The 54,257-nt window shown below is 65.3% G+C and carries 58 protein-coding genes (1 of these 58 running past the window's edge); 23 read left to right on the top strand and 35 right to left on the bottom strand.

Features of this window, described 5'->3' with window-relative positions; genetic code table 11:
• On the bottom strand, window positions 1–511 hold the 5' portion of the coding sequence (locus AC5ZFO_RS40730; protein ID WP_282523189.1) for a LysR family transcriptional regulator. The gene continues 323 nt to the left of window position 1, outside the view; only the first 511 of its 834 coding nucleotides appear in the window; the start codon lies at window positions 509–511; its stop codon lies beyond the left edge, outside the window.
• 127 nt (window positions 512–638) lie between these two features.
• On the opposite strand from AC5ZFO_RS40730, the gene AC5ZFO_RS40725 reads away from it, so the two are divergent.
• From AC5ZFO_RS40725 to AC5ZFO_RS40715, 3 genes are all read left to right on the top strand, one after another.
• On the top strand, window positions 639–1,232 hold the full coding sequence (locus tag AC5ZFO_RS40725; protein WP_282523188.1) for a cysteine hydrolase family protein: 594 nt from the start codon (window positions 639–641) through the stop codon (window positions 1,230–1,232).
• Window positions 1,233–1,244: 12 nt separating this feature from the next.
• Window positions 1,245–1,883, top strand: a complete 639-nt coding sequence (locus AC5ZFO_RS40720; RefSeq protein ID WP_282523187.1) for a glutathione binding-like protein — start codon at window positions 1,245–1,247, stop codon at window positions 1,881–1,883.
• Between the two features lie 110 nt (window positions 1,884–1,993).
• Window positions 1,994–3,346: a caspase family protein gene (locus AC5ZFO_RS40715; RefSeq protein WP_496123620.1), complete on the top strand. Its 1,353-nt coding sequence runs from the start codon at window positions 1,994–1,996 to the stop codon at window positions 3,344–3,346.
• Window positions 3,347–3,385: 39 nt separating this feature from the next.
• Here AC5ZFO_RS40715 and AC5ZFO_RS40710 read toward each other — a convergent pair whose 3' ends face one another.
• The 7 genes from AC5ZFO_RS40710 to AC5ZFO_RS40680 form a co-directional block, all read right to left on the bottom strand.
• Window positions 3,386–4,822 carry an NAD-dependent succinate-semialdehyde dehydrogenase gene (locus AC5ZFO_RS40710; protein WP_282523186.1) on the bottom strand — a complete coding sequence of 479 codons (1,437 nt, stop codon included), beginning with the start codon at window positions 4,820–4,822 and terminating at the stop codon, window positions 3,386–3,388.
• Window positions 4,823–4,834: 12 nt separating this feature from the next.
• On the bottom strand, window positions 4,835–5,482 hold the full coding sequence (locus AC5ZFO_RS40705; protein WP_282523185.1) for an ATP-binding cassette domain-containing protein: 648 nt from the start codon (window positions 5,480–5,482) through the stop codon (window positions 4,835–4,837).
• Window positions 5,483–6,184, bottom strand: coding sequence for an ABC transporter ATP-binding protein (locus AC5ZFO_RS40700; protein WP_282523184.1), 702 nt, complete (start codon window positions 6,182–6,184; stop codon window positions 5,483–5,485). It lies immediately after the preceding gene.
• Window positions 6,181–6,924 carry an ABC transporter ATP-binding protein gene (locus AC5ZFO_RS40695; protein ID WP_282523183.1) on the bottom strand — a complete coding sequence of 248 codons (744 nt, stop codon included), beginning with the start codon at window positions 6,922–6,924 and terminating at the stop codon, window positions 6,181–6,183. Before AC5ZFO_RS40695 ends, AC5ZFO_RS40700 begins: the two co-directional genes overlap by 4 nt.
• The gene (locus AC5ZFO_RS40690) at window positions 6,921–7,964 is read right to left on the bottom strand and encodes a branched-chain amino acid ABC transporter permease (RefSeq protein ID WP_282523182.1); all 1,044 of its coding nucleotides are present in this window, start codon (window positions 7,962–7,964) and stop codon (window positions 6,921–6,923) included. The genes AC5ZFO_RS40695 and AC5ZFO_RS40690 overlap by 4 nt, the downstream gene beginning before the upstream one ends.
• Window positions 7,965–7,967: 3 nt before the next feature.
• The gene (locus AC5ZFO_RS40685) at window positions 7,968–8,888 is read right to left on the bottom strand and encodes a branched-chain amino acid ABC transporter permease (RefSeq protein WP_282523181.1); all 921 of its coding nucleotides are present in this window, start codon (window positions 8,886–8,888) and stop codon (window positions 7,968–7,970) included.
• A 103-nt stretch (window positions 8,889–8,991) separates the two neighbouring features.
• Entirely contained in the window at window positions 8,992–10,236 is a 1,245-nt protein-coding gene (locus AC5ZFO_RS40680; RefSeq protein ID WP_282523180.1) for an ABC transporter substrate-binding protein, read from the bottom strand.
• A gap of 184 nt (window positions 10,237–10,420) precedes the next feature.
• On the opposite strand from AC5ZFO_RS40680, the gene AC5ZFO_RS40675 reads away from it, so the two are divergent.
• Both AC5ZFO_RS40675 and AC5ZFO_RS40670 read left to right on the top strand, forming a co-directional pair.
• Entirely contained in the window at window positions 10,421–11,254 is an 834-nt protein-coding gene (locus tag AC5ZFO_RS40675) for a MurR/RpiR family transcriptional regulator (protein WP_028147416.1), read from the top strand.
• A gap of 22 nt (window positions 11,255–11,276) precedes the next feature.
• Window positions 11,277–12,101, top strand: a complete 825-nt coding sequence (locus AC5ZFO_RS40670; RefSeq protein WP_282523179.1) for an SDR family NAD(P)-dependent oxidoreductase — start codon at window positions 11,277–11,279, stop codon at window positions 12,099–12,101.
• A 61-nt stretch (window positions 12,102–12,162) separates the two neighbouring features.
• Here the strand turns inward: AC5ZFO_RS40670 and AC5ZFO_RS40665 are convergent, their stop codons facing one another.
• Entirely contained in the window at window positions 12,163–13,263 is a 1,101-nt protein-coding gene (locus AC5ZFO_RS40665; RefSeq protein ID WP_282523178.1) for a DUF2778 domain-containing protein, read from the bottom strand.
• 669 nt (window positions 13,264–13,932) lie between these two features.
• Here AC5ZFO_RS40665 and AC5ZFO_RS40660 point away from each other — a divergent pair.
• Window positions 13,933–14,457: a FecR domain-containing protein gene (locus tag AC5ZFO_RS40660; protein WP_282523177.1), complete on the top strand. Its 525-nt coding sequence runs from the start codon at window positions 13,933–13,935 to the stop codon at window positions 14,455–14,457.
• A gap of 75 nt (window positions 14,458–14,532) precedes the next feature.
• Window positions 14,533–16,419, top strand: a complete 1,887-nt coding sequence (locus tag AC5ZFO_RS40655; protein ID WP_282523176.1) for a CHASE2 domain-containing protein — start codon at window positions 14,533–14,535, stop codon at window positions 16,417–16,419.
• A gap of 13 nt (window positions 16,420–16,432) precedes the next feature.
• On the opposite strand, the gene AC5ZFO_RS40650 is transcribed toward AC5ZFO_RS40655, so the two are convergent.
• The 4 genes from AC5ZFO_RS40650 to AC5ZFO_RS40635 all read right to left on the bottom strand — a co-directional run bounded on the left by AC5ZFO_RS40650 (window position 16,433) and on the right by AC5ZFO_RS40635 (window position 20,080).
• Complete coding sequence (locus AC5ZFO_RS40650; RefSeq protein WP_496123619.1) at window positions 16,433–17,935, bottom strand: glycosyltransferase family 39 protein; 1,503 nt, start codon at window positions 17,933–17,935, stop codon at window positions 16,433–16,435.
• 6 nt (window positions 17,936–17,941) lie between these two features.
• Window positions 17,942–19,075, bottom strand: a complete 1,134-nt coding sequence (locus AC5ZFO_RS40645) for a glycosyltransferase family 2 protein (RefSeq protein WP_282523174.1) — start codon at window positions 19,073–19,075, stop codon at window positions 17,942–17,944.
• Window positions 19,076–19,345: 270 nt separating this feature from the next.
• Window positions 19,346–19,546, bottom strand: a complete 201-nt coding sequence (locus tag AC5ZFO_RS40640) for a hypothetical protein (protein ID WP_282523173.1) — start codon at window positions 19,544–19,546, stop codon at window positions 19,346–19,348.
• Window positions 19,547–19,696: 150 nt separating this feature from the next.
• The gene (locus tag AC5ZFO_RS40635) at window positions 19,697–20,080 is read right to left on the bottom strand and encodes a hypothetical protein (protein WP_282523172.1); all 384 of its coding nucleotides are present in this window, start codon (window positions 20,078–20,080) and stop codon (window positions 19,697–19,699) included.
• 100 nt (window positions 20,081–20,180) lie between these two features.
• Between AC5ZFO_RS40635 and AC5ZFO_RS40630 the strand changes: the two genes are divergently transcribed.
• On the top strand, window positions 20,181–21,017 hold the full coding sequence (locus tag AC5ZFO_RS40630) for a DUF72 domain-containing protein (RefSeq protein WP_282523171.1): 837 nt from the start codon (window positions 20,181–20,183) through the stop codon (window positions 21,015–21,017).
• Window positions 21,018–21,026: 9 nt separating this feature from the next.
• A complete protein-coding gene (locus AC5ZFO_RS40625) occupies window positions 21,027–21,488 on the top strand; it encodes a DUF488 domain-containing protein (protein ID WP_282523170.1) in 462 nt (153 codons plus the stop codon).
• Between the two features lie 62 nt (window positions 21,489–21,550).
• Here AC5ZFO_RS40625 and AC5ZFO_RS40620 read toward each other — a convergent pair whose 3' ends face one another.
• The 10 genes from AC5ZFO_RS40620 to AC5ZFO_RS40575 all read right to left on the bottom strand — a co-directional run bounded on the left by AC5ZFO_RS40620 (window position 21,551) and on the right by AC5ZFO_RS40575 (window position 30,863).
• On the bottom strand, window positions 21,551–22,465 hold the full coding sequence (locus tag AC5ZFO_RS40620; RefSeq protein WP_282523169.1) for a PhzF family phenazine biosynthesis protein: 915 nt from the start codon (window positions 22,463–22,465) through the stop codon (window positions 21,551–21,553).
• A 124-nt stretch (window positions 22,466–22,589) separates the two neighbouring features.
• Window positions 22,590–23,489 carry an amidohydrolase family protein gene (locus AC5ZFO_RS40615; RefSeq protein WP_282523168.1) on the bottom strand — a complete coding sequence of 300 codons (900 nt, stop codon included), beginning with the start codon at window positions 23,487–23,489 and terminating at the stop codon, window positions 22,590–22,592.
• 22 nt (window positions 23,490–23,511) lie between these two features.
• Entirely contained in the window at window positions 23,512–24,753 is a 1,242-nt protein-coding gene (locus AC5ZFO_RS40610) for an MFS transporter (protein WP_282523167.1), read from the bottom strand.
• A gap of 49 nt (window positions 24,754–24,802) precedes the next feature.
• Window positions 24,803–25,534 (bottom strand): GntR family transcriptional regulator, encoded by a 732-nt coding sequence (locus tag AC5ZFO_RS40605; RefSeq protein WP_282523166.1) that lies wholly within the window; start codon window positions 25,532–25,534, stop codon window positions 24,803–24,805.
• 119 nt (window positions 25,535–25,653) lie between these two features.
• Window positions 25,654–25,851 (bottom strand): hypothetical protein, encoded by a 198-nt coding sequence (locus AC5ZFO_RS40600; RefSeq protein ID WP_282523165.1) that lies wholly within the window; start codon window positions 25,849–25,851, stop codon window positions 25,654–25,656.
• A 111-nt stretch (window positions 25,852–25,962) separates the two neighbouring features.
• Window positions 25,963–27,270 carry an adenylate/guanylate cyclase domain-containing protein gene (locus AC5ZFO_RS40595; RefSeq protein WP_282523164.1) on the bottom strand — a complete coding sequence of 436 codons (1,308 nt, stop codon included), beginning with the start codon at window positions 27,268–27,270 and terminating at the stop codon, window positions 25,963–25,965.
• 29 nt (window positions 27,271–27,299) lie between these two features.
• On the bottom strand, window positions 27,300–28,463 hold the full coding sequence (locus tag AC5ZFO_RS40590; RefSeq protein WP_208087581.1) for an ABC transporter permease: 1,164 nt from the start codon (window positions 28,461–28,463) through the stop codon (window positions 27,300–27,302).
• Complete coding sequence (locus AC5ZFO_RS40585) at window positions 28,460–29,392, bottom strand: ABC transporter ATP-binding protein (protein WP_282523163.1); 933 nt, start codon at window positions 29,390–29,392, stop codon at window positions 28,460–28,462. The genes AC5ZFO_RS40590 and AC5ZFO_RS40585 overlap by 4 nt, the downstream gene beginning before the upstream one ends.
• A complete protein-coding gene (locus AC5ZFO_RS40580) occupies window positions 29,389–30,177 on the bottom strand; it encodes an HlyD family secretion protein (protein WP_282523162.1) in 789 nt (262 codons plus the stop codon). Before AC5ZFO_RS40580 ends, AC5ZFO_RS40585 begins: the two co-directional genes overlap by 4 nt.
• The gene (locus AC5ZFO_RS40575) at window positions 30,174–30,863 is read right to left on the bottom strand and encodes a TetR/AcrR family transcriptional regulator (RefSeq protein ID WP_282523161.1); all 690 of its coding nucleotides are present in this window, start codon (window positions 30,861–30,863) and stop codon (window positions 30,174–30,176) included. The genes AC5ZFO_RS40580 and AC5ZFO_RS40575 overlap by 4 nt, the downstream gene beginning before the upstream one ends.
• Window positions 30,864–30,972: 109 nt before the next feature.
• On the opposite strand from AC5ZFO_RS40575, the gene AC5ZFO_RS40570 reads away from it, so the two are divergent.
• From AC5ZFO_RS40570 to AC5ZFO_RS40560, 3 genes are read left to right on the top strand one after another with little or no spacing between them, the layout of a single operon-like run.
• Window positions 30,973–31,308 (top strand): ArsR/SmtB family transcription factor, encoded by a 336-nt coding sequence (locus AC5ZFO_RS40570; RefSeq protein ID WP_007611986.1) that lies wholly within the window; start codon window positions 30,973–30,975, stop codon window positions 31,306–31,308.
• Entirely contained in the window at window positions 31,305–31,778 is a 474-nt protein-coding gene (locus AC5ZFO_RS40565) for an SRPBCC family protein (RefSeq protein ID WP_282523160.1), read from the top strand. Before AC5ZFO_RS40570 ends, AC5ZFO_RS40565 begins: the two co-directional genes overlap by 4 nt.
• A gap of 15 nt (window positions 31,779–31,793) precedes the next feature.
• A complete protein-coding gene (locus AC5ZFO_RS40560; protein ID WP_282523159.1) occupies window positions 31,794–32,207 on the top strand; it encodes a GFA family protein in 414 nt (137 codons plus the stop codon).
• A 73-nt stretch (window positions 32,208–32,280) separates the two neighbouring features.
• Here AC5ZFO_RS40560 and AC5ZFO_RS40555 read toward each other — a convergent pair whose 3' ends face one another.
• Window positions 32,281–32,670 (bottom strand): DUF4189 domain-containing protein, encoded by a 390-nt coding sequence (locus AC5ZFO_RS40555; protein WP_282523158.1) that lies wholly within the window; start codon window positions 32,668–32,670, stop codon window positions 32,281–32,283.
• 185 nt (window positions 32,671–32,855) lie between these two features.
• Between AC5ZFO_RS40555 and AC5ZFO_RS40550 the strand changes: the two genes are divergently transcribed.
• Window positions 32,856–33,347 carry an avidin/streptavidin family protein gene (locus tag AC5ZFO_RS40550; protein ID WP_282523157.1) on the top strand — a complete coding sequence of 164 codons (492 nt, stop codon included), beginning with the start codon at window positions 32,856–32,858 and terminating at the stop codon, window positions 33,345–33,347.
• A 174-nt stretch (window positions 33,348–33,521) separates the two neighbouring features.
• Here AC5ZFO_RS40550 and AC5ZFO_RS40545 read toward each other — a convergent pair whose 3' ends face one another.
• The 8 genes from AC5ZFO_RS40545 to AC5ZFO_RS40510 form a co-directional block, all read right to left on the bottom strand.
• Window positions 33,522–35,126: an NTP transferase domain-containing protein gene (locus AC5ZFO_RS40545; protein ID WP_282523156.1), complete on the bottom strand. Its 1,605-nt coding sequence runs from the start codon at window positions 35,124–35,126 to the stop codon at window positions 33,522–33,524.
• Window positions 35,123–35,824 (bottom strand): XdhC family protein, encoded by a 702-nt coding sequence (locus AC5ZFO_RS40540; RefSeq protein ID WP_282523155.1) that lies wholly within the window; start codon window positions 35,822–35,824, stop codon window positions 35,123–35,125. The genes AC5ZFO_RS40545 and AC5ZFO_RS40540 overlap by 4 nt, the downstream gene beginning before the upstream one ends.
• Window positions 35,825–35,826: 2 nt before the next feature.
• On the bottom strand, window positions 35,827–36,150 hold the full coding sequence (locus AC5ZFO_RS40535; protein ID WP_007602422.1) for an XdhC family protein: 324 nt from the start codon (window positions 36,148–36,150) through the stop codon (window positions 35,827–35,829).
• An 11-nt stretch (window positions 36,151–36,161) separates the two neighbouring features.
• Window positions 36,162–37,364 (bottom strand): vWA domain-containing protein, encoded by a 1,203-nt coding sequence (locus AC5ZFO_RS40530; protein ID WP_282523154.1) that lies wholly within the window; start codon window positions 37,362–37,364, stop codon window positions 36,162–36,164.
• Window positions 37,365–37,493: 129 nt separating this feature from the next.
• On the bottom strand, window positions 37,494–38,402 hold the full coding sequence (locus AC5ZFO_RS40525; protein ID WP_028158471.1) for an AAA family ATPase: 909 nt from the start codon (window positions 38,400–38,402) through the stop codon (window positions 37,494–37,496).
• Between the two features lie 62 nt (window positions 38,403–38,464).
• Window positions 38,465–39,271, bottom strand: coding sequence for an FAD binding domain-containing protein (locus tag AC5ZFO_RS40520; RefSeq protein ID WP_014494195.1), 807 nt, complete (start codon window positions 39,269–39,271; stop codon window positions 38,465–38,467).
• A 32-nt stretch (window positions 39,272–39,303) separates the two neighbouring features.
• Window positions 39,304–39,789, bottom strand: coding sequence for a (2Fe-2S)-binding protein (locus AC5ZFO_RS40515; RefSeq protein ID WP_282523153.1), 486 nt, complete (start codon window positions 39,787–39,789; stop codon window positions 39,304–39,306).
• 149 nt (window positions 39,790–39,938) lie between these two features.
• Window positions 39,939–40,385: an SRPBCC family protein gene (locus tag AC5ZFO_RS40510; protein ID WP_282523152.1), complete on the bottom strand. Its 447-nt coding sequence runs from the start codon at window positions 40,383–40,385 to the stop codon at window positions 39,939–39,941.
• A 170-nt stretch (window positions 40,386–40,555) separates the two neighbouring features.
• On the opposite strand from AC5ZFO_RS40510, the gene AC5ZFO_RS40505 reads away from it, so the two are divergent.
• From AC5ZFO_RS40505 to AC5ZFO_RS40495, 3 genes are all read left to right on the top strand, one after another.
• The gene (locus tag AC5ZFO_RS40505) at window positions 40,556–41,911 is read left to right on the top strand and encodes a 3-carboxy-cis,cis-muconate cycloisomerase (protein ID WP_282523151.1); all 1,356 of its coding nucleotides are present in this window, start codon (window positions 40,556–40,558) and stop codon (window positions 41,909–41,911) included.
• Window positions 41,912–41,986: 75 nt separating this feature from the next.
• On the top strand, window positions 41,987–42,769 hold the full coding sequence (gene pcaD / locus AC5ZFO_RS40500; protein WP_282523150.1) for a 3-oxoadipate enol-lactonase: 783 nt from the start codon (window positions 41,987–41,989) through the stop codon (window positions 42,767–42,769).
• Between the two features lie 110 nt (window positions 42,770–42,879).
• On the top strand, window positions 42,880–43,272 hold the full coding sequence (locus tag AC5ZFO_RS40495) for a carboxymuconolactone decarboxylase family protein (RefSeq protein ID WP_282523149.1): 393 nt from the start codon (window positions 42,880–42,882) through the stop codon (window positions 43,270–43,272).
• On the opposite strand, the gene AC5ZFO_RS40490 is transcribed toward AC5ZFO_RS40495, so the two are convergent.
• Both AC5ZFO_RS40490 and AC5ZFO_RS40485 read right to left on the bottom strand, forming a co-directional pair.
• Window positions 43,234–43,770 (bottom strand): hypothetical protein, encoded by a 537-nt coding sequence (locus AC5ZFO_RS40490; RefSeq protein WP_282523148.1) that lies wholly within the window; start codon window positions 43,768–43,770, stop codon window positions 43,234–43,236. The genes AC5ZFO_RS40495 and AC5ZFO_RS40490 overlap by 39 nt on opposite strands.
• A 183-nt stretch (window positions 43,771–43,953) precedes the next feature.
• The gene (locus tag AC5ZFO_RS40485) at window positions 43,954–44,124 is read right to left on the bottom strand and encodes a hypothetical protein (RefSeq protein WP_208087590.1); all 171 of its coding nucleotides are present in this window, start codon (window positions 44,122–44,124) and stop codon (window positions 43,954–43,956) included.
• A gap of 287 nt (window positions 44,125–44,411) precedes the next feature.
• Between AC5ZFO_RS40485 and AC5ZFO_RS40480 the strand changes: the two genes are divergently transcribed.
• The 5 genes from AC5ZFO_RS40480 to AC5ZFO_RS40460 all read left to right on the top strand — a co-directional run bounded on the left by AC5ZFO_RS40480 (window position 44,412) and on the right by AC5ZFO_RS40460 (window position 49,506).
• Window positions 44,412–45,329 carry an ABC transporter permease subunit gene (locus AC5ZFO_RS40480; protein WP_282523147.1) on the top strand — a complete coding sequence of 306 codons (918 nt, stop codon included), beginning with the start codon at window positions 44,412–44,414 and terminating at the stop codon, window positions 45,327–45,329.
• Between the two features lie 10 nt (window positions 45,330–45,339).
• Window positions 45,340–46,659 carry a high-affinity branched-chain amino acid ABC transporter permease LivM gene (gene livM, locus AC5ZFO_RS40475; protein ID WP_282523146.1) on the top strand — a complete coding sequence of 440 codons (1,320 nt, stop codon included), beginning with the start codon at window positions 45,340–45,342 and terminating at the stop codon, window positions 46,657–46,659.
• Entirely contained in the window at window positions 46,656–47,489 is an 834-nt protein-coding gene (locus AC5ZFO_RS40470; protein ID WP_282523145.1) for an ABC transporter ATP-binding protein, read from the top strand. The genes livM and AC5ZFO_RS40470 overlap by 4 nt, the downstream gene beginning before the upstream one ends.
• Window positions 47,486–48,226 (top strand): ABC transporter ATP-binding protein, encoded by a 741-nt coding sequence (locus AC5ZFO_RS40465; RefSeq protein ID WP_014494184.1) that lies wholly within the window; start codon window positions 47,486–47,488, stop codon window positions 48,224–48,226. The genes AC5ZFO_RS40470 and AC5ZFO_RS40465 overlap by 4 nt, the downstream gene beginning before the upstream one ends.
• Before the next feature lie 161 nt (window positions 48,227–48,387).
• A complete protein-coding gene (locus AC5ZFO_RS40460) occupies window positions 48,388–49,506 on the top strand; it encodes a branched-chain amino acid ABC transporter substrate-binding protein (RefSeq protein WP_028147453.1) in 1,119 nt (372 codons plus the stop codon).
• Between the two features lie 74 nt (window positions 49,507–49,580).
• Here AC5ZFO_RS40460 and AC5ZFO_RS40455 read toward each other — a convergent pair whose 3' ends face one another.
• A complete protein-coding gene (locus tag AC5ZFO_RS40455) occupies window positions 49,581–49,967 on the bottom strand; it encodes a response regulator (RefSeq protein WP_282523144.1) in 387 nt (128 codons plus the stop codon).
• 195 nt (window positions 49,968–50,162) lie between these two features.
• Between AC5ZFO_RS40455 and AC5ZFO_RS40450 the strand changes: the two genes are divergently transcribed.
• Both AC5ZFO_RS40450 and AC5ZFO_RS40445 read left to right on the top strand, forming a co-directional pair.
• A complete protein-coding gene (locus AC5ZFO_RS40450; protein ID WP_496123618.1) occupies window positions 50,163–53,015 on the top strand; it encodes a PAS domain S-box protein in 2,853 nt (950 codons plus the stop codon).
• 54 nt (window positions 53,016–53,069) lie between these two features.
• Window positions 53,070–54,068, top strand: a complete 999-nt coding sequence (locus AC5ZFO_RS40445; protein ID WP_282523142.1) for a P1 family peptidase — start codon at window positions 53,070–53,072, stop codon at window positions 54,066–54,068.
• Window positions 54,069–54,257: the final 189 nt, after the last annotated feature.

Raw genomic sequence — 54,257 nt, 5'->3', positions numbered from 1 at the left:
CCTCGGTCGCAACAGGCTCGAAGTAATAAAGCTTGACGTCGCCGAGCCTGGAGATCGCGAAGTCACCCTTGTCGGGTTTGCGCAGCCGGATGGCGAGATCGGCCTCCCAGCGCGAGAACTTGACGTTCTCGCTCGAGGTGAGGAATTGCAGCGTCAGGCCGGGATTGGCGCGCAGGAAGTCGCTCGCGCGCGGCGACAGCACCTCCTCGGCGACCGTGTTGGTGGAGGCGATGCGCAGGCGGCCCACCGGACCTGCCAGACTCGCGCCGACGCGGCCGATCTCGGCGGCATGTGCGGCCATCGCCTCGACATGCGCCAGCACCGCCTCGCAACTCCGCGTCGGCCTGCGGACGCCGTCGGCGGCCTCGAACAGACGCAAACCGAGCGCACGCTCGATACGCGACAGCCTGCGCCCGACCGTGGTCTCGTCGATGCGCAGCCGCGCGCTGGCGCCCGCGTAGGTGCCCTCGTCCCTGACGGCGGCGATGATGCGCAGATCGTCCCAGTTCATTGCGCAAGGCTATACCGGCCGGGAGCAGCCTGCAATATCGCAGCCATCCGCTGCAATATCCCTGCATATCGGCAGGCATTCCCGGGGCTATGTTTGTGCAGCCTTTTGCCCCGGAGATTTCCAGACCATGACGACCGCAAAGACCCTGCTGCAGCTCGCCGGTGCCGATCTCAACCCGCCGCGTCTTGGCGACGCCGCGCTGGTGCTGATCGATATCCAGAACGAATATCTCGCAGGTCCTCTCGCCCTGCCCGACGCCCGGCCTGCGATCACGCGGGCGGCTGCGCTCCTGGCACGGGCACGCGAGAGCGGAGCCGCGATCATCCATATCGCCCATCGCGGCAAGGCCGGCAGCCTGTTCGATCGCGGCGCCGACCGCGGCGCCATCGTCGCCGAGCTGAGCCCACGTGCCGGCGAGCTGGTGATCGAGAAGGAATTGCCGAATGCGTTTGCCGGCACTGATTTGCAGGCGCGCCTTGCCGCAACCGACAGGAAGAACATCGTACTGGCCGGCTTCATGACGCATATGTGCGTCAGCTCCACCGCGCGCGCCGCGCTCGACCTCGGTTTTCGCACGACTGTTGACGCCGATGCCTGCGCCACGCGCGACTTGCCCGACGGCCGCGGCGGCACGCTGGACGCCCGGACCATCCACGAGGTTGCACTCGCCGAGCTGTCCGACCGCTTCGCGATCATCGCGCGCGGCGATGCGCTAAAATAACGGAGCAACGCGATGCTGCAGCTCTATTTCTCGCCGATGGCCTGCTCGCTTGCGAGCCGCATCGCGTTGATGGAAGCCGGCCTCGATGCGCGCTATCATCTGGTGCATCTCCGGACCAAGACGGTCGCGGACGACGACAGCGATTTCCGCGGCGTGTCGCCGAAGGCCGCGGTGCCGGTCCTGGTGCTGGAGAACGGCGACCGGCTGACCGAAAGCGCGGCGGTGCTGCAATACATCGCCGACGTGAAGCCGGAGGCGGGCCTCGCGCCCCGGTCCGGCGATCCCGACCGCTACCGCCTGCAGGAATGGCTGAGCTTCATCGGCACAGAGATCCACAAGGCATTCCTGTTTCCGACCTTCTGGTACCAGGACGACGGCTCGCTCGCCAAGCCGCGCGCAAGGATCACGCAGACATTGGCGGTGCCATCGGCACATCTCGCGGACCGCGAATTCCTCGTCGGTGACCGCTTCACCGTCGCGGATGCCCATCTCGCCTGGGCCTTGCTGCTGCTCCGTCCCGCGGGCGTCGACGTCGCGCAATGGCCAAGCCTGTCGGCCTATCTCGCGCGTATGCAGGCGCGGCCTGCTGTGCGGGATGCGATTGCAACCGAGATGACGCTGCGCAAGGCGATGGCGGCAGACCCGGCGTGACAGGATGTCACGGTCGCCCGATCTGACGGGTCCACAGCGAGGGCATTGATACCAACGCGGCATGCGCTAATCTGGGGGGATATTTTTCGATATTTCCCTGGAAGGCATTCATGCGTGCTCCTTCTGGAATTTTGCTCCAGTTTGTCCTGGCCCCCCTCGCCCTCTGGCTGAGCCTTGCTCCCGCATCGGCGGACACGCGGGTCGCGCTGGTGATCGGCAACGGCGCTTATGTCTCTACGGCGCAGCTACCCAACCCGTCGCACGATGCCGAAGACGTCGCAGCCTCGCTCAAGCGCAGCGGTTTCGAGGTGTTCCAGGGAATCGACCTGCGCCAGGCCGACATGCAGGACCTGACCATCCGCTTCGCGCGCGCAGCCAGCCGCGCCGATGTCGCGATGTTCTATTACAGCGGCCATGCGATGCAGTACAACGGCGTGAACTATCTGATGCCTGTCGACGCCGTGCTGACGGATGAAGCAGACCTCAAACGCTTCGTGCGGGTCGACGACATCGTGAACGATTTGCAGCAGGCCAAGAATTTGCGCATCCTCGTGCTCGATTCCTGCCGCGACAATCCGCTGGCCGAAACCTTGAAGCGCTCTGCCGGCTCGACGCGCGCCGCCTCGATCGGACGTGGTTTGTCGAAGGTCGAGGCGCCGCGCGGCACGATCGTGTCGTTCTCGACGCAATCGGGACAGGTCGCCGCCGACGGCACCGGCCGCAACAGCCCCTATACGACCGCGTTCCTGAAGCACATCGAGGAGCCGCAGGAGATCGGCGACGTCTTTCGCGACATCAGCAGCGACGTCTATGATTCCAGCGGCAAGACCCAGCTGCCGGAGCTGTCGCTGTCGATCATCGGCAAGTTCTATCTGAACGGGCCGGTGTCGGTCACGGTCGCCCCGGCCGCACCCCAAGCCACGCCGAAGGCCGATCCCTGCGCAGCCGCCGAGGCGCACTGGAAGGCTGCTGAGGGCATCGGCACGCTGGGTGCCTTTGAGGATCATCTCGCGAGATTCCCGAACTGCATCTTCGCCACCCTCGCCAAGGCACGCATTGAAGGCCTGAAGCAGAAAGTGGCGCTGGCACCTTCCGGCAACGCCAGAACCACGGGAAGCAAGGATTTCGACGGCAGTTGGGACGTGACGTTAAACTGCTCGGCTTCCGGCAAGGCGCAGGGCTTCACCAGGCCCCTGGTCGCCACCGTGACCAATGGCGTGTTTCACGCCGAGGTGCAGGGTCCGGGCGGTGTCAATCGACTGGAGATCGACGGCCAGATCCCGCAGGACGGCAAGACGACCTTGAGCGCACGCGGCACGACGGGGGCGAGCACCTACACACTCAACAACCTCGCGCCCGGCTCGCCTTACGCCTTTACGGTCGATGCGCAGTTCGATCGCAACCGCGGCAGCGGCAAGCGCAACGAGGCGCGCGCCTGCAATCTGGTTTTCGTTAAGCGATAAGCCGCGCGATGATCGCGCGGCTTCGCGTGCAACGCCCGCTCACACGCCCGTCTGGCTGATGAACTTGGTGTTGAAGTAGCCTTCCATCGCCTCGGTGCCGCCTTCCGAACCATAGCCGGAATCCTTGATCCCGCCGAACGGCACTTCGGGCAGCGCCAGACCAAAGCTGTTGATCGACATCATGCCGGCCTCAACCGCCGAGCCGATCGCGGCCGCCGTCCTGGCCGAGCTGGTGAAGGCGTAGGAGGCGAGACCAAACGGCAGCCGGTTCGCCTCCTCGACCACGTCGTCGAAGGTCGAGAAGCGGGAGATCAGCGCGAGCGGGCCGAACGGCTCCTCGTTCATGGCGCGCGCATCCTTCGGCACATCGCTCACCACGGTCGGCTCGAAGAAATGGCCCTTGTTGCCGACACGCTTGCCGCCGGTCTCGAGCCTGGCGCCCTTGCCGACGGCATCCTGCACCATGCCTTCGATGGCGGTGACGCGGCGCGGATTGGCGAGCGAGCCCATTTTGGACTCGGGATCGAGGCCATTGCCGACCTTGAACGCCTTGGCGCTGTCGACGAATTTTTCGACGAATTCGCTGAACACGTCGTCCTGCACCAGCATCCGCGTCGGCGAGATGCAGACCTGTCCGGCGTTGCGATATTTCGCCGCCGCCAGGATCTTTGCGGCCGACGCGACGTCGGCATCCCCAAAGACGATCGCCGGCGCATGACCGCCGAGCTCCATGGTGGCGCGCTTCATGTGCAGGCCCGCGAGCGCGTTGAGCTGCTTGCCGACATGGGTCGAGCCGGTGAAGGAGATTTTCCGGATCACCGGATGCGGGATCAGATATTCGGAGATCTCCGAGGGCACGCCGTAGACGAGGTTGATGACGCCATCGGGCACGCCCGCGTCCGCAAACGCGCGGATGAGCTGCGCGGGCGAAGCTGGTGTCTCCTCCGGCGCCTTGACGATGATCGAGCAGCCGGCAGCGAGCGCCGCAGAGAGCTTGCGCACGACCTGGTTGATCGGGAAATTCCACGGCGTGAACGCGGCGACCGGGCCGACCGGCTCCTTCATCGCGATCTGGTAGATGCCGGGGCCGCGCGCGGGGATCAACCGGCCATAGGCGCGCTTGGCCTCCTCCGCGAACCACTCGATGACATCTGCCGCGGCCATCGCCTCCATCTTCGCTTCGCCGAGCGTCTTGCCTTGCTCCATCGTCAGGAGCGGCGCGATCTCGTCATTGCGCTCGCGCATGATCGCGGCAGCCTTGCGCATGATCCGGCAGCGCTCGAACGGCGCGACATTGCGCCAGATCTTGAAGCCGGCGGAAGCAGCGGCGAGCGCCTCGTCGAGATCGGATTGGCCGGCATGCGCGACGGTGCCGATCACCTCCTCGGTCGCGGGATTGCGCACCTCGATCACTTTGCCCGAATGGGCCGGGCGCCATTGGCCGGCAATGAAAAGCTGCGTGTTCGAATAGGTCAACGGAATCTCCTTTTACGTCGAGCTGTGACAGATGGCGTCCGCGGCGCGCGTCATCTCCGCTCCGAGATAGAGCCGGAAGCGCGGCTCGGCGGCGAGCGTGCGGAAGTCCGCCATCCGCGTCACCCCGCCGCCGGCGACGAACAGGAATTGCCCGGCGATCTCGGCGAGGATGTCGAGGTGCCAGCTGGCTGTCGGATGCATGCAGAGAATGACCAGCCTGCCCTCGTCGCGCAGCTTGCGGAAGAAATCGAGCATGAAGCCGATATAACCGTCCTGCAGGTTGAACTGCGGTTCGTCGAACAAATGGACCAGCGGCGTTTTTGTCGGCGACGGCGCCAGCAAGGCGGACGGAATGCGCTTGCGAAACCGCCGGACCTGATAGGACTGGTGATAGTGGATCGCGAGCCGGTCGCGCTCGCGATATTTGACGCCATGGATATCGGTGCCCGCAACCAGCACGCGCCCCGAGGTCGGCGCGTTGGAACCGGTCATCATCTCAAACAAGGTCGTCTTGCCGGCGCCGTTCGGCCCGACCACGCCGACAATGCCCGGCTCCTCCAGCGTCAGGTTCGCCCGAAGCGTGAACGTCGGACGGCGGATGACGCGGCCCCTGGTGTAGACCTTGCGGACATCATCGAGAACGAGCAGCGGTGCGGCCACTTATTGTACTCCCAGCAAGCGCTGCCGAAGGGCGCGATCATCGCGCAAGGTCGCGGCCTCACCGGTCCAGACGATCCTGCCACGGTCGATCACCGCGGCGTGGTCGGCGACCGACAGCGCGATCTCGGCATTCTGCTCCACGACCAGCGAGGCGATCCCCTCGTCCTTCATGCGCAAAATGGTCGCGAGCACATCGCCGACGATCTTTGGCGCAAGACCCTGGCTCGGCTCGTCGAACAGGACCAGTCCCGGCGAGCCGACCAGCGCGCGGGCAATGGCGACCATCTGCATCTCGCCGCCCGACAGGTTCTCGCAATCGCGCTCCATCAGATATTCGAGCGGCGAGAAGATCGCAGCCGCCTCCTTGACGGACCAGTTGCGAAAGCGCGTGCGCTTTTGCGCGATCGACAGATTGCGCGCCACCGACAAGGTCGGGCACAACCGCCGGTCATCCGGCACCCAGCCGATGCCGGCGCGCGCAATCTCGTGGGTCGGATTGCGCGTCACGTCGTGCCCGTCGAAACGAACGGCGCCGCGGCGCGGACGTGTCAGCCCGAGGATCGAACGGAGCATGGTGGTCTTGCCGGCGCCGTTGGGCCCGAGCAGTGCAAACACCTTGGCGTGCTCGATGGCGAGCGAGGCGCCGAACAGCGCCTGGGTCTCGCCGTAAAAGGTATCGACCCCGTCCACTTCGAGGATCATGCGAACTTCCCGAGATTGGAGCGACGCACCCATTCGTTCTGCTGCAGCTCGCGCGGCGTGCCGCGCGCCACCACCTGGCCCCAATGGATCACCGAGATGCGATCGGCGAGCGAGAACAGGAATTCCATGTCGTGCTCGATGGCGACGATGGTCAGCCGGCCCTTCAGGCGCGCCACCAGAGCTGCCAGCCGCTGCACGCCGTCGGAGCCGAGGCCGGAGGTGGGCTCGTCCAGGCACAGCACGCGCGGGGCCTGCGCCAGCGCGACCGCGATCTCCAGCGCGCGGCGGTCGCCATAGGATAGGTCTTTGGCGCGGACATCGCCCTTGTCGGCAAGCCCGACCGCGGCGAGCGCTTCGGACGCCTGCTCGGCAAACCTGCGGTCACCGGCTGCGGCACGGGCGATATCGAGGCCACGGGCGCGAAACGCGGGCAAGCCCATCATGACGTTGTCGCGGGCGGAGAATTCGTCGAACAGCGTCATGATCTGAAACGAGCGGGCGATGCCCTTGGCGGCGATGCGGTGCGGGCTCAATCCCGTGACATCCTCGCCGCCGAGCAGGACTCTGCCGCGGCTCGGTTTCACCCTGCCGGTGAGGACGTTGAAGAAGGTGGTCTTGCCCGCGCCGTTGGGACCCATCACGCCGTGAAACTCACCCTCGGCAACGGCGAGATCGACGCTTTCCAGCACGACGCGATCGCCGAAGCGGACGTGCACACCCGCGGCCTCGATCATGCTCATCGCCCGCCCCCGACCAGCAGTCGCATCGCGGACGTGCCGCGCCGCCGCAGCGCGTTGAGTGAGTGCTGCTGCGCGGCGGCCGAGAGCGCGCCGGCGATGCCTTCCGGGCGGAACAGCACGATCGCAATGAACAGCAGACCGAAATAGAGCATCCAGGCATTGGTCAGCGCGCCGATCACGTCGCGCGCGGTGAGGAAGAGAAACACGCCGATCACCGGCCCCCAGAAGCTGACGAGCCCGCCACCGACCAGCGTCATCATCACGACGTAGCCGGATTGATGCAGGCTCATGACGTCGGGGAATGCGGCGAGTTGCGCCATCGCGAACAGTCCGCCGGCAAAGCCGGACACGGCCGCCGACAGCGCGAACACCGATGCCTTGTAGAGCCACACGTTATAGCCGAGATGAGCGGCGCGAACCTCGCTCTGCATGATCGCCGCGACCACGCGGCCATAGGGCGAGTGCACCAGCCGCCACAAGACGGCGGTGCCGACCGCGAAGACCGCGAGCACGAAATAGTAGAACGCGACATTGTCGGTGAGATCGAACGACACCAGCCCGAAATCGGCCGGCAGCCGCTTGATCTTGAGCAGCCCGTCCTCGCCGCCGGTGATCCGGTGCGACTTGATCGCCAGCGTCCAGAAGATCTGGCCGAAGGCGATGGTCATGAAGGCATAATAGATGCCGCGCCGGTGCGAGATGAACAGCGCCACCAGCACGCCGGCAAGCCCCGCGACCGCGGCAGCAGCAGCAAGACAGATCCAGAGATTGGCGACGATATCGAGCTGGCAAAGCCCGAACGCATAGGCGCCGATGCCGAAATAGGCGCCATGTCCGAACGAGGGAAGTCCGGCCGTGCCCAGCACCAGGTTGAACGCAAGCGCATAGAGCGACCAGATCAGGATCTCGATCCCGAGATAGGGATAGAGCCCGATCCGCGTGATCCAGAGCGGCACCGTTGCAAGCACCAGCCAGAGCACCAGCATCGTCGGCGTGACGAGGCGCGCGGCGTCGGATGAAGAATTTGATCCCACAATCATTCCCTAGGCCTCGAGCACGCTCTTCTTGCCCCACAGGCCGCGTGCACGGAACGTCACGACGGCGACGAGCAGGATGTACATCGACAACAGCGACCATTCGGACGCGTAGGCGCCGGCAAGGCCGACACACAGTCCGACCAGCAACCCCGCCACGACCGCGCCCCAAAAGCTGCCGACGCCGCCGAGCACGATTACCAGGAACGCGGGGATGACCGCATCGACGCCCATATGCGGGCGAATCCCCCAGATCGGCGCGACGATGATGCCCGCGATCGCGGCCAGCATCGTGCCGAACACAAACACGAGCAGCCGCAACCGCGACAGGTTGATGCCGAGCGCGCGGACGATCTCGCTGTCATGCGCGCCGGCCTTGACGGTCGCGCCGAACGAGGTCTTTTCGATCAATAGCCAGACCAGGCCAATGACCCCGGCCGCGATGCCCGCCGCGTAGAAGCGATAGGTCGACCAGATCAGGTCGCCAAACAGGAAGCCGCCGTTGATGGCGGACGGCACCTGCAGCACGTAATCGCGTGTGCCCCAGACCAGACGGATCAACTCCTCGATCACCATCGCTGCACCGAAGGTCAGGAGAAGCCCGTACAGCGGGTCCTTGCCGTAGGTCCGCCGCATGCAGAGCTCGATCAGCATGCCGACGAGACTCACGATCACGGGCGCGATCACCAGCGTGGCGGCGTAGCGCCAGCCCAGCGGGAGCGCGAGCCACGCTTTCGCAAGATCGGCCGGCATTGGCGGGCGCGGTCCGGTCAGCTGCATGGCCACATAGGCCCCGAGCGCGAACAGGGAACCGTGCGCAAGATTGATCTGCTCCATCAGCCCGGCGATGAGCATGAAGCCGAGCGCGATCAACGCGAACAGCAGGCCGAGCGTCAGGCCGTTCAGAAGATGCGGAAGAAGGTCGAACAAGGTTTTGACTCTCGCAACTGGCAATGCTCACCCAGGCCTCGATGGCCCGGGCCTGCGGCGCGCGACTTGCGCGCCGCTCGTTCCACGACGCGACACACCGTCGCTAGGAGTCGACGGTCGGCACCTGCTCGTAGGGCGTGAGCTTGCACTTGCCGGGGGCGGCGTCATCGGCGGCCGATTTCGGTTCGGTCCAGCTGATGATCTCGAACAGATCGGTGTTGTCGGCCGGCTTGGCGTTGCGCCGCGCCAGATAGATCGTCTGCTGCATCTGATGCGTCATGGGATCCATGTACGCGTCGAAATGCTGCATGCGATCGGTCGCCGAGACCTTCAGGTTCTCGATCTCCTTGATGATCTTGACGTTGTTGGTCGACCCTGCCCGCTCGATCGCACGGAGCAATTCGCGCGTCGACATGTAGCCGTTGTAGGAGACGTTGCCCGGCACCGGGATCGGACCGTCCTTGTTGGCGGCCTGCCATTTCTTGACGAACTCGGCGACGCCGGGCAGCTGCAGCTTGTGATACCAGGTCGTGCCGAACACGCCGAACAGGCTGTCGGGCGCGCCCCAGACATCGGGCCAGTCCTGCTGGTTGTTGATCCAGGCCGGCTTGCCGTCGAGCTTGAGCTGCGCGACCTGCTCGCGCAGCGCCTTGATGTCGTCGCCGCCGATCGCAGTTGCGACCACGTCGGGTTTTGCCTGCTGGATCTTCAGGAGGTAGGCGGTGAAGTCGCGGGTGTTCTGCGGCACCAGGAGATTGTCGATGATCTTGCCGCCGGCAGCCTCGACCTGCGCCTTGGTCGCTGCAGAGGTCGTGTGGCCCCAGACGTAGTCATTGGTCAGCAGCATCCAGTTCTTGCCGATGGAATCGACGGCGTTCTTGACCGATGCCTTGGAGAAATTGGTGCCGTTGCCGTCCCAGACAAATTTCACGCGTGAGCAATTCTCTCCGGCTTCGCTCGGCGCGGAGGAATTGGTGTTCATGTAGATCACGCCGTATTTGCTGGCGACCTGGGTGATGGCGTTGGCGACGCCGGAATGCAGCGCGCCGATCAGGATGGTGCAGTCCTCGCGGGTGATGAACCGCTCGGCGACGCGGCTGCCGGTGGCCGGCGTCGTCTCGGTGTCCGCGGTGATGAACGATATCTGGCGGCCGAGCACGCCGCCTTTGGCATTGAACTCGTCGATCGCCATCTTGATGCCGCGGAAATCATCCTGGCCACTGTTGCCGTATTGGCCGCTGGCATCGCAGGTCAGGCCGAGCTTGATAGGCTTGGCGCCTTGCGCCCAGGCATGATTCTCTTTCCACGGCCCAAAGAAGCTGCCGGTGCCGCCGATGACGCTGGCCATCAAGCTGCCCTTCAAAACGCTTCGCCGTGAGATCTGAGGCCCTCTCATCGTTTCCTCCCGTTTTCGAAGTCTTTTGCTTTTTTCTGCGATTAGAATATTCATTCCATTTCTGATGTAAAGTGGAATATTTGATCCGAACAGTGAAATGCCGTTAAACAGGCGACCGATCCGGAGACCCGAGACGATGAACAAGGCACAAGGCGCGATGAGCTACGACGAGCTGCGCGGCGCCATTGCGCAGCGGCACCGGGCGCTGTCCGGCCGGCTGCAGCAGATCGCGGAGTTCGTGCTCGATCACCCGACCGATGTCGCGCTCGGCACCGTCGCAGAGGTGGCGCAGCGCTCGGGCGTGCCGCCCTCGGCGATCGTTCGCTTCGCCCATGCGCTCGGCTTTGGCGGCTTCACCGAGATGCAGCAGGTGTTCCGCTCGCGCCTCGTCGCCGGCGTCGCGCCGAGCTACAAGGCGCGGCTCGCCCGCATGAAGAGCGAGGAGAAGTCGGTGCTCGGCCGCCAGCCGGCCGCGGTGCTGTCGCGCTTCGTCTCGGAAGCGCAATCGGCGCTGGTGACGCTGAGCCAGTCCGTGCACGCGCGCGAGCTCGACGCCGCGACCGCGATCCTCGCCAAGGCGCGCGACATCTATCTGCTCGGCCTCGGCGGCTCGTTTCCGGTCGCGACCCACCTCGCCTACGTGCTGCGCAAGCTCGGACGTCGCGTCGTCCTGCTCGATGGCACGGGCGGCAGCATCCACGAGCAGTCGCATGCCGCGACCACGGAGGACGCGCTGGTCGCGATCAGCTTCCGGAACTACTATCCGGATACGGCGCGGCTGTTTCCCGAACTCGTTGCGCGAGGCGTGCCGACAATTTCCATCACCGATAGCCTCCTGAGCCCGATCGTCGAAGGCGCGAGCGTCGTGTTCGAGATCCAGGACATGCCCGAGCCGGCGCTGCGCACGCTGGTCGCGCCGATGTGCCTCGTGCAGGCGATGGCGATCGGGCTCGATCTCGCGGCAGACTGACATTCACAACAGGAAAAAGATCATGACATCGCATGACACGGCGAAGATTTTGGCAGGCAAGGTCGCGCTGGTGACCGGCGCGGGGCGTGGGCTCGGACGCGCCTTTGCGGAGAAGCTCGCCGCGCTCGGCGCCGATGTCGCCATCCACGGCATGCGCGAGAACGGGCCGGCGGAATATGGCGAGGGCACCACCCTCACCGCGGTGGCGGCAGAGATCGGCCAGCAATTCGGCGTCCGCAGCCGGCGCGTGCTCGGCGATCTCACCAGGGGCGAGGACATCGCGCGCGTGATTGCCGAGACGGAAGCCGCCCTCGGCCCGATCGACATTCTCGTCCATAATGCCGGGGGCGACATCGCGGCCGCCGGCGGCAAGCCCGACCCGAACGACGCGGTGAACATCAAGGAGGCCGATGTGCGCGCGGTGCTGGAGCGCAATCTGCTCTCGACCATCCTGACCTGCCAGGCGGTCGCGAAGGGAATGATGGAGCGGCGGCGCGGCCGCATCGTCACGCTCGGTTCGGTCGCCGCTTTCAAGGGCCGCACCCAGGGCTCGATCTATGCGGTGTCGAAGGCTGGCGTGACCCACTACACGCGATGCCTGGCCGACCAGCTCCGCGCTTACGACATCGCCGTCAACTGCATCGCGCCCGGCGATACCCGCACCGGCCGTTTCCTCGGCACCCGTGCGGTGGACCCTGACAGGATGGTCGAGACCGGCACGCTCGACCGCATCGCGACCGTCGATGAGGTCGCACGCGTCGTCGAGTTCTTCGCCGGTCCCATGGGCGCCTTCGTCTCCGGCCAGGTGCTGAGGATCGACGGCGGCGGACAATGCTGGCCGAGCTAAATCAAAAAAGAAAAAGGGCCGCTGCAAGCGGCCCTTTGAGATCATCGCGAATTGACTGAGCTTACTCGACCCGCGACAGCACCGCGAGCTTGCGGATGCCCTTGTTACGGTAGGCGTCGAGGAACGCGTAATAGTCCTTGAACGACACGCAGCCGTTGGAATCGCCGTTCGGCCCGAGCATGAAGGTGTGGGCGAGCAGGCCGTCGCGGCCGTAGATCGCGCTCTCGCCGCCGATCGGGGTCAGGCGCAGCGCCGGCACGCCATGGAACAGCGCTTCGCGCGGCTTCAGCGTGTAGATGTGCGGCGGCGTCACGCCGCGCATGCGGACGCGCGAGGAGCGCGGATCGTCGAGATTGGAGCCGAGGCCGGAATGTGCCTCGAGCTTGGTGCCGTCGGGCAGATAAACCATCTTGGCGGTAATGTCGTAGACCGCCGTGTCGCGCTCATAGGGCGCCGAACCGCCGAGCATGGGGTTCTGCTCCCTCGGCGCGATGGACGCGGTCACGCTGGCATCGGCCGAGGCATAGGCCAGCAGCCCGCCGGACGGCTCGCGCTTGCCCCAGAGCTTCTCGACCATCGACTGGCGCGGACCGGTGATCGACATCACCGCGGCCTTGGCGCGATCGGCAAACGATTTCGGCTTCGCCTCGGGCGCCTGCACGATCTCGGCCGGGTCGGCCGAAGCCAGTTGCATCTGCGCATCCGGTGCGCGCTTGGCCTTGTCCGCGCCCTTATCAGCGACCTTGGCCGCCGGCTTCAGCGCTTCCGCGACCTTCGCGATCACGCTCTGCTTGGGGGCATCCTTCAACGTTTCCTTGGACGTTTCCTTGGCGACGGCGACCTGGGTTGCGGGCGCGACGCTCGCCGCGTTCGACACAACGCCCTGGGTCGCGGCCGCGGCAAAGCGCTCGTTGAACATCTCGCGCGAGATCGGAGCTGCGACCTGGAGCCGGTCCGGCAGCAGCGCAAAGGTGTCCCGGATGGCCTCGCCAGCCTCACGCAGCACCACCCTGGGCGCGCGCTTGATCACGGGCTCGTCGTAGCCAAGGCTGCCGACGATCGGATAGACGCTGGCGCCGAAGACGTTGCTGTAGATGGTCCAGCCGGCGCCCATCACGACGCAGCCGATCGCCGCGGCGCCAAGCCAATTGGTCGCAGTCATTTTCCGGGAAGACTTCCGAAGAGAGTTCTTGGACTTCCGTGCCGCGTTACTCTGCGCAGCGATACTCGTACTCATTCGCCTTGCGTCCAGGACGGTGTCACTCAGTCCCCCTTCGAAGTGCCGCTGGTCACGATCCGGGAACAGCATCTCGCAGGAGGTCGGAGCGTCATTAAGGCGACTTTTAGTTAAATGCTGATTAAGTTCGGGCAGATGTGAGGCACCGCGTCAACGCTGTCCCATTTCGAGAAAAAAGCCCGCACAACTACGGACTTAGCAGCGTCTGTTAACTATAATTCTCGGCCGGGTCAGCACGTTGGACGGGCGTCACAAGCCACGTCTCTAAGGCCACCCAACCAAGTCGTTTTCGTGGTCTTCAATACCCGGACAATAGCGGGGAAGCGTTGCGCGGAGCTGGTGCGCGCTGCGCCCTTTCCTCTTCGGTCGCGGCGCGGGCGTCAGCAGAACGGCAGCAGCTCACACAGATCACACATCCCGCGGAGAGCGCTCACGCGGCACGGCGCCCTGACTGAAAGTTGATCGCGTCGGACTGGAAAAGACCGCACCGAGGAAATAGCTCCGAGAGCGGCACTTTTCAGCAGCCTCTGCGTGTGATACGGTACCGTATCAACATCGCCTTGAACTGTGCCGAGCACGCAAACGGAGGCTGGCATGAGAGGGTTCGCGCGCGCAGGGTTTTTCGCTCTGGCGGGGTCGTTTCTTTTGATTGGATCTGCGATTGCACAGCCGGCTGCCAATGTCGGCTGCACGCCATCGCCATCGGCTGCGGGCACGCAAGTCTGGCGCTGCGACAACGGCATCACCATCGTTGCGGAAAACGGCGCCAGATTTGAACTTAAGGACGCCAACCGCGACGGACATATTGACTCCGTGGAGTTGAGCAGCAAGGCGCTGCTGATCGAGGTGCCCAAGAAGCCCGGCGGCAATCCCTTCAAGGTGCTGACGCCGCAGGCGATCGCCGCAGTGCGCGGGACCAAATGGGCCGTCGATGTCGCTGAGGCCAAGACCGCGGTCTTCGTTGCCGACGGCCGTGTCGGTGTGAGCCGCAGGGCTCGTGGACGCGGCGTCGTGCTCGGACCGGGCCAAGGCGTCGATGTCGAGGCAACCGGTCCGTTGACAGTCAAGACATGGGGCCAGCCGCGCGTCGACGCGCTGATGGCAAGACTGGGTCAATAAGACTGGGTCAATAAGGCCTGGACAATTAAGGCCCGCGCAGCAACGCCCGGGCGACAAAGAAGATTGCAGCACGTAATGACTAGACGCGTTCAGATCCTGGTGGCACTCTTCCTCACCGCGCTGTGGGGTGCCGGCATCTATGCCGGCCACGCCAACGGTCATCTGCGCTTTCTCGATCGGCTCGAGGCGACGCTGACGGATTGGCGGACCCAGGTCCGCGGCGTGCAGGCTCCGCCCGATCTCGTCACCATCGTCGCCATCGACGACACCGTCGTGAAGCGCGGCGGCAGCTATCCGCTGCCGCGCGCCGATCTCGCGCGCGTCGTCGACACCATCGTGCAGTTCAAGCCGAAGGTCGTCGCGATCGACCTGCTGCTGGTCGACCGCAGCGCGGCGATCGGCGACGCGACGCTGGCCAACACGCTCGCCACCGGTCCCATGGTGCTCGCCGCCGCGGCGATCTTCCCGACCGCCAGCGAGACCGTAGAGCCGGGCACCCAAGGTCCCCTCGCCGCGCTGCCACAGGCCGAGCGCTTCCTGCTGCCGCTGCCCGCCTTCGCCGATCATGCCGAGGTCGGAGTCGTCAACGTCGCGACGGGCCAATCGGGCTCGCCGCTTTCGGTGCCGATGTTGTTCCGGACCAGCGACAAGGTCGAGCTGTCGTTTCCCTTGCGCGTCGCGACGCGCGCGCTCGACAAGCCGCTGACGATCGCGCCCGATCACCTCATGCTCGGCGACCGCGCGGTGCCGACCGACTCCGACTTCGCGCTGCCGATCACCTATTACGGCCCGCGCCGCACCATCCGCACCGTCAGCGCGCAGAGCATTTTCGACGGCACGCTCAATCGCGCGGCGATCGAGAACCGCATCGTCGTGATCGGCGCCTCGGTCGCCGGCGGCGGCGACTTTTATCCGACACCGTTCGATTCCCTGATGCCCGGCGTCGAGGTGGTCTCGACCGCGATCACCCATCTCGTCGCCGGCGACGGCATCGTGCGCGACCGCAAGGTCCACATCGCCGACGCGCTCACCGCGATCCTGCTGCCGATGCTGCTGGTGGGCCTGCTCGCCTGGCGGCGCAGCGCGCCCGGCATCATCGCCGCAGCCGCGGTGATGATCGCCTGGGCCGGTCTCAACCTGTTCGCCTTCACCCACGGCGTCTGGCTGAACGCTGCGACCACGCTCGCCGCGGCAGTGCCGCCGGTGATGGTCTTTGCCGGCGTGCAATTGTGGGCGGGAGGCCGCCGCACTCAATATCTCGCCGCCAAGAGCCGGTCGCTCGCGCAATTCCAGGCACCGGCGGTGCAGGAATGGCTGGCGCGCGATCCCAATTTCCTGTCCAAGCCCGTCCGGCAGGACGCAGCGGTCGTCTTCATCGATCTCTCCGGTTTCACGACGCTCAGCGAGCGGATCGATCCGGACGAGCTGCAGCATCTGCTGAGGGCATTTCACGCGCTGATCGACAAGGCCTCGGTCGATTCCGGCGGCATGATCACCGGATTTCTCGGCGACGGCGCCATGATCCTGTTCGGCCTGCCCGGCGCGATGCCCGACGACGCCGCGCGCGCGCTGCAATGTTCGATCGACCTGTATCGCAGCGTCGATCGCTGGATCGCTTCGCTGCCGCCCGCCACCCGCGGCCAGCTTGGTTTCAAGATCGGCGCGCATTACGGCCCGATCGTCGCATCCCGTCTCGGCGAAAGCCACCAGCACATCACCGCGACCGGCGACACGGTCAACGTCGCGAACCGCTTGATGGAGGTTGCCGCCCATAACTGTGCGCGGCTGGCGCTCACCGATACGCTGCTGGATTCGGCCGACCTCCACGGCGCTCCCGACGGCATTCTGTCAGGTCCCCTGCTCACCCAGGTCCGCGGCCGCTCCGGCGTCGTGACCGTCTGGTTCTGGCGCGACCAGAACGGGCCGGGTCAGGCCGCCACCAGGGCCGAGATGATCGACTGAATTTTGGGGCCGCCTACCGCGCTTCCGGCGGCGGCGAGCGGTCGAGCACGTCGCCCTTGGCGCCTTCGAGCAGATCAATGCCGTAGGTCTCGACCACGAGCGGCCCGCGCTTGCGCTGCAATTGCGCAATTTGCGTCACCTTCGCGAAGAGCTCGTCGAGGGCGGGATGGCCGTCCGGGCGCAGCTCGTCGACAGAGATCAGCTTGCCGGCAAGCAGCTTTGGATCGGGCTCGGGCATGTTGACCCAGCGGATGCGCTGGTTCTGCTGCAGCACGCAGGTGCCGCGCGGCAAGTAAAAGGCGAGCCAGCCCGTGGTGCCGTAGTCCTGCGCGAGCACGCAGGTCGCGCCACTGCGCGCGCGCGCCGCTTCGATCTCGGCGGCGAGCTCGCGCCAGCCGACGCCGACGCTGCGCACCGTCGCGTCGCGGCGATACCCCGACAGCCAGCCGGTGTTGGCCTGCACGATCAGCGCCGCAAACATCACGATGCCCACGGGCGCGGCCCAGCGCAGGCAGAAATCCGCGAGGCGGCGCGCGCGTGGTTGCCACTGCACGAGATTGGCAGCAGCGGCCGCGGCAACGATGAAGGGCGGATAGACCGGCGCGAACCAGTTGGCCTCGACGCGGGCATGCAGCGAATGCCAGACGAAATAGGCGACGATGGTCCAGAACAGCGTCTCGATCAGCATTCGCGAGGCCAGCGCGCCGGCCCGGCGCCAGGTCAGCGCGTGCAGGCCCATCGCGCCGAGGATGAAGACCAGCGGCGTTGCGAAGGCGATCTGGGTCGGGATCAGCTCGGCGATGAAGACGGGACGGAAGTCCTCGATCTTCGCCCGCCCAAGCTGCTTTACGAACGAGACCCATTGATGATCCGCATTCCACAGGATCACCGGTGAGAACAGCGCGAACGCAACGAGACCGCCGAGATAGGGCCAGGGCGAGAGGAACCAGCGCCGCAGTTTCGGCACGGAACCGAGCCAGATCAGGATCGCGGCGCCAAAGAACATCGCGGTGTATTTCGACAGCAGCGCCGCGCCGACCGCCGCGCCGACAGCGAGCCACCAGACGCCGCGGCCGGTCTCCAGCACCTTGGCGAGGAAGAACAGCACAAAGCTGGAGGCGACCAGCAGCGGCGCATCGGGCGTCACGATCAGCGTGCCGATCGAGGCCATCATGGTCACGTTGAGCAGGATGGCGCTGGTCGCAGCCACCCGCGCGCCGCCGAACAGGATGGCGGCGGAACGGTAGATCGCGTAGCTCATCGGCAGCGCGAGCAGGATCGAGAATACGCGGACGCCGAACTCGGTGTCGCCGGCGATCATGGTGCCGGCGCGGATCACATAGGCGACCATCGGCGGGTGGTCGTAATACCCTCCGGCGACGTTCTTCGACCACATCCAGTAATAGGCTTCGTCGAAGGTGATCGGCGTGAACGCTGCCGCAACCAGCCGCAAGCCGACCAGCGCAACGATCACCAGCGCGGTATTACGGACAATCCGCGCGTCAGCCCCGCCCATGTCGAGCTATTTCTTGCGCCAGACGAACAGTCCGGACATCGCGTAGTTCCACACCACGCCCATCAGCGCACCGGCCATGCCGGCCAGCCACCAGATCGGCTCCTGGTCATAGACCGAGAAGGCGACGCCGACATTGGCGAGCAGGCCGACGCTGCACACGATGTAGAAGGCGATCAGGCCGCGCAGCAGCGCAAAGCCCTTGAGCCGCTGGTCGCGATAGGTGAGGAAGTTGTTGAGGGCGAAGTTGCTGGTCATGGCGACGACGGCGCCTGCGGCCTGCGCCTCCGCGAACGGCGCCTTGAACAGCTGAAGGGCGATGAACAGCGTCGTCAGATGCACCACGAGGCCGATGCCCCCGACCATCGCAAACAGGATGAAGCGCAGCGAGACGGCATCGTTGGTGAACTTGGCCAGCACCAGGCCGAGAAAATCCAGCGCGACCATGGAATCGAGCTTGCTCTCGCCGTGCTGGCGCTCACCGAACGTGTAGGGAATTTCAACGGCTCGCAAGCTACCGTTCGCGCTCGCGACGAGGTCGAGCAGGATCTTGAAGCCGTGCACCGACAGCTTCGGCGCGAGCTCCTCGAAACGGTCGCGGCGAACCATGAAGAAGCCGCTCATGGGATCGGCGATCTCGACCCGCAGCGCCTTCCTGGCGAGTTCGGTCGCAAGCGCGCTGGCGCCAGCGCGCTGCTTGTTGAAGCCTTCGCTCTTGTAGCCCTCGATATAGCGGCTGCCGACGACGAGATCGGCCTGGTCGCTTGCGAGCAGCAACAGCATCTTCGGCAGTTGTGTCTCGTCGTGCTGGAGGTCGGCATCGATCACGGCCACATAGGGCGCGCTCGAGGCCAGGATGCCCTCGATGCAGGCGCCCGACAGACCGCGGCGGCCGATGCGGCGGACACAGCGCACGCGGTTGTCGCGCTGCGCCAGCGCGCGCACGACGTCCCAGGTCCCGTCAGGAGAATTATCGTCGACGAACACGACTTCCCAGGCGACGTTGACGAGCGTCGCCTCCAGCCGCCGGTACAGCACCGTGACGTTGTCGCGCTCGTTGAACGTCGGGACGATGACCGACAGTTCCGGTGCCTCGTGAGCCTGCGGGGGAGTGCCGGAGCCCGGTCTGATCGCTTCATTCATGACGGGAGCGTATATCCGCCGCGTCCTGCGCTGCCAAGACGTTGCGCTGCCAAGATCTACGGAGCCGGGGGTCTGTGGGGAAAGGCCCAAAAAGGGCCCAAAAATGCCAACGACCCCGGAACGGCGGACCGCGCGTACATCCGGCGCAAGTCCAAGCTATTCCAAGGTCGTTCCAGCGCCGGAGGTTTCACTCAACGTCGCCGTTACAGGCTAGATAGGAACGGCAAGACCGCTTCGCAAGGGGGCATAGCGGCCCTTTTTCAGATCCTGCTAGTTCGGGACTTCCTTGATTACCGGCCCGCGCGGCGCGGGCGCGGCCGGGACAGCGGGCGCTGCCGACGGAGCCGACTCGGCCTTTGCCGGCCTGGGCGGCTTGCCGTACTGGCCGATCGGCCCCAATACGACGGCGACCGCAAGCACGACCGCCGCGACGATCGCGCCCAGAATGCCACCCACCGACTCAGACGACATGGAAGCCCATCCCTGTTCCCGATGCCTCCAGTGATACCATGGATGCGCGCGGAGCTGGAAGGGCTGCCGAAGGGGCGAATAGCGAATGGTGAGTAGCGAATGAGCCAACACGGGCTTCCGCCCTACTCGCTACTCGCCACTCACCATTCCCTACTTCGCCGGCGGCCTGTGCTTGACGAAGGCCGTCACGATGTCCTTCTGCGCCGACTCGACCGCCCTGTTCGCGGTGGCGAGATGGGCGCCGGCATCGATGTTCGGATATTGCGTGGTGAGATAGTCGAGCAACGCCACCCGGTAATATTGCCGCTCGGACGGACAGGCGCCCGCGACCGAGCGGCCGAAATCCTGTTCCGATAGTCCCTGATTGGAGTCGCGCGAATATTCCCGCGCCAGGCAATGCCAATAATCGTCGCGGCCCTGCATGGCGAGCTTCTGCGCACCCTTGGCATCGTCGTCATCGTCCGCCATTGCAGAACAAGTCATGGCAGCAGATGTCATCATGACGAGCGCCGCTCCCACCATCAGCATCCGCATTCTTGTTCTCCTTTTGCGCGGGTCCGGCTGCGAGCTTAGACGGGACGGCGCAACTGGCCAATCACATCTGGTTTGATTAGGATGAGGTCCCTCCCCGTCGATGCGAGACCCTCCCGTGGCCAAAGCAAAAACCGCGTCCAAAAAATCCGGCAACATCTTCATCGGCGTCGGCGGCTGGACCTTCGAGCCCTGGCGCGGCGTGTTCTACCCGGAGAAGCTCACGCAGGCCAAGGAATTGTCCTATGCCGCCTCGAAGCTGACCTCGATCGAGATCAACGGCACCTATTACGGCTCGCAGAAGCCGGAGAGCTTTCGCAAATGGGCCAGCGAAGTGCCCGATGGTTTCGTGTTCTCGGTGAAGGGACCGCGCTTCGCCACCAACCGCCGCGTGCTCGCCGAGGCCGGCGATTCCATCAAGCGGTTCTATGATTCCGGCGTACTGGAACTCGGCGACCATCTCGGGCCGGCGCTGTGGCAGTTCGCGCCGACGAAAAAGTTCGACGGCGCCGATTTCGGCAAGTTCCTGGAGCTGCTGCCGCGCAAGCTCGAGGGGCGCGCGCTGCGCCATGTCGTCGAGGTCCGCCACGACAGCTTTTGCGCGCCGGACTTCGTCGCGCTGATCCGCGAGTTCGAGACGCCCGTCGTGTTCGCCGAGCACGGCAAATACCCGGCGATCGCCGACGTCGCCGGCGATTTCGTCTATGCACGGCTCCAGAAGGGCAATGACGAGATCAAGACCTGCTATCCGCCGAAACAGCTCGATGCCTGGGCCAAGCGCTTTCAGGACTGGGCCGAGGGGAGTGAACCCGACGATTTGCCGAAGGTCGACAAGGCCAAGCCGAAGAAAGAGCCGCGCGACGTGTTCGCCTATGTCATCCACGAGGGCAAGGTGCGCGCACCGGCCGGCGCCATGGAACTGATCGCGCGGGTGAGCTGAGGATGGTTCATGGCAAAGGCGAAAAAGCTCTTCACCATCGGTTATGAACAGACGCCGCCCAAGGCGGTGCTCGACGAGCTGGAAAAGGCCGGTGTCAGGCTCGTGGTCGATGTGCGGGCGGTGACCTCTTCGCGCCGGCCCGGCTTTTCGAAGAAGCAATTGTCCGCGGGGCTCGATGAGCGCGGGATCGCCTATGTCCATCTCGCCGCGCTCGGCACGCCGAAGGAAGGCCGCCTCGCCGCGCGCAGCGGCCAATACGATGTGCTGGAGAAGATCTATTCAAAGCACCTGAAGACGCCGCAGGCCAGGGAAGAGATGGACGAGCTCTCGGCGCTGGTGATGAAGGCCGGACCGGTCTGCCTGCTCTGCTACGAGCGCGATCACACCCATTGCCACCGCCAGATGATCGCGGAGATCATCGAGGAGCGCGATGGCGTGGCGGTGACGAATTTGGCGGGACGGCAGGTATAGCCGGCTCCGCCGTCATTCCGAGTTCGCGCTACGCTCGCCCCGGAATGACGAGTGCAGAGACCTCAGCCCTCACCTGCCAGCTCGAACGTCCCTTCCATCATCTGCACGCAATGGCCGCCGACATAGGCATCGAGAAGGGCGCCGCCCTCCTTTTCCACTGTCGTCCGCAGGATGCTCGGCCGGCCCATGTCAAACCCCTGGCCGATAGTGAGCTTCAGCTCGCCGTCGCGAAGCGGATCGAGCGTCGCAAGCAGCGCGGCGGCGGCGACCGTTGCGCTGCCGGTGGCGGGATCCTCGGCGAAACCGCTGGCGCCGCGCATGAACATCCGCGCCTGGAGGTCGCAAGGCGCCTGCGCCGCCGGGATATCGCGCGTGTAGAAATAGATCGAGAACGCGCCGTCGCGCGGCAGTGTCCGGCCGAACGCCGCAGCGTCGGGCGTCGCCCGCCGTAGCGCGTCGCGCGAATGCAATTCCGCGACAACGAACGGCGTGCCGACGCCGACGACCTCCGGCACATGACGATCGGTCCTGATGTCGTCCGCGGTCAATGACAGGCACGCGGCGACCTCGGCGGCGGACAGCTTTGCAAGACGCGCCAGCGGCTGCGGCGCAGTCAGCTCGGCGCCGACGACCTTGCCCTGCTCCCGCCAGATCTCGACCGGCACGATTCCGGCCTTCTCCTCGAACAACAATCGCGGCCAGGGCTCATTGCTGCGCCGGGCCAGCACGAAAGCGGTGCCGACATTGGGATGACCCGCGAAGGGAAGCTCCCTCACCGGCGTGAAGATGCGGACCTCTGCGTCGTGACCGGGATTGCGCGGCGGCAGCACGAAGGTCGTCTCGGAATAGTTGAACTCGGTCGCGATCGCCTGCATCTGCTGCGTCGTGAGCCCGCCGGCATCGAGCACCACGGCGAGCTGGTTGCCGCCGAAGGCGCGGTCGGTGAACACGTCGACGGTGATGTAGCGGCGCTGCATCGCTCATTTCCTCTTCACCCAAATCGCAGCCGCGCTCGGCTGCATCGCCGGCACTCTACAAGCCGGCGGCATCGCCCGTCATGCCCCAAAATTGAGTGCAATCGGAGCAATCGCGGAAGACGATTCAGAAGCGGAAGAGTGAACGTGGCGATGCGAGCACTTGCGCACGCTCGGCTGGATCGGTGATCAGCGTGTCGAGAAACCGGCGGTTCCTCTCATAGCTCTGCGACGCCTCGAACTGCGTGTGCGGCCAGTCGCTACCCCACAGCAGACGATCAAGACCGTAAGCACTACACAGCAGCGGATAGGCTTCCTTCGCAAAGCTCTCGCCGGCCGCACCGTTGCGATACGGCGCCGAGATCTTCACCCAGACGTTCTTCGTCGCCCCTAACTTCAGCACCGACTGGAAGCCGGGATCGGCGACGCCGAGTTTCGGATCCGGCAACGCATAGTGATCGAGCACGACGGTGACACCATGATCGAGCAGCTGCGGCGCCAGCAGTGCGAGGTCGGACGCGTTGCGCTGGAGCTCGACTTGCCAGCCCATCGATTTCACGTTTCCGAGCAGCGCCTTCCATTCGCCGGCAGCGAGATCGGGCAAGGACTGGCCGACGAGATTGAGACGGATGCCGACGACGCCGGCGCGATCGAGCGCGCGCAGTTCGTCCGCGGTCACGGAAGGATCGACCACCGCGATCCCACGCAGGCGCCCGCCGGCCGTCTTCAGGCCCTCGACCAGATAGGAATTGTCGGTGCCGAGAAAGCTCGGCTGCACCAGCACGCCGTTGCTCATGCCATTGCGGTCGAGCTGCTCCAGATACAGCGCCAGCGGCGCATCATAATCGGGGGCATAGCGCCGGCCGGGCGCGAGCTTGAGGCCGCGGTGGAAGACATGGGCATGGGTATCGATCGTCGGCAAGCTCGTCTCACTCTTCGCTCGGCTCGCGGCGGCCGTGGCCGACACGAGGGATACAAGGCCTGTGCCGAATTGGCGGCGCGTCAGGCCGCGTTCGCGGGACATCATGGTGACTGCTCTCCATCCGGCGTCAGGCGCGCGTCGCGGCGGCTTGTTCAAAAACCTTGCCGCGGGTTTCGGGCAGCAGCACCACCGCGATCAGCACCAGCGAATAGGCGAAGGCCGCATCGATGCCGATCGCCGGTCCGAGCCCGATATGGTCGCTGAGATAGCCCACGAGGAAGGGGAACGCGGCGGAGACGATGCGGCCGAAATTGTAGCAGAAGCCGACACCGGTGCCGCGCACGCCGGCCGGATAGAGTTCGCTGAACAGCGCCGCCATGCTGGCGGGAATGCCGGCGGAGAAGAAGCCGAGCGGAAAGCCGAGCACCAGCATCTCGCCATTGGTCAGCGGCGCGAAGATGTAGATCAGCACGGTGACGATGCAGGCGCTGGCGAAGAAGGCGACATTGGCCCTGCGGCCGATACGGTCGCTGATGATGCCGCTCGCGACGCAGCCGCAGAAGAAGGCGACGATGATCACGGCAAGGTAGCCGCTGGAGCCCAGCACCGACAACTGCCGCACTTCGCGCAAGTAAGTCGGCAGGAAGGTGGTGAGCGCGGCGTAGCCGCCGTGGGCGCCGATGCCAAACAGGCCTCCGATCAGCGTCGAGCGCAGCACGTCGCGATGGAAGATGCCCGAGAGCGTGGCGAAGAACGGCGTCTTGTCGGCAGCGACCGCGCGCGGCGGCTCCTTTAGGCCGCGACGGATGAAGATGATGAGAAGCGCGGGCAACAGTCCCAGCGCAAACAGCAGCCGCCAGGCGATGTCGGCGGGTGCATAAGTGAAGACGAGGGCCGAGAGTAGCACGGCTGCGCCCCACCCCACGGCCCAGGCGCTCTGCACCGAGCCCAGCGCCTTACCGCGATGCTCGGGGCGGATGATCTCGGCCATCAGCACCGCGCCGCAAGCCCATTCGGCCCCGAAACCGAGGCCCTGGATCGCCTTGAGCGCCAGGAGCTGGGTGTAGGTTGTTGCGAACGCGCAGGCGAAGGTCGCGAGCGCAAAGGTCGCAACAGTAATCTGAAGCGCTTTGACGCGACCAAAACGGTCGCCGAGCGCGCCACCGATCCAGCCGCCGAACGCGCCGAAGAACAGCGTGACCGAGCCGAGCAGGCCCGCATCGGCCTTGCTGATGCCGAAGGCCGCGATCAGCGCGGGGATGGCGAGGCCGAACATCTGGACGTCGAGCGCATCCAGCGCCCAGCCGCCAAAGCTTGCCCAGAACGTGCGCCGCTCCAGCGGCGAGCTTTCGCTGTACCAGTTTGACATTTTTCCTACCCTGTACTCGTTATTGCTTGATGTCGTTGAAACGTCGCTCTCACCTGATCTCGGCGTGGTAGCGGAACCGGTCGGCCGGCCCCCGCGACCTGCGCCATTCGATCGGCCGCCGCTCCAGGTCGAGCGCGAGGCGCTCGATCACGATCAATGGTGCGTGCGCTTCGAGGCGCAGCAGGCGCGCCTGCATCTCGTTGGCGGTTTCGACCGTCAGGATTTCCTCGGCGGACACCACCACCTCCCCGCAGCGCTCCTCGTAGAGCGGATAAAGCAGGTCGCCGAATTCGGCGGTGTCGATCTCCAGGATCGGCGCGAAGCGCGATTGCTGGAGCCAGATTTCTTCGGCGAGCAGCGGCACATCGTCGATCAGGCGCAGACGCGACAGGCTGATCACGGGCTCGCCGACAGGGATGCGCAGCGCCGACGCAACGGCAGAATTCGCCGCAACGCTCCTGCGCCGGATGATGCGGCTCTTCGGCACGCGCCGCTCGCCGCTCTCGGACTGGAAGCGGAAAAAGCGGAACAGCGAGGAGTTGAAGCGCGCCCGGCGCACGAAGGTGCCGCGACCCTGCTGGCGCTCCAGCACGGCATCCGCAACGAGCTGATCGATCGCTTTGCGCACGGTGCCGATCGCAACGCCGTAATGCGCCGCGAGTTCGGCCTCCGACGGGATCGGCTCGCCCGGCCGCCATTCATTGCGGTTGATCCGCGCGGCGAGGTCGTCGCGCAGACGCTGGTAGCGTGGCAGGCGGTCGTCGTGCGGAGCTGCATTCATATAGTCATATAGATGACTATATGAAGTGGGAGTCAAGCACTACCACGGTACCGCAATTGCGAGAGCGGCGACGCGAGGTCGGGCCGGCGGATGTTGCCAACCCGACCCCGCCTTGCGCGTTAGTTCGCGGCCTTCGGCGTGCAGGGCGGCTGCTTGTAGGGCGCTGAAGCAAACGCGCCCTCTGCTGGCGCCCTCACACAATCCGCCGCCGCCTGAGGCGGAGCGCGCCGCGGGGCGACGTCGCGGGCGGCTGCGGCCTGGGTTTGATAGACGGCGGCGGCGATCAGGGCGGCCGAGACAAGGGTCAATCGGGTCATGGGTTCTCTCCGCGTGGCAATCGGAAGCCGAGAGTTTTCGGCGTCCTGACAACACGAGCGGAAATCGCCGTGAGATATTTCATCACGCGCCTTCAACGAAACGCGAGCACCTCACCCCAGTTGAAACACCGCTACCTTGTGCTCGTAGCCGCGAACCGCGACCTCGCCGAGCGCGACGGCGTCCTCACCGTCGTCGCCGAGCGCCTCGCGGACGGACTCGGAGATCAGGAGCTGCGAGCCGAGCTCCTTGTTGAGTGCCTCCAGCCGCGAGGCGAAGTTCACGGTGTCGCCGATCACCGTATACTCCTTGCGTCGGGGCGAGCCGATATTGCCGGCAACGACCTCGCCGAAATGGATGCCGATGCCGATCCGCAGCGGCCAGCTCGTTTGCGCGTTGATACGGTCCATCGCGGCCAGCATCTCGCGGCCCGCGGCAACCGCGCGGTGCGCGGCGTCGGAGGCCTCCAGCGGCGCGCCGAACAGGGCGAGGAAGCCATCGCCCAAAAACTTGTTCACGATGCCGCCCTGGCGATCGAGGATGTCGACCAGCACGGCGAACGCGCCGTCGAGCCGGTCAACCACCTCCTGCGGGGTGCGCAACCGCGCGCCGGCAGTGAAGCCGCGGAAATCGACGAACATCACCGCGACGCGGCGAAGGTCGCCGCCCGCGCTGGGTCCCGCCGCCATCAGCCGCTCCACCACCTGCGGCGAGACGTGCTGGCCGAACAGGTTGGTGACGCGATCACGCGCGGTGGCGGCCGCGATGCTCGCGGCAAATTGCCGCCGCAGCCGCGCGCCGACGGAGCCGGCGAGCACGCCGCAGATCAGGATGATGGTGCTGCGCACGGCGTGAAAGTAGATCAGCGGTTCGCCAGCGTCGCTGGTCGAATTGTAGTACAGCGCGACGGCCAGGAGTTCGGCTGCGGCCACAAATCCCGTGAAGGTGGACAGCCAGAAATCGAGCCGCAGCGTCGAAAGAATGATGAAGATGAAATAGGCCAGTGGCAGCACGAAACCGAGCGCCGGTCCAGCGCCCATGCTGCGAATCTGGAGGATCAGGATGATCGTCGGCAGCGACGTTTCGATGAGGGCGCCGATGTATCGCCTGATCACCGGCAGATCGCGATCGAGCTTGAGGTTTCGCCTGATCTGTCTGTGGACCCAGACCTCGAAGAGGATGAAGCCCGCCAAGAGGATGTATTCCCGAACCAGGCCCGCCGACCCGCGCCAGATCCGGTTCACGATGGCAGGGTCGATCAGGTAGGTTGCGGTGAGGAACAGGATCATGACGCAGCCCGTCGTGATCAGCGCCCTCACCCGCAACAGCTCGGTGCGCAGCACTTCCCGCATCAGCTCGCGCTCGAACTCCTCCGACATCACGGCATGCTGCCGGGTCTTCCTGCTGGCAAACCTGACCATTCGGCCCCTCGATTCCGGGGCATCTTGCCTCAATCCAGCGTGCGGCGGAAGCGCGTCACCGCGATGGTCATGGCGACCAGCATCAGGATCGCCAGCGCCAGCGCGTCGAAGCGCAAATTCTGCATGGTCGCGCCCTTCAGCATGATGGCGCGGACGATCCGCAAGTAGTGGGTCAGCGGCAGGCATTCACCGAGATATTGCGCCCAGACCGGCATGCCGGCGAACGGGAACATGAATCCGGAGAGCAGAATGCTCGGCAGGAAGAACATCATGGCCATCTGCATGGCCTGGAGCTGGTTCTGCACCACCGTCGAGATGGTGTAGCCGATCGACAGATTTGTCGCGATGAACAAGGTCGACAGCAGCGCGAGCAGGAACAGATTGCCGAGCAAGGGCACGCCGAACAAGCCGACACCGATGCCGATGATGAGGAAGGCCTGAAGGAAGCCAACCAGCACATAAGGAACGATCTTGCCGAACATCACCTCGACCGGCTTGATCGGCATCGACAGCAGGCTCTCCATGGTGCCCCGCTCGACCTCGCGGGTGACCGAGAGCGCGGTGAAGATCAGCATGGTCATGGTGAGGATGGTGCCGACGAGGCCCGGCACGATATTGAGGCTGGACGACGCGGCCGGATTGTAGCGCGCATGCGCGCGGATCTCGAACGGCATCTCGGGCGGATTGCCGATATAGAGATCGTGTGCAAGCGCGGTCTGCACGACCATGCCGAGCGAGCCGAGCGCAGCGCTGGCCGCAACGGGATCGGTGGCGTCGGCCGCAACCAGCAGCGCCGGCCTGTCGCCGCGCCGCACCGCCCGCTCGAAGCCGCGCGGAATCTCGACACCGAACAGCACCTTGCCCGACTTCAGGAGGTTGTCGAAATCGTCGACGTCGTGCACCTCGTAGATGAAGCGGAAATAGGCGGTGTTCTCCAGCGCCTTCAGCACCGAGCGGGCAAGATCCGAATCCTCCTGGAGCAGCACCGCGCTCGGCAGATTGTGCGGCGTGGTGTTGATGGCGTAGCCGAACAGCAGAAGCTGCATCACCGGCAGCATCACGATCATCGCGAACGAGACGCGGTCGCGCTTGAGCTGAATGAACTCCTTGACCAGCATCGCATAGGAGCGCTTCCAGAAGCCGAAGCGCTCGCGGATCTCGTGCGCGGGTGCGGGGTGATCGGCGGCGCTCATTGGAAATTATCCCTGGAACGGCTCATCAATTCGATGAACACGTCTTCGAGCGAGGGCGATGATTCGTGCCAGTGCAGGCCGCCCTTCTCGCGCCACGGCGCGATGCTGGCCTCGAGCGCGGCGACGTCGCGCCCGGAAACGTGCAGCGAGGTGCCGAACGGTGCCACCATGTCCACGCCGGGCTTGCCGGTGAGCGCGGCCGTGAGCCCGTTGAGTTCCTCGCCCGTCACGGTGTAGGTCGTCAGGGCGGACTTCGCGATCACTTCCTCCACCGTGCCGTGCGCCAGGAGATGGCCGTAGGCGATGTAGGCGATCTCGTGGCAGCGTTCGGCCTCGTCCATGTAGTGGGTCGAGACCAGGACGGTGAGGCCGTCGGCCGCGAGCGCATGGATCTCGTTCCAGAAATCGCGCCGCGCCTTGGGATCGACGCCGGCGGTCGGCTCGTCCAGCAGCAACAGTTTCGGACTGGGCAGCGTGCAGGCCCCGAGCGCGAGCCGCTGCTTCCAGCCGCCGGAGAGCTCGCCCGCGAGCTGCTCCTCGCGCCCCGACAGCCCGAGCCGCTTGATCATGTCGCGCGCGGCACCGCGTGCGTCAGCGAGGCCATAGAGCCGCGCGACGAATTCGAGGTTCTCGCGAACCGAGAGGTCCTGGTACAGGCTGAAGCGCTGGGTCATGTAGCCGACCTGGCGCTTGATCTTTTCGGCATCGCGCCGGATGTCGTAGCCGAGGCAGGTGCCCTCGCCGCTGTCGGGCGTGAGCAGGCCGCAGAGGATGCGGATGGTGGTGGTCTTGCCCGAGCCGTTCGGCCCGAGGAAGCCGTAGATCGAGCCGCGCTTCACCTGCATCGACAGATCGTGCACGACCTCGCGGCCGCCGAACGACTTGGTCAGGCCCTTGACGTCGATCGCGATGCCGTTGCCGCCGTTCATCGCTTGTCCGCCACCGGCGTTTTTGGATGGAGATAGACGTCGATCGGCTGTCCGACCCGCAGGGCATCGGGCCGCGAGGGCCGCGCCTGGATCAAATAGACCAGCTTGTTGCGCTCATCGAGGCTGTAGATGACGGGCGGAGTGTATTCGGCCGAGGTCGCGATGAAATAGATCTTTGCGGTGAGATCGGCCGCGCAATTGTCGCATGAGATGCGCACCGTGTCGCCGATCGCAAGCTTCGGCAGCTCGGTCTCGGGCACGAAGAAGCGCAGCTTCATGTTGCCGGGCGGCATGATCGAGAGCACCGGCCGCTGCGCCGCCACCATCTCGCCCTCGCGGAAATAGATCTGCTGGATAGTGCCGGCAACGGGCGCAAAGCCCCTGCGCCGCGCCATTCGCGTCTCCGACGTCGCAACCCTTGCTTCGGCAACACGCAAGGACGACACCGCGGAATCGAGATTGGCCTGCGTACCGGAGCCGGTTTTGTTCAGCGAGGCCGCGCGATCATAGGTCTGCTGCGCATTGGCCAGTGTCGCCTTGTTCTGATTGAGGTCGGCAAGCTGGAGATCGTCGTCGACGGAATAGAGGGCATCGCCGACCTTCACCTCGTCACCCTCGCGGACATTGAGCTTCGTCACCCGGCCCGCTTCGTCCGGGCTGACGAAGATCATGTCGGCCTCGACCCAACCCTGAAATCCGGGATCGCGCTTGTCCTTGCAACCGGCAAGGCCGGTTGCAAGGACGGCGGCCAATGCAAATGCAAAAAATGCTCGTGACGACCTCATGTCGTCCTCCGTTCGCCAAAAATCAGATCGAGATGGACGCGCAGCATGTCCTGGGCGTCGAGCGGCGCGTGCCGTGCAAACAGGCTCTGCCAGATCACCGCGATCATCGCGGGGGCGACCAGGATCTGCGGATAACGCGCGAGGTTCTTCTCGCGGATCTCGCCGCGGGCAATGCCGAGCTCGATCAGCGCGCGCATACCGGCGATCCCGCGCGAGACCACCTCTCGGTAGTAAAAATCGGCGACGGACGGAAAGCGCGGCCCTTCCGCCACGATCAATCGCACGAGATCGCCTCGCCTCGTGCCGATGACTTCCCTGAGGAAATTGCCGGCGAAGGCCTCGACGAGATCGCGCACCGAGCCCGTCGGCGGCGGCAGCGCATTCAGCTTCGCCACGACCGGCACGATCACAGTGCGCACCAGCTCCTCGAACATCGATTCCTTGTCCTTGAAGTGCAGGTAGATCGTGCCCTTGGCCACGCCTGCCCGCCTGGCGATGTCGTCGAGCCGCGTCGCGGCAAAGCCACGCGCGATGAACTCCTCCATCGCCGCTTCCACGATGGCCGACCGACGCTCGGCCGCACGCGTGGCACGGTTCGACGCGGGCGCGGCGTCGGCGGGCGCACGGCCCTTCGCATCGGCGCGAGCTGCGGTTGGCGTCGCTGCTTTGGTTGGCTCCTTTGTCATGCTCCATTTATGACTGACTGGTCAGTCATAGTCAAGATACCGATCCAGCCCTATACGAGCTAACAAATTAGCGTTGACTAATGCATTAGCGCCTGCTAATCGAATGCTCATGATCGAAGCCGCCCCAAATCCCGTCACCACCGTGATGCGCGCCCTCGCCGATCCGACGCGCCGTGCCGTGTTCGAGCGAGTGTTCGAGAGCAAGGAGATCAGCGTCGCCGAGCTCACCCGCGGCAGCGGCGTAACGCAGGGCGCGATCTCGCAGCACCTGAAGTCGCTGAAGCAGGCCGGCCTCGTCGCCGAGCGCGCCGAGGGCCGCAACGTCTATTACCGCGCCGCGCCGCAAGGACTCGAGCCGCTGGTCAGCTGGATGGACCATTACGGCGTGTTCTGGCGCGAGCGCTTCCAGAACCTGCGTGACCTCTTGAAGGAGATCGATCCGTGAGTGCAGCCGAGTTCAAAGCCGAGACAAAAGACGTCGTTCAAGACATTGTTTTGGAGGAGGTCTTCCCTCACGCGCCCGAGACGATCTGGAAGACGCTGACCAGCGCCCAGTTGATCGCGCGCTGGCTGATGCAGCCGACCGGCTTCGAAGCCATCGAGGGTAAGGCCTTCACGTTCCAGACCACGCCGGGCGGCAACTGGGACGGCGTCATCCATTGCCGGGTTCTCGAAGTGATACCGAACCGGCGCCTCGTCTATGCCTGGAAGGGCGGCGACGAACGCAACACCGGCTACGGCGCGCCGCTCGACACCGTCGTGACGTGGTCCCTCACCCCCATCGAAGCCGGCACGCGGATCCGCCTGGTGCATGCGGGCTTCGTCATGCCGATGAACGAGTCGGCCTACACGGTCATGAGCGGCGGCTGGAAGAAGGTCGTCCGCCAGCTCGACGAGATCAGTGGCGAGAAGTGAGTGGGAGATCTTTCGATGACCAAGCCTTTTACCGGCGGCTGCGCCTGCGGCGCGATCCGCTATTCGATTCTGGGTGAGCCGCTGTTCAGCAATCACTGCCAGTGCCGGGACTGCCAGCGCGAAAGCGGCAGCGGCCACGGCTCGTACATGACCTTCGCGCGCGAAGCTGTCACGCTGACCGGCGAGGCGAAGCATTGGGACATGGTCGGCGACAGCGGCAACGTGAAGACGCGCGGTTTCTGCACGCAGTGCGGCTTGCCGGTCTACATGACCTTCGCCGCAATGCCCGACATCTTCACCATCCGCGCCGCAAGCCTCGACGAGCCCGCCCGCTACAAGCCGCAGGTGGTCACCTATGCCGCACGCGGACATGATTGGGATCGTCTCGATCCCGACCTGCCGAAATTCGCGGGCATGCCGCCGGGATGAGGCGGCTGAATTTTGAATGCTCCGGTCCGCGCATCACTCGGTACCCGTTGCATCGTCAATGACAGCAGGAAGATTATCCCTTGGCGTCGCAGGCCCAGGCGCGGATCACGCATTCCTTGCCGCCGTATTTGTAGCACTCGCGCGTGGCGGCATTGAGCGAGGCCGATATCTTCGGCTTCACGGCATAGCCATAGGCGCCGCAAGGGTTGGACATATCGACCGACATCGCGGCGCAGGCGCGCTTCATCGTCACCGTCGTGCAATCGCCCTTGCACTGCTTCTGAGCGGCGGCACGGGCCTCGTGCTCGGCGCCGTAATCAAAAGCCTGGCCATAGGCCCCGCACTTGCCGACCGCAAACGCACCGGCAGCATGCGCATCCGTGATGTAGCGCGCGCCGGCGACACAAACCGACAGCGCAAAGAAAAACATCGCGCAACGGCGCGCGACGACGTTCGAAGCCATGGAAAAACCCCTCCCCCCAAGGCAGGTGGAGAGGACTCTACGCGCGGGACCGTTTCCACTTGGTGAACGAGTGGTTGAGAATCCTGATGGACGAATGAGCGGCGCAATACATCTTTTAGTTGCAATTTTCCAGCGCTTCATTTAAAGTAGTTGAAGCTCCAAGCAAAGAGCCGGAGGAAACAACCATGCGTCACATCAACGGAATGCTCTTGGCGATGATTGCGTCGGCGTCCCTGATCGGCCCCCTGCCCGCATATGCGCAATCGGTGAACTGGACCTGGACCAACCAGTATGGCTCGACCCTGGCCATCACCAGCTTCAACTCGAACACAGGTGCCATCACGGGGACCTATACCAACAACGCCGCTAACAGTTGCGACGAGGGCAAGCCGCAAGGTGTGGCGGGTTGGCTGGCCTACGGCAACACGGGCACTGCGATCAGTTTCTCGGTGAATTTCCTCGGCTGCGGATCGACCACCGTCTGGACCGGACAGCTCAATAACTCGTCTGGATTCCAGGGACTGTGGTATCTGTCCCTCGGCGAGGCCGTCGCATGGAACGGCATCAGCGCGGGCGCCGACACTTTTACGTTCTCGAGCGGCGACAAGGCCCTGCTGACGAAGAGCGGCGTCGATCTGAAGGCCGCCAGCGAGAAGCTGTCGAATACCAAGAAGTAGGCGAGCGACGAACGTAGTGCGTAGGGTGGAATAGCTCGCCGCTGCGCGAAGCGCAGTCCGCACGGCGTAATCCATCACCTTCGTCCGGCAAACGCGGAAACATGGTGGGTTACGCCCGGCGCCTGCGCTTCGCGCAGCCGCAAGGCTAACCCACCCTACGGCATCACGGCACAGTCATCCCCGTCGCGCCGCTTCCAGCGCCTGCGGCGTGTCGATGTCGAGGAAGGCGCTCTCGCCATCCACGGGGACTTCGGCCACCGCTTCGGTGTGCTTGGCGATCAGATGGCGCGCGCCGACGTCGCCGTCGAGCGTCATCAACTCCTTGAAGAAACGGCGCGACCACAGCACGGGATTGCCGCGGCGGCCCTCGCTGACGGGCACGACGATGAGGTTGCCACGGTCCGGCGCAAAGCCGTCGATGAGGCGATCGATCAGGCCGGCATCGATCAGCGGCATGTCGCCGAGACAAACCACGGCGCCGTCGCAGGCCTCAGGTACCGCCGCGATGCCGGCCTTGACCGAGCTCGCAATGCCGCCGACGAAATCCGGGTTGCGGACGAATTTCACCTTCAAGCCTTGCAGCGCCTGCTCGACCAGCTCGGTCTGATGGCCGGTGACGACGATCACCTCGGAGGCCCTGGAGGCCAGCGCCTGCTCGGTCGCGATCCGCACCAGCTTCTTGCCGTCGAGCTCAGCGAGCAGCTTGTTCGGTCCGCCCATCCGGGTCGAACGGCCCGCCGCGAGCACGATGGCCGCGACCCGGCTGTTGCCCTCGATCGCGGGTTCTGCGCGCGGCTGCGGCCGCGTGACGATCTCCATCAGGAGGCCGCCGACGCCCATGCCCATCAACTCGGAACGCGTCACTTTGATGCCGGCGAGCAGCCGCATCAGCACCCAGTCGAAACCGTTCTCGACCGGCGAGCGTGCGCAGCCCGGCGCGCCCAGCACCGGCACCCCGCCGGCCCGCGCGATCAGCAGCAGATTGCCGGGATCGACCGGCATGCCGAAATGCTCGATCTCGCCGCCGATCCCGGTGACGGCCGCCGGAATCACGTCGCGGCGGTCGGCGATCGCGGACGCCCCGAACACGATGACGAGCTCGGCGCCGAGGCCGAGCAATTCCTTGATCGCGGCCGACAGCGCCCGTTCCTCATGTTGCACGCGCCGCTCGGCAATGATGCTGGCGCCGGCCGGCGCGAGCCGCTCGGCGGTGACGCGCAGCGTCTTGTCGATCACCTTCGACGAGAGGCCCGGCAGCAGCGTCGACACCACGCCGACGCGCTTGATGACGTAGGGCGCGATCTTCAGCGCGTCCCTGCCCGCCTCCTTCACCGCGGCATCGCGCAAATTGCCTTCGACGCCGAACGGGATGATCTTGACGGTGCCGACCATCTCGCCCTCGACCACCGGCTTGTAGGCGGAGAGCGTCGCAAAGGTGATGGCCTCGTCGATGTTGTTGATGCGGTCGACCGCGGCGCGGTCGATCACCAGCACGCCCGGGCTTGCGGCGAACAGATTGGCGCGGCCGGTGAAGGCGCGCTCGACATGAATGCCCTCGCCGCCGACCGCCAGCGCGATGCTGGCGGCGGCGACGTCCTCGGAGACGTCGCCCTCCTCCATGCGCACCACCACGACGTCCTTGATGCCGGCGCGCGTCAGCGCCTCGACCTCGGCCGGGCCGATCGTCGTACCTTTCTTCAGCACCAGCGGACCCTGGCGCAGGGTGTGGACGGTCACCCCGCCGATCGCATCCTTGGGGCTCGCCGGTCCGAACTTCATGCCGCTTCTTCTTTTTCTTTTGGTGGCAGGCGGAGCACCGCCGTGATCTCGGCCATGATCGACACCGCGATCTCGGACGGCGAGACCGCGCCGATCGCAAGCCCAATGGGCGCGTGGATGCGCGCGATGTCGCTGTCCTTCGCGCCCTGCGCGCGCAGCCGGTCGCCGCGCTTGGCATGCGTCTTCCGCGAGCCGAGCGCGCCGATATAGAAGCAGTTGCGCTCGAAGGCGTGCAGCAGCGCGGGATCGTCGATCTTCGGATCGTGCGTCACCGCGACGAAAGCCGTGTAGGCATCGACATTGAGCGGCGGCAGCGCCGTGTCGGGCCATTCGGCGACCAGGGGAATGTCAGGGAAGCGCTCCGCGCTCGCAAACGCCGTGCGGGGATCGACCACGGTGACGTCATAGCCGAGCGAGCGCGCCAACGGCGCCAAGGCCTGGCTGATATGGACCGCGCCGACGATGACGAGCTTTGCGGTCGGAGCATAGACGTTGAGGAACAGCTTTTTGCCGCCGGCTTCGACACTGGCGCTCTTGCCCATGCGAAGCTGCTTGTCCAGTTCGGCACGTAGCGGGTCTTTTGCAAAATCCGCAGCCTTCACCAGGCGCTGCTCGCCGCTCTCGGTGTCGGTCACCAGGATCACCGGCCGGCGCGCGGCGCGCTCGGCATTGAGTTCGTGCAGGATTGCGAGCTTCACGGCTAGCCGACCTTCTCGACGAAGACGCGGATGGTGCCGCCGCAGGACAGCCCGACATTCCAGGCCGTCTCATCGGCAACGCCGAACTCCAGCATCCTGGGCTTGCCACTCTGGATCACGTCCATGGCCTCGGTGACCACGGCGCCCTCGACGCAGCCGCCGGAGACCGACCCCAGAAACGTGCCCTCATCGTTGATGACGAGGCTCGAGCCCGCCGGGCGCGGCGCCGAGCCCCAGGTCTCGACAACGGTGGCCAGCGCGACGCCGCGGCCGGCCTTCTGCCAATCCTCCGCCGCCTTCAGAATATCCTCGTCGCGATCGAGCATGGCTTAACCTCTCAAGCTGCGGAACGGATCAGGCTGCGGTGATGCGGCGGCAGCGGCCGGGAGAGCGTCGTGATCAGCTCCTGGATCGAACTCAAATTATGTACCGGGCGGAATTCGTCAACGTGCGGAAGCATCATTTTGATGCCCTGCGCCTTGGCCTCGAAGCCGCCGAACCGCAGAAGCGGGTTGAGCCAGATCAGTCGCCGGCAGGACCGGTGCAGCCGGTCCATCTCGAAGGCGAGCCTGGAATCGGCCTCCCGCTCCAACCCGTCGGAGATCAGCAGCACGATGGCGCCCTGGCTCAGCACGCGCCGTGCCCACAATTTGTTGAAGTTGTGCAGCGAGGCCGAAATCCGGGTGCCGCCGGCCCAGTCCTCGACCGAGGCCGAGCAGCTCGCCAGCGCCTCATCCGGGTCGCGCTGGCGCAGCGCCCGGGTGACGTTGGTCAGCCGGGTGCCGAACAGGAACACCGAGACGCGCTTTCGCGCGTCCCCGATGGCATGCAGGAAATGCAGGAACAGGCGGGTGTACTCGCTCATCGAACCCGAGATATCGAGCAGGGCTACGATCGGCGCCGGCTTCTCGATGCGCCCGAGGCGATGGATGTCGATGATGTCACCGCCGGTACGCAAGGACGCACGCAGCGTACGGCGCAAATCGAGACGAAGCCCGCGAGCATCGGGCCGGTGCCGGCGCGTCAGAAGCTCGGCCTGCGGCAGCCGCATCCGCTCGACGGCGCGGAGCGCTTCGGTGATCTCAGCCGCGCTCATCTGCGCAAAATCCTTCTTCTGAAGGATCTCCTTGTCGGAGACCGACAGGCGCAAATCCTGCTCCTGGTGCTGCGGCGTCTCCGTCATCCGCGGCTGCGACATCGCCTCCTGCACGCGGCGGGAGCCGGCCTGCGGCTTCTTCTTGGCCTGCTCCGGCAACGGCACCGAATCCAGCATGTGCTTCCACTCTTCCGAGGCCCGGAAGAACAGGTTGAAGGCCTGCCTGAAGATCAGCGCATGCTCGTGGCGCTTGACGAAGATCGCCTCCAGTGTGGTGAAGACGTCGGCGCGGTTGCCGATGTCGATCACCTGGAGCGCGCTCATGGCATCGATGACGGCGCCCGGCCCGACCGGCATGCTGGCTGCACGCAACGCGCGGGCGAAGCCGACGATGTTGTCGGCGAACTGCTCGGTCTGGTCGGGCGCAAGGTGGTTGATAGTCATGGGTCCACACTCTCAGCCGTCATTCCGGGGCGCGACGAAGTCGCGAGCCCGGAATCCATTCATCCACTAACTCTGCGGCCCGATGGATTCCGGGCTCGCGCTGACGCGCGCCCCGGAATGACGGGAAAATCAATTCTCGCTCGTCGCTTCCTTCAGGACCTTCTGCAAGGTATCGCCCTGCATCCGGGTGATATCGTCCTGGTACTTGAGCAGCGCCCCCAGCGTGTCGCCGACCACTTGCGGAGTCAGCGAGCGGGCGTCGAGCTCCGACAGCGCGGTGGCCCAGTCGATGGTCTCGGCGACGCCAGGCGACTTGTAGAAATCCTGGTTGCGCAGCGCCTGGACGAAACGCACGACCTGCTGCGACAGCTTCGCCGAGATGCCGGGCACGCGCGTCTTGACGATCGCGAGCTCGCGCTCGGCTTCGGGATAGTCGACCCAGTGATAGAGACAGCGCCGCTTCAGCGCATCGTGGATCTCGCGGGTGCGGTTGGAGGTGATGATGACGATCGGCGGATGCGGCGCCTTCACGGTGCCGAACTCAGGGATGGTCACCTGGAAGTCGCTGAGGATTTCGAGCAGGTACGCCTCGAACGCCTCGTCGGCGCGGTCGAGCTCGTCGATCAGCAGCACTGGCGGTCCCGCAACGTCGGGCTCCAGCGCCTGGAGCAACGGCCGCTTGATCATGTAGCGGTCGGCGAAGATGTCGGACGAGAGTTGATCGCGGTCGGTGTCGCCGGCGGCTTCCGCCATTCGGATCGCGATCATCTGCGCGGCGCTGTTCCACTCGTAGACCGCGGACGACACGTCGAGGCCCTCGTAGCACTGCAGGCGGATCAGCTTCCGTCCCAGCGCCGCCGACAGCACCTTTGCGATCTCGGTCTTGCCGACGCCGGCTTCGCCCTCAAGGAACAGCGGCCGGCCCATGCGTAGCGACAGATAGGTCACCGTCGCCAGCGATCGCTCCGCGAGATAACCGCGCGAAGTCAAAAGTTCGAGCATCGCATCGACCGATGCCGGCATGGCCGTGAGAGTCATGAAAAAGCCAGTCTCGCTACGCCCTCACCGGGGACAAGTTTGGGCCGAGGCGTGAGGTTCACTCACTCCTTGGCGTTGGCGGCATCGAGGGCGCGTCGCGTCAGCACCCCGATGAGATGCGCACGGTATTCGGCGCTGCCGTGGATGTCGCTGTTGAGGCCTTCCGCCGGCACCTCGATGCCGTCGAGCGCCTTCGCGGCGAAGCGCTTCTTCAGGGCTTCCTCGAACGCGGTGACGCGGAACACGCCTTCGGAGCCGGCACCGGTGACGGCGACGCGCACGTCCGAAGGACGCCGCGCCACGAACACGCCGACCAGCGCATAGCGCGAAGCCTGATTGCGGAACTTGATGTAGGCCGCCTTCTTCGGCAGCGGGAACATCACCTTGGTGATGATCTCGTCGGCTTCGAGCGCCGTCGTGAACAGGCCCTGGAAATACTCTTCCGCCTTGAGACGGCGCTTGTTGGTGACGATGGTGGCGCCGAGCGCGAGCACCGCGGCCGGATAGTCCGCGGTCGGATCGTTGTTGGCGAGCGAGCCGCCGATCGTGCCCTTGTGGCGCACGGCCGGGTCGCCGATCTGGCTGGCAAGATTGGCCAGCGCCGGGATCGCCTCACCGACGATCGCGGAGCTCGCGACCTCGGCATGCCTGGCGGTGGCGCCGATCACGAGTGCGCGGCCCTTCATCTCGATCGTGTTGAGCCCCTCGATGTGGGAGAGGTCGACCAGATGCGGGGGGCTGGCGAGACGCTGCTTCATGACGGGAATCAGCGTATGGCCGCCGGCGATCACCTTGGCGTCTTCGTTCTTCACCAGGAGGTTGGCCGCCTGGCGAACGGTCCCAGGGCGATGGTATTTGAATTCGTACATCTGAATGTCCTGATCGCAGAATGCGCGCGCGGTTAGGCGAGATCGGATTTCGCCATCGCCTTGGCGCCGGCGGAGATCGAAGCGACGATGTTCTGGTAGCCGGTGCAACGGCAGAGATTGCCTTCCAGCTCCTCGCGGATGGTGTGGTCGTCGAGCTCGTGGCCCTTGCGATGGACGATGTCGATCGCCGTCATGATCATGCCGGGCGTGCAGAAGCCGCACTGCAGGCCATGGTGCTCGCGGAAGGCCTCCTGCATCGGATGCAGCGGCGCGCCGTCGGCGGCCAGTCCCTCGATCGTCTTGACCTCGTGGCCGTCGGCCATCACGGCCAGCGTGGTGCAGGCCTTCACGGCCTTGCCGTCGAGATGCACGACACAGGCGCCGCACTGCGAGGTGTCGCAGCCGACATGGGTGCCGGTCAGGCGCAGATTCTCGCGCAAGAACTGCACCAGCAGGGTGCGGGGATCGACGTTGGCCGTGACAGGATTGCCGTTCACGATGAGGGAGATTTTTGCCATAAGCACTCTCTATCAGCGCCCCGACGGGTCCCGTCGAAGCGGTTCTTATAATTATTCCAACCTATCATATGGGCCATTATGCCCGGGGGCAACATCGCCCCGGACGCAAGGCGCCATGCCGAAAGGCGATAGCCTTCAGTCCTGTACAGCTAGCCCTGTACCGCCTTGGCGAAGTTTGCGAAAAATTCGTCGGCCAGTTTCTTGGCGGTGCCGTTGATGAGGCGCTGGCCGAGCTGCGCCAACTTGCCGCCGATCTGCGCCTCGACCTCGTAGGCGAGCAGCGTACCGCCGTCCTTCTCCGCGAGCTTGACCACGGCGCCGCCCTTGGCGAAGCCGGCGACCCCGCCCTCGCCTTCGCCGGAGATCTTGTAGCCGTTCGGCGGGTCGAGATCGGAGAGCGTGACCTTGCCCTTGAAGCGCGCCGACACCGGCCCGACCTTCATTTTCGCCGTCGCGCGAAAGCCGCCGTCGTCGGTCTTCTCCAGCTCCTCGCAGCCGGGGATGCAGGCCTTCAGCACCTCGGGATTGTTGAGCTTCTCCCACACGGCCTCGCGCGGCGCCGCAAGCTGGACTTCGCCGTTCATCGTCATGGCCATGGGGTGCCTCCCGGATGCTTCACTATAATACTGCTCAAGTAACGCACGGAGGCCGCAAAGGAAAGGGCAGCCCCCGGCCACGTGCAATGCATATTCGCAACTGCAAAAAGCTGCGCGCTGACGGTTTGGGATTGGCAGAGCCGGAGCATGGTGATTAGGTCCCGCGCAACATGAGCACAGCCCTCTCCCCCCTGCTCGCGCCGATGCTGTCGAGCCCAGCCATGCGCGCGGTCTGCGACGACCGGTCGACCCTCCAGAACATGCTCGATTTCGAGGCAGCCCTGGCACGCGCCGAGGCCGCCACGGATGTGATTCCCGCATCCGCGGTGGGCCCGATCGAAGCCGCGTGCAAGGCTGATAGCTTTGACATGGCCGCCCTGGGCGAGGCCGCGACGCGATCCGGCAATCTCGCGATTCCCCTGGTCAAGGCGCTCACGGCCAATGTCGGCAAGGCCGATGCGGAGGCCGCCCGCTACGTCCATTGGGGCGCGACGAGCCAGGATGTCATCGACACCGCGACCATGCTCACGCTTCGCGCCGGCATCGATGCACTCGATGCCGATCTCAGCCGCGCCATCAAGGGCTTTGCCGCCCTGGCACGGAGCCATCGCAACACCGCCATGGTGGCGCGGACCTGGCTCCAGCACGCGCTGCCGATGCCATTCGGCCTGAAGGCCGCAGAATACGCATCGAGCCTTGCCCGCGCCCGCTGCCGCCTGCGGCGGCTCTCCCGCGAGGGCCTTGCGCTGCAATTCGGCGGCGCGGCCGGCACGCTCGCGGCCCTCGGCGACAAAGGGCTCGTCGTTGCAGAGCGATTGGCGCAGGAGCTCAACCTGCCGCTGCCGGAGGCGCCCTGGCACACCCATCGCGACCGGATCGCGGAAGCCGCATCATGCCTTGCGATTCTCGCCGGAAGCTGCGGCAAGATCGCGCGCGACGTCTCGCTGATGATGCAGACCGATGTTGGCGAAGCGTTCGAGCCTGCCGGCGAAGGCCGCGGCGGCTCCTCGACCATGCCGCACAAGCGCAACCCGGTCGCGGCCGCGAGCGCGCTGGGTTGCGCGACCATGGCGCCGCAACTCGCCGCGACGATTTTTGCAGCCCAGGTGCAAGACCACGAGCGCAGCGCCGGCCCCTGGCACGCGGAATGGCCGACGTTGCCGCAATTGATGCTGGTCGCCTCGGGCGCGCTCGCCGCCATCGTCGACATCGCGGAGGGCCTTGACGTCGATGCCGCGCGCATGCGCAGCAATCTCGATACGACGCATGGGCTCATCATGGCGGAAGCGGTCACGTTTGCGCTGGCCGACAAGATCGGCAAGAGCGATGCGCATCATCTGGTCGAGGCCGCGAGCAAGCGCGCGGTCGCGGAGAAGAAGCATTTGCGCGAGGTTCTCGCGGCCGATTCGCAGGTCACGGCGCATCTCGCACCGGAAAAAATTGCGGCATTGTTCGAGCCGATGGCCTATCAAGGGGCTTCCCAAGCCCTGATCGACCGGCTGCTCGACAGCCTCGAGCGCGATTAATTGTTTGAGCATGATCTTTTTCGGAAAACCGCTCCACACTTTTCCGGATCATGCTCCAGAACGGAGACGCCCAGCATGCCCATGATCGATGCCGACGGTTGCCTGATCAACGTCTCCGTCGAGGGCCGCGACGGCGGACCGACGCTGATGCTGTCCAATTCGCTCGGCTGCACGTTGCAGATGTGGGAGCCGCAGATGAAGGCGTTGACGCAGGTGTTCCGCGTCATCCGCTACGACCGCCGCGGCCACGGCAAGTCCAACGTTCCGCCCGGCCCCTATACGATGGAGCGCTTCGGCCGCGACGTGCTGGCGATCCTCGACGACCTCAACATCGAGAAGGTGCATTGGTGCGGCCTGTCGATGGGCGGCATGGTCGGGCAGTGGCTAGGGGCCAATGCGCCGGAGCGCTTCGGCAAGCTCATCCTCGCCAACACCTCCTGCTACTACGCCGAGCCGACCAAATGGCTGGAGCGCATCGACGCGGTGAAGAAGGGCGGCATCGCCGCGGTCGCCGATGCCGTGATCGCTGGCTGGCTGACCCAGGATTTCCGCGAGCGCGAGCCTGAGATCACGGCGAAGATGAAGTCGATGCTGCTGGCTTCCCCCGTCGAGGGCTATCTCGCCTGCTGCGTGGCGCTGTCGACGCTCGATCAGCGCGAGATGCTCGCCAAGATCAGGAGCCCGACGCTGGTGATCGCGGGCCGCCACGACATGGCGACGCCGATCTCGGCGGGCGAATTGATCCGCTCCAACATTCCCGGCGCCAGCATGACCATCATCGACGCCGCGCACATTTCCAATGTCGAGCAGCCGCACGCGTTCACCGACGCGGTGGTGGGCTTCTTGACGCAGCGCTAACCGCAACCGTCATTGCGAGCGCAGCGAAGCAATCCAGAAATCCCTCCGCGGTGACATTCTGGATTGCTTCGTCGCTACGCTCCTCGCAATGACGAAGAGGAGGAAACACAATGAACGACCAGAAGCGCCGCGATGCCGGCATGAACGTGCGCCGGAAGGTTTTGGGCAATGCCTGGGTCGACAAGTCGATCGCGGGCCGCAATGCCTTCAACACCGACTTCCAGGACATGATCACGCGCTACGCCTGGGGCGATATCTGGACGCGGCCGCATTTCGACGAGCGCACGCGGCGCGTGCTCGTGATCGGCACCATGGTCGCGCTGGGGCAGTGGGACGAATTCCGCCTGCATGTGCGCGCGGCGCTCGCCGAGGGCGGCTTCACCCCCGACGACATCAAGGAAATCCTGCTTCAGCAGGCGATCTATTGCGGCGTGCCGGCGGCGAACCACGCCGTCAAGGAAGCCTCAGCGATTGTGCAGGAGCTCGGCCTGCTCAAGAGCTAGCGGCGCGACGGTCTCGACGGTGTTCTGGACGATCCTGGGCGCCGGCGCGGGCCGTTCGATCACCACCACGATGGCAGCGCCGAGCAGCAGCAGGAGCTCGGTGGCATGCAGCCGGAGCGCGGCCAGCTCGCCGACCTTCGAGGCCATCAACATGCTCGTAAACGAGATGAGGCTGCCGATCCCAAGCGCAATGCCGAGCGCCTCGTCGCTGCCGCCATTCTTGCGGACGCGGGGAATGCACAGAAGCGTGAGATAGATGGCAAAGAACGCCACCACCGTCAGCCGGCCCAGCGCCAGCAGCCAGGCGGCACGCACCGTGCTCATCCCCGCCATCTGAAGATGGTCGCTGAGGAACAGCGCCACCGCGACACTCGGCCGCTCGTAGAGGCCGTGCACCGGTGCCACCATGATGTTGAAGGCCACAAGCGTCCAGGCCGGGATGAAATAGGCCGCCAGCAGGGCGCCGTTGACCGAACCGATCCGCCAATTCCTGAACATGCCGCTTCCCGCTTCGCTCGCTGCGCGCCTTCCATGGGAAGGCTTTGCCGGGGAGCTAACTCGCATCAGACCATGGCGGCAATTTAAACCCTTTGTTTACCTTAACTGGCCCGCCGGGCGGCGCGCCCAAGGAAAAAGGGCCCCGCCTCCCGGCGGGGCCCTCTTCACGTCTGGGCTCCGAAACTACTTGTCCTGGCCGTGCTGGCCGCCCTGTTGCTGGCCGGGCTTCTCGCCCTGGCGCTGCGGATCCTGCTGCTGCTGTCCGGGTTTCTGGCCGCCACCCTGCTGCTGCCCGGGTTTCTGGCCGGGGTTCTGAGTCTGCTGGCCCGGATTCTGATCTTGCTGTTTCGACATTCGGGGGAACTCCCTTGTTGGACCTCAGAGGAGAGACAACGGCCGGGATTCAGTTTGGTTGCTTTGCGGAACCCGGTTCCTCGCACCTGCGGAACCGAAATGACGTCCGTAATGAAATGACCACTGTACAAGCCTTTGTGCCGAGGCATGGCCAGTTGCAGCCGCCAGTTCCCTCCTGTTACAAAACGGGAAGAATGCTTAGGGGCTGCCGGGGCCCGAGAAGAAATTCGCAGAAACTCTCTCTCGAAGAGCTCCCTTTGAGCCGCGTCAGGTGGTAACGGCAGCCCATGGATTATTTCGCCCAGCAGCTCATCAACGGTCTCGTTCTGGGCTCGATCTACGGCCTGATCGCCATCGGCTATACGATGGTCTACGGCATCGTCGGCATGATCAATTTCGCCCATGGCGATGTCTTCATGATCGGCGGCTTCATCGCCCTGATCACCTTCCTGATCCTGGTCTCGCTCGGCCTTACTGCGATCCCGGTGATCCTGCTGGTGGTGCTGCTGGTCGCGATGGCGATCACCGCGCTCTATGGCTGGACCATCGAGCGCATCGCCTACCGGCCCCTGCGCCATTCCTTCCGCCTCGCCCCGATGCTGTCGGCGATCGGCATGTCCTTCGTGCTGACGAATTACTCGCAGGTGGCGCAGGGCGCCCGCGTCAAGCCGATCCCGCCCTTTATCACCGGCGGCTATACGCTGCACGAAAGCGCGGACGGTTTTGTGATCCAGCTCTCCAACATCCAGATCATGGTGGTCCTCACCACCATCGTGCTGCTTGGGATCTTCACCTGGCTGGTGTCGCGCACCCGGCTCGGGCGCGACATGCGGGCCTGCGAGCAGGACCAGACCATGGCGGCGCTGCTCGGCGTCAACGTCGACCGCACCATCTCCATGACCTTCGTGATCGGCGCCGCGCTCGCCGCGGTCGCGGGCCTGATGTACCTGCTCTATTACGGCCTGGTGGATTTCTTCATGGGCTTCGTCGCCGGCATCAAGGCGTTCACCGCGGCCGTGCTCGGCGGCATCGGCTCGCTGCCTGGCGCCATGCTGGGCGGTCTCGCGATCGGCCTGATCGAGACGTTCTGGTCGGCCTATTTCTCGGTCGAGTACAAGGACGTCGCGGCGTTCTCGATCCTGATCGTCGTGCTGATCTTCATGCCGACCGGCCTGCTCGGCCGTCCCGAAGTCGAAAAAGTCTGACGGTCGCCGCGTGACAGTTCTCTCGAGCAATACGGCCAAACCTGCAACGGACATCCCCGCTCTGCTGAAGACGGCCTTCGTCAACGCCCTGATCGCGCTGGTGCTGTTCTCGTTGATGGTCGGCGTCCGCACCGAAGCGGGTTCCGACGGCCAGCTCACCTATTGGACACGCTTCGGCGAGGTCGCCTCCCTCGTTGCCGCCGTGTTCGGCGGCTCGATCGTGCTCGGGCTGCTCAGGCAATGGATCGGTCCGACCGGCGCCGAGAAGCTGGTGCCGCCGGCGGTGCGGAGCGGAATGTCGTTCGTCGGCCGCTACCTGGCGCCCGCGCTCCTGATCTTCACGGTGCTTGTGCCCGTGATCTTCTATGACCAGCGCTACATCCTCGACCTCGCGATCCTCGTGCTCACCTATGTGATGCTGGGTTGGGGGCTGAACGTCGTGGTCGGGCTCGCCGGCCTGCTCGATCTCGGCTACGTCGCCTTCTACGCGGTGGGCGCCTATTCCTACGCGCTGCTTGCCACCAATTTCGGCTGGTCGTTCTGGGTCTGCCTGCCGCTTGCCGGCATCCTCGCCGCGTTCTGGGGCGTGCTGCTCGGCTTCCCCGTGCTGCGCCTGCGCGGCGACTATCTCGCCATCGTGACGCTCGCCTTCGGCGAGATCATCCGCCTCGTCATCATCAACTGGCAGAGCCTCACCGGTGGCCCCAACGGCGTCTCCAGCATTCCCCGCCCCTCGTTCTTCGGCATCCCGCTGGACAACAGCGACAACGGGCTCGCCGCCAGGCTCGGCATCGAATATTCGCCGACCCACCGCATCGTCTTCCTGTTCTATCTGATCCTGGCGCTCGCGCTGCTCACCAACTGGGTGACGATCCGGCTGCGCCGCCTGCCGATCGGCCGCGCCTGGGAGGCCTTGCGCGAGGACGAGGTCGCCTGCCGCGCGCTCGGCATCAACACCACGACCACCAAGCTCACGGCGTTCGCGACCGGCGCCATGTTCGGCGGCTTTGCCGGTGCGTTCTTCGCGACGCGCCAAGGCTTCATCAGCCCGGAATCCTTCACCTTCCAGGAATCGGCGCTGGTGCTCGCCATCGTCGTGCTCGGCGGCATGGGCTCGCAGCTCGGCGTCGCGCTCGCCGCGCTCGCCATGATCGGCGGCTTCGAACTGTTCCGCAGCCTCGAGACCTACCGCATGCTGGTGTTCGGCATGGCGATGGTGCTGATCATGATCTGGCGGCCGCGCGGCCTGATCGGCCATCGCGCGCCGACCGTGTATCTGACCAAGGCGCAGGCGATCTCCTCCGACCTCGTCAAGGAAGGGCACGGATGAGCGGCGACAAGATTCTCGGTGTGGACCGGCTGACCATGCGCTTCGGTGGCATCGTCGCCGTGCAAGACCTGTCGTTCGCGGCCGAGCGGAAGAAGATCACCGCGCTGATCGGACCGAACGGCGCCGGCAAGACCACCGTGTTCAATTGCATCACCGGCTTCTACAAGCCGAGCGGCGGCGCCATTCGCCTCACCCATGACGACGGCAAGGTGATTGCGCTGGAGCGGCTGAACGATTTCCGCATCGCCAAGCAGGCCAAGGTCGCGCGCACCTTCCAGAACATCCGCCTGTTTCCCGGCATGACCGCGCTGGAAAACCTGATGGTGGCGCAGCACAACGCGTTGATGCGCGCCTCCGGCTTCACCTTTCTCGGCCTCATCGGCGCGCCCGGCTACCGCGACGCCGAAAAGCGCGCGATCGACCTCGCCACCGACTGGCTGAAGCGGGTCAATTTGCTCGACCGCGCCGACGATGCCGCCGGCAATTTTGCCTATGGCGACCAGCGCCGGCTCGAGATTGCGCGCGCGATGTGCACCGAGCCCGCGCTTTTGTGCCTGGACGAGCCCGCCGCGGGTCTCAACGCGCGCGAGAGCGCAGCTTTGAGCGAGCTCCTTCTCTCGATCCGCAACGAGCTCGGCACCTCGATCCTGCTGATCGAGCACGACATGTCGGTCGTGATGGAGATCTCCGACCACATCGTGGTGATGGACCATGGCGTCAAGATCGCGGAAGGCTCTCCGCGCGAAATCCGCGACGATCCCAAGGTGATCGCCGCCTATCTCGGCACCGACGAGGAAGAGGCCGTGGCCGTGATGGAGAGCGGGTCGTGACGTCGTCCGCTCCCCTGCTGTCGATCCGGGGCCTGCGCGCCGCCTACGGCAAGATCGAGGCGCTAAAGGGCGTCGATGTCGAGATCAGCGCCGGCGAGATCGTCGCGCTGATCGGCGCCAACGGCGCCGGCAAGTCGACGCTGATGATGACGATCTTCGGCAAGCCGCGCGCCCGCGCCGGCCAGATCCTGTACGAAGGCCGCGACATCACCGACGTTCCCACCCATGAGATCGCCCATTTGCGCATCGCGCAATCGCCGGAAGGCCGCCGCATCTTCCCGCGCATGAGCGTGGCGGAAAACCTCCAGATGGGGGCGGATGCCACCGGCTGCACCGACGCAGAACGCGAGGCCACGCTGCAACGCGTGTTCACGCTGTTCCCGCGGCTGAAGGAGCGCTACGCCCAGCGCGGCGGAACGCTGTCCGGCGGCGAGCAGCAGATGCTGGCAATCGGCCGCGCCCTGATGAGCCGCCCCCGCCTGCTTCTGCTCGACGAGCCCTCGCTCGGGCTGGCGCCGCTGATCGCGCGCCAGATTTTCGATGCGATCCGCACCCTGAACCGCCAGGACGGCCTGACGGTCCTGATCGTCGAGCAGAACGCCAACCATGCGCTGAAGCTCGCCCATCGCGGTTACGTCATGGTCAACGGCCTGATCACGCTGGCCGGGACCGGCGCCGAGTTGTTGCAGCGCCCCGAGATTCGCGCCGCCTACCTGGAAGGCGGCCGGCACGGCTGAGGTTGCCCGACGGCGGAGCCCGTGCGGCCGAATGTGGCGAGATATCTCCGCCAATGCCCGTATTTTGCCGGTGACTTCTCCCGAGATTCATTCAAGAATGGCGCCGGTTTGGACCGGGCGTACCCGGCAACTTCCACAGTCGACCACCCGCGAGGTATCTCATGAAATCACTGAAGCTCATCGGTCTGGCATTCGGCGCGTCGATCGCGCTATCGAGCGCGGCTTTCGCGCAGGATGTCACCGTCGCAGTCGCAGGCCCGATGACCGGCGGAGAGTCCGCCTTCGGCCGCCAGATGAAGAACGGCGCCGAGATGGCCGTGGCTGACATCAACGCCGCCGGCGGCGTCAACGGCAAGAAGCTCGCGCTCAACGTCGAGGACGACGCCTGCGACCCGAAGCAGGCGCGCTCGATCGCCGAAAAGATCGCCGGCGCGAAAATCCCGTTCGTGGCCGGGCACTATTGCTCATCGTCGTCGATCCCCGCCTCCGAAGCCTATGCCGACGGCAACGTGCTCCAGATTACCCCCGCCTCGACCAATCCGAAGTTCACCGACAGCGGACTCTGGAACGTGGCGCGCGTCTGCGGCCGTGACGACCAGCAGGGCCTGGTCGCGGCGCAGTACATCGCCAAGAACTACAAGGGCAAGAACATCGCGATCCTCAACGACAAGACCACCTACGGCAAGGGTCTCGCCGACGAGACCAAGAAGGCGCTCAACAAGGCCGGCATCACCGAGAAGATGTACGAGTCCTATAACAAGGGCGACAAGGACTTCAACGCGATCGTCTCGCGCCTGAAGCGCGACAACATCGACCTCGTCTATGTCGGCGGCTACCATCAGGAGAGCGGCCTGATCCTGCGCCAGATGCGTGACCAGGGCCTCAAGACGATCCTGATGGCCGGCGATGCGCTCGCCGACAAGGAGTACGCCTCCATCACCGGTCCGGCCGGCGAAGGCACGCTGTTCACCTTCGGCCCCGATCCGCGCAACAAGCCGACCGCGAAGAAGATCGTCGACGCCTTCAAGGCCAAGAACATCGATCCCGAGGGCTATACGCTCTACACCTACGCGGCGATGCAGGTCTGGTCGCAGGCGGCCAAGAAGGCCGGCACCACGGACGCCAAGAAGGTCATGGCGGCGATCAAGGCCGGCAAGTGGGACACCGTGATCGGCCCGATCGAGTATGACGCCAAGGGCGACATCAAGCAGCTCGACTATGTCGTCTACAAATGGGACGCCAAGGGCGGCTACGCCGAGATCAAGGGCAACGGCACCTGAGACAGGATGCCTGACCTTTTAATCAGATCAATCCAACGCCCCGGTTCGCCGGGGCGTTTTCTTTCGCCATACGGTCACACGGCTGCGGAGAGCTCGCCGCCCGCCGCGGCCTGGGCCTTGTGAAGCGCTTGCAGGAGATCGTTCGGCCGAAATGGCTTTTGCAGGCATACCACGTCGCGCAGACCAGGCGCCTCGCCCATGAAATCCAGCGCGGTCATGCCGGAGACCGCGACGATCGGAAACCCGGGAACTCGCTCGCGAATGGCCACCATGACGTCGACGCCGCTGGTGTCGGCCAGGAAAATATCGACGATCGCGGCATCGAAAGCGCCCTCGCCGAAGGCTTTCAGGCCCGCTGCGCCGCTCTCGGCCTCGACGACGTCAAAACGGTTGACCCGAAGCACGATCGCGACCATGGCGCGGACCTCCTTCTGGTCGTCGACAACGAGGACACGGCGCATGGGAACAACTCCCGGATACCTATCATTATTTGGTTCAATTCACCGCAAGTGCCCGGCAAGGCAGTATGGGTCTGTCCCGGTAAATCACCTCTTACCAGTTACCTGTTCCAAGTCCCACTCCAAGTTAATTAAGCTGTAACCTTCGGTTGAGTCGCATGCGCTTTCTGTCAGGATGCGCGCCCGGAGCGGGCTACCATGCAGGTAGCCGCTTCCCGGCCGGAAGAGATTGACGTAGGAGGTGATCATGCCGGCTTACGAGAGATCGACGTGCTAGCGCCTAACGACCGAAGCACATTCCTGTCGACCTTGCCGGCTACGCGAAGCGATCGCAGGGCTGCGTTGGCGATCGTCGGCATCTCCGCAATCCTGTTCGCACTGGCGGTACCGTTTGCGGGCTTGCCGCTCGTACAGGTGCCGGCCTTCGTGGCGAGCTACCAGTCGGCGCTCGCGGTCATCGACATCATCACTGCCGTCTTGCTGCTGTCGCAGTTCGCCGTGCTGGGCAGCCGCGCGCTGCTGCTGCTGTCGACCGGCTATTTGTTCACGGCGGGCGCCGCGGTGACCCACGCCCTCACCTTCCCCGGGCTGTTCGCCCCGGCCGGATTGTTCGGTGCAGGCTCGCAGACCACCGTCTGGCTCTACATGATCTGGCACGGCGGTTTCCCGCTGTTCGTGCTGGCCTATGCCTGGCTCAAGGACGGCAAAGGCATCAACAGGATTGCGGGCGCGACGGCTCCCGCGATCGCGCTCTCCGTCGCCGGCGTGTTCGTCGCGTTGACCGTCTTCGCCTGGCTGGTGACTGCGCAGCACGGCCTGCTGCCGGTCCTGCTCAAGGACGGCCACTACACCCCCACCATGATCGGCGTGGTGTCGTTCGTGTGGTCCCTGAGCTTCGCGGCGCTGGTCACGCTCTGGTTTCGCAAGCCGCACACGGTGATCGACGTCTGGCTCATGGTCACGATGTGTGCCTGGCTGTTCGACATCGCGCTGTCGGCGATCGTCAACGTCGCGCGTTTCGACCTCGGCTTCTATGCCGGCCGGCTCTACGGCCTCGGTGCCTCGAGTTTCGTGCTCGCGGTGCTGCTGATCGAGAACGTGCGTCTCCAGGCCAACACGGCCGGCATGGTCGGCGCGCTGCAGCGGCAGTCGAGCTCGGAGCGGAACTATTATGCCGAGCGCGAGCGGCTGTTCAGCGCCGTCGTCGAGTCCTCCAACGACGCCATCATCACGAAGTCGCTCGACGGCACCATCACGTCCTGGAACAAGGCGGCCGAGCGCGTCTTCGGCTACTCCGCCAGCGAGGCGATCGGCCGCCAGGTCGATATCATCATGCCCGAGGGGCAGCGCGAGGAAGTCGCCGAAATGCTGGCCCGCACCCGCAACGGCGAGCTCATCGACCAGTACGAGACCGTGCGGCTGCACAAGAACGGCCAGCCGATCGACGTCCTGCTGAGCCAGGTCCCGCTGCGATCGACCGACGGCAAGATCATCGGCGCCTCCAAGGTCGCCCGCGACATCACCGAACGGAAGCGGGCGGAATCCGCCCTCAACCGCGAGATCGAGGAGCGCCAGCGCATCTTCGAGACCTCACAGGACCTGATCCTCGTGACGGACGGTTACGGCAATTTCATCCAGATCAGCCCGAGCGTGAAGGACATCCTCGGGTACAAGCCGGAGGACATGATCGGGCACAGCGCCATCGAGTTCATTCACCCCGACGACCTCGACAACACCCGCAGCGAGATGCGCGCAGCGCGGCGTGGCGCGGTCAAGCGCAGCTTCGAGGCGCGCTACTACCACTACGACGGTCACGAGGTGACGCTGAACTGGATGGGGACCTGGTCGGAGCCGGTGAAGCGCCATTTCTTCATCGGCCGCGACCTCACCGAGAAGCAGGCCGCAGAAGCCCAGTTCAGGCAGGTCCAGAAAATGGACTCCATCGGCCAGCTGACCGGCGGCGTCGCGCACGATTTCAACAACGTGCTGACCGTCATCACCGGCACGATCGGCATCCTCGCGGATGCGGTGGCCGACCGTCCCGAGCTCGCAGCCATCACCAAGCTGATCGACGACGCCGCCGAACGCGGCGCGCAACTGACCAAGCACCTGCTCGCCTTTGCCCGCAAGCAGCCGCTCCAGCCGCGCGAGATCGACGTCAATGCGCTGGCGCTCGAGGCCGCCAAGCTGCTGCACCCGACCCTCGGCGAGCAGATCACCATCATGCCGCAGCTCACCGAGGATGCCTGGCCGGCGCTGGTAGACCCGGGCCAGCTTTCCACCGCGATCCTCAATCTCGCCCTGAACGCGCGCGACGCCATGCCGGACGGCGGCACACTGGTGCTGGAGACCCGCAACATCTTCCTCGACGACGGCTATGCCAGCATGAATCCCGACGTCGTCGCCGGCAGCTACGTGATGATCGCGGTCAGCGACACCGGCACCGGCATTCCACCGGACCTGATGGAGCGGGTGTTCGACCCGTTCTTCACCACCAAGGAGGTCGGCAAGGGCACCGGGCTCGGGCTCAGCATGGTGTTCGGCTTCGTCAAGCAGTCCGGCGGACACATCAAGATCTACAGCGAGGAAGGCCACGGCACGAGCGTGAAGATCTACCTGCCGCGCTCGAGCGGCGTGCAGGAGACCGAGTACGAGTCGCTGCAGAACGTGCCCATCGCCGGCGGCGACGAGAAGATCCTGATCGTCGAGGACGACGCCCTGGTGCGCCAATATGTCGTGACCCAGATCAAGAGCCTCGGCTATGCCGCGCTCGAAGCCGCCAACGCGGCCGAAGCCCTCACCATCATCGATGCCGACAAGGGCATCGACCTGCTCTTCACCGACATCATCATGCCCGGCCACATGAACGGCCGCCAGCTCGCGGACGAGGCGGTACGGCGGCGTCCCGACCTGAAGACGCTGTTCACCTCGGGCTACACCGAGAACGCCATCGTCCATCACGGCCGGCTCGATTCCGGCGTGCTGCTGCTGGCCAAGCCCTACCGCAAATCCGAGCTTGCCAAGATGCTCAGGACGGCGCTGGCGAGTTGAGCGAGCGGCATCGGTGCGCTATCGCTGATGCCTGAAGCGCATGGAGTGCCGGCCTTGAAAAATCTGCTCACCGATATCGCCGGCGTCCGGGTCGGCCATGCCGAGGATGCGAAAATAGCCTCCGGCACGACTGCGATCATCTTCGATGCCCCGGCGGTCGCCGCGATCGACGTGCGCGGCGGCGGGCCCGGCACGCGCGAGGATGCGCTGCTCGACCTTGCCAGCACGGTCGAGCGCGTCGATGCGATTGCACTGTCCGGCGGCTCCGCCTTTGGCATCGAGGCCGGCGGCGGCGTCCAGGCCTGGCTTGCCGAACAGGGCCGCGGCTTCCGGATTCGCGAGGCGGTGATCCCGATCGTGCCGGGCGCCATCGTGTTCGACCTGCTCAACGGCGGCGACAAGGCCTGGGGTCGCTTCGCGCCCTATCGCGATCTCGGTTACGCGGCAGCTGTGGCCGCGCGCCACGATTTCGCGCTGGGCAGCGTCGGCGCGGGCCTTGGCTGTACCACCGCGACCTTCAAGGGCGGGCTCGGCTCGGCCTCGGCGGTCCTGCCCAACGGCATCAAGGTCGCCGCCATCATTGTCGTCAACGCGGTTGGCAGCGCAACCGTCGGCGAGGGACCGTGGTTCTGGGCGGCGCCGTTCGAGGACAACGGCGAGTTCGGCGGGCGCGGCCTGCCGGCCAAATTCACGCCGGACATGCTGGCGATGCGCATCAAGGGCGGCCCCGCCGCGAGCGCGCGCGAGAACACCACGATCGGCGCCGTCGTCACCGATGCCACGCTGACCAAGGCCCAGGCCAAGCGGCTGGCGATGATCGCGCACACCGGATTTGCCCGCGCCATCTATCCGGTCCATGCCCCGACCGACGGCGACGTGCTGTTTGCGGCTGCGACCTGTGAGAAGCCGATCGAGCCGCTGGTCGGCCTCACCGAGCTCGGCACGGTCGCCGCCAACGTTGTCGCGCGCGCGATCGCGCGCGGCGTGTACAGCGCGACGGCGCTGCCGTTCCCTGGCGCGCAGCCGGCGTGGAAGGATCGGTTCGGCGGGTAGTTAAACGCCCGTCACACATTAGGTGTCATCGCCCGGCGAAGACCGGGCGATCCAGTATTCCAGAGACGGTCGTGATTGAACCGGAAGGCCGTGGCGTACTGGATGCCCCGCTTTCTGTTTAGTCGGGAGACATGGCTGACACCTGTTCGGACACATCACTGACAGGTTGGCGATTGGTCAAGTCGATCG

This window comes from Bradyrhizobium sp. Unk1 (genome assembly GCF_059512345.1).
This window is presented reverse-complemented; position numbering and strand designations above follow the sequence as displayed.

Coding starts and splice junctions, on each gene's coding strand:
- AC5ZFO_RS40725 (WP_282523188.1), top strand. CDS start 639: ATGACGACCGCAAAGACCCTGCTGCAGCTCGCCGGTGCCGATCTCAAC.
- AC5ZFO_RS40720 (WP_282523187.1), top strand. CDS start 1,245: ATGCTGCAGCTCTATTTCTCGCCGATGGCCTGCTCGCTTGCGAGCCGC.
- AC5ZFO_RS40715 (WP_496123620.1), top strand. CDS start 1,994: ATGCGTGCTCCTTCTGGAATTTTGCTCCAGTTTGTCCTGGCCCCCCTC.
- AC5ZFO_RS40700 (WP_282523184.1), bottom strand. CDS start 6,184: ATGATCCTCGAAGTGGACGGGGTCGATACCTTTTACGGCGAGACCCAG.
- AC5ZFO_RS40695 (WP_282523183.1), bottom strand. CDS start 6,924: ATGAGCATGATCGAGGCCGCGGGTGTGCACGTCCGCTTCGGCGATCGC.
- AC5ZFO_RS40690 (WP_282523182.1), bottom strand. CDS start 7,964: ATGATTGTGGGATCAAATTCTTCATCCGACGCCGCGCGCCTCGTCACG.
- AC5ZFO_RS40680 (WP_282523180.1), bottom strand. CDS start 10,236: ATGGCCAGCGTCATCGGCGGCACCGGCAGCTTCTTTGGGCCGTGGAAA.
- AC5ZFO_RS40675 (WP_028147416.1), top strand. CDS start 10,421: ATGAACAAGGCACAAGGCGCGATGAGCTACGACGAGCTGCGCGGCGCC.
- AC5ZFO_RS40670 (WP_282523179.1), top strand. CDS start 11,277: ATGACATCGCATGACACGGCGAAGATTTTGGCAGGCAAGGTCGCGCTG.
- AC5ZFO_RS40665 (WP_282523178.1), bottom strand. CDS start 13,263: ATGACTGCGACCAATTGGCTTGGCGCCGCGGCGATCGGCTGCGTCGTG.
- AC5ZFO_RS40660 (WP_282523177.1), top strand. CDS start 13,933: ATGAGAGGGTTCGCGCGCGCAGGGTTTTTCGCTCTGGCGGGGTCGTTT.
- AC5ZFO_RS40655 (WP_282523176.1), top strand. CDS start 14,533: ATGACTAGACGCGTTCAGATCCTGGTGGCACTCTTCCTCACCGCGCTG.
- AC5ZFO_RS40650 (WP_496123619.1), bottom strand. CDS start 17,935: ATGGGCGGGGCTGACGCGCGGATTGTCCGTAATACCGCGCTGGTGATC.
- AC5ZFO_RS40645 (WP_282523174.1), bottom strand. CDS start 19,075: ATGAATGAAGCGATCAGACCGGGCTCCGGCACTCCCCCGCAGGCTCAC.
- AC5ZFO_RS40640 (WP_282523173.1), bottom strand. CDS start 19,546: ATGTCGTCTGAGTCGGTGGGTGGCATTCTGGGCGCGATCGTCGCGGCG.
- AC5ZFO_RS40635 (WP_282523172.1), bottom strand. CDS start 20,080: ATGCGGATGCTGATGGTGGGAGCGGCGCTCGTCATGATGACATCTGCT.
- AC5ZFO_RS40630 (WP_282523171.1), top strand. CDS start 20,181: ATGCGAGACCCTCCCGTGGCCAAAGCAAAAACCGCGTCCAAAAAATCC.
- AC5ZFO_RS40625 (WP_282523170.1), top strand. CDS start 21,027: ATGGCAAAGGCGAAAAAGCTCTTCACCATCGGTTATGAACAGACGCCG.
- AC5ZFO_RS40620 (WP_282523169.1), bottom strand. CDS start 22,465: ATGCAGCGCCGCTACATCACCGTCGACGTGTTCACCGACCGCGCCTTC.
- AC5ZFO_RS40615 (WP_282523168.1), bottom strand. CDS start 23,489: ATGATGTCCCGCGAACGCGGCCTGACGCGCCGCCAATTCGGCACAGGC.
- AC5ZFO_RS40610 (WP_282523167.1), bottom strand. CDS start 24,753: ATGTCAAACTGGTACAGCGAAAGCTCGCCGCTGGAGCGGCGCACGTTC.
- AC5ZFO_RS40605 (WP_282523166.1), bottom strand. CDS start 25,534: ATGAATGCAGCTCCGCACGACGACCGCCTGCCACGCTACCAGCGTCTG.
- AC5ZFO_RS40600 (WP_282523165.1), bottom strand. CDS start 25,851: ATGACCCGATTGACCCTTGTCTCGGCCGCCCTGATCGCCGCCGCCGTC.
- AC5ZFO_RS40595 (WP_282523164.1), bottom strand. CDS start 27,270: ATGGTCAGGTTTGCCAGCAGGAAGACCCGGCAGCATGCCGTGATGTCG.
- AC5ZFO_RS40590 (WP_208087581.1), bottom strand. CDS start 28,463: ATGAGCGCCGCCGATCACCCCGCACCCGCGCACGAGATCCGCGAGCGC.
- AC5ZFO_RS40585 (WP_282523163.1), bottom strand. CDS start 29,392: ATGAACGGCGGCAACGGCATCGCGATCGACGTCAAGGGCCTGACCAAG.
- AC5ZFO_RS40580 (WP_282523162.1), bottom strand. CDS start 30,177: ATGAGGTCGTCACGAGCATTTTTTGCATTTGCATTGGCCGCCGTCCTT.
- AC5ZFO_RS40575 (WP_282523161.1), bottom strand. CDS start 30,863: ATGACAAAGGAGCCAACCAAAGCAGCGACGCCAACCGCAGCTCGCGCC.
- AC5ZFO_RS40570 (WP_007611986.1), top strand. CDS start 30,973: ATGATCGAAGCCGCCCCAAATCCCGTCACCACCGTGATGCGCGCCCTC.
- AC5ZFO_RS40560 (WP_282523159.1), top strand. CDS start 31,794: ATGACCAAGCCTTTTACCGGCGGCTGCGCCTGCGGCGCGATCCGCTAT.
- AC5ZFO_RS40555 (WP_282523158.1), bottom strand. CDS start 32,670: ATGGCTTCGAACGTCGTCGCGCGCCGTTGCGCGATGTTTTTCTTTGCG.
- AC5ZFO_RS40550 (WP_282523157.1), top strand. CDS start 32,856: ATGCGTCACATCAACGGAATGCTCTTGGCGATGATTGCGTCGGCGTCC.
- AC5ZFO_RS40545 (WP_282523156.1), bottom strand. CDS start 35,126: ATGAAGTTCGGACCGGCGAGCCCCAAGGATGCGATCGGCGGGGTGACC.
- AC5ZFO_RS40535 (WP_007602422.1), bottom strand. CDS start 36,150: ATGCTCGATCGCGACGAGGATATTCTGAAGGCGGCGGAGGATTGGCAG.
- AC5ZFO_RS40530 (WP_282523154.1), bottom strand. CDS start 37,364: ATGACTATCAACCACCTTGCGCCCGACCAGACCGAGCAGTTCGCCGAC.
- AC5ZFO_RS40525 (WP_028158471.1), bottom strand. CDS start 38,402: ATGACTCTCACGGCCATGCCGGCATCGGTCGATGCGATGCTCGAACTT.
- AC5ZFO_RS40520 (WP_014494195.1), bottom strand. CDS start 39,271: ATGTACGAATTCAAATACCATCGCCCTGGGACCGTTCGCCAGGCGGCC.
- AC5ZFO_RS40515 (WP_282523153.1), bottom strand. CDS start 39,789: ATGGCAAAAATCTCCCTCATCGTGAACGGCAATCCTGTCACGGCCAAC.
- AC5ZFO_RS40510 (WP_282523152.1), bottom strand. CDS start 40,385: ATGGCCATGACGATGAACGGCGAAGTCCAGCTTGCGGCGCCGCGCGAG.
- AC5ZFO_RS40505 (WP_282523151.1), top strand. CDS start 40,556: ATGAGCACAGCCCTCTCCCCCCTGCTCGCGCCGATGCTGTCGAGCCCA.
- pcaD (WP_282523150.1), top strand. CDS start 41,987: ATGCCCATGATCGATGCCGACGGTTGCCTGATCAACGTCTCCGTCGAG.
- AC5ZFO_RS40495 (WP_282523149.1), top strand. CDS start 42,880: ATGAACGACCAGAAGCGCCGCGATGCCGGCATGAACGTGCGCCGGAAG.
- AC5ZFO_RS40490 (WP_282523148.1), bottom strand. CDS start 43,770: ATGTTCAGGAATTGGCGGATCGGTTCGGTCAACGGCGCCCTGCTGGCG.
- AC5ZFO_RS40485 (WP_208087590.1), bottom strand. CDS start 44,124: ATGTCGAAACAGCAAGATCAGAATCCGGGCCAGCAGACTCAGAACCCC.
- AC5ZFO_RS40480 (WP_282523147.1), top strand. CDS start 44,412: ATGGATTATTTCGCCCAGCAGCTCATCAACGGTCTCGTTCTGGGCTCG.
- AC5ZFO_RS40470 (WP_282523145.1), top strand. CDS start 46,656: ATGAGCGGCGACAAGATTCTCGGTGTGGACCGGCTGACCATGCGCTTC.
- AC5ZFO_RS40460 (WP_028147453.1), top strand. CDS start 48,388: ATGAAATCACTGAAGCTCATCGGTCTGGCATTCGGCGCGTCGATCGCG.
- AC5ZFO_RS40455 (WP_282523144.1), bottom strand. CDS start 49,967: ATGCGCCGTGTCCTCGTTGTCGACGACCAGAAGGAGGTCCGCGCCATG.
- AC5ZFO_RS40450 (WP_496123618.1), top strand. CDS start 50,163: ATGCAGGTAGCCGCTTCCCGGCCGGAAGAGATTGACGTAGGAGGTGAT.